General features: G+C 71.5%; 51 protein-coding genes, 9 tRNA genes and 1 pseudogene. 28 read left to right on the top strand and 33 right to left on the bottom strand.

Annotation, left to right across the window (positions count from 1 at the left end; translation table 11 throughout):
- Nucleotides 1-64: 64 nt before the first annotated feature.
- Nucleotides 65-667 (bottom strand): tyrosine-type recombinase/integrase, encoded by a 603-nt coding sequence (locus FHS22_RS00005; protein ID WP_184937088.1) that lies wholly within the window; start codon nucleotides 665-667, stop codon nucleotides 65-67.
- 296 nt (nucleotides 668-963) lie between these two features.
- Here FHS22_RS00005 and FHS22_RS00010 point away from each other — a divergent pair, with 296 nt between their 5' ends.
- The gene (locus FHS22_RS00010) at nucleotides 964-1,254 is read left to right on the top strand and encodes a hypothetical protein (RefSeq protein ID WP_184937091.1); all 291 of its coding nucleotides are present in this window, start codon (nucleotides 964-966) and stop codon (nucleotides 1,252-1,254) included.
- Between the two features lie 389 nt (nucleotides 1,255-1,643).
- Nucleotides 1,644-2,189, top strand: a complete 546-nt coding sequence (locus tag FHS22_RS00015) for a hypothetical protein (protein WP_184937094.1) — start codon at nucleotides 1,644-1,646, stop codon at nucleotides 2,187-2,189.
- A 342-nt stretch (nucleotides 2,190-2,531) separates the two neighbouring features.
- On the opposite strand, the gene FHS22_RS00020 is transcribed toward FHS22_RS00015, so the two are convergent.
- A complete protein-coding gene (locus FHS22_RS00020; protein ID WP_184937096.1) occupies nucleotides 2,532-3,515 on the bottom strand; it encodes a BtrH N-terminal domain-containing protein in 984 nt (327 codons plus the stop codon).
- 273 nt (nucleotides 3,516-3,788) lie between these two features.
- Here FHS22_RS00020 and FHS22_RS00025 point away from each other — a divergent pair, with 273 nt between their 5' ends.
- A complete protein-coding gene (locus tag FHS22_RS00025) occupies nucleotides 3,789-4,709 on the top strand; it encodes an AEC family transporter (protein ID WP_184937099.1) in 921 nt (306 codons plus the stop codon).
- Between the two features lie 58 nt (nucleotides 4,710-4,767).
- Here the strand turns inward: FHS22_RS00025 and FHS22_RS00030 are convergent.
- The 8 genes from FHS22_RS00030 to FHS22_RS00065 form a co-directional block, all read right to left on the bottom strand.
- Nucleotides 4,768-4,840: transfer RNA gene (locus tag FHS22_RS00030), tRNA-Leu, on the bottom strand.
- Between the two features lies 1 nt (nucleotide 4,841).
- Nucleotides 4,842-4,913 (bottom strand) — tRNA-Gly (locus FHS22_RS00035).
- 8 nt (nucleotides 4,914-4,921) lie between these two features.
- Nucleotides 4,922-4,995, bottom strand: a tRNA-Leu gene (locus FHS22_RS00040).
- Between the two features lie 137 nt (nucleotides 4,996-5,132).
- A tRNA-Gly gene (locus tag FHS22_RS00045) sits at nucleotides 5,133-5,204 on the bottom strand.
- A gap of 14 nt (nucleotides 5,205-5,218) precedes the next feature.
- Nucleotides 5,219-5,292, bottom strand: a tRNA-Pro gene (locus FHS22_RS00050).
- 41 nt (nucleotides 5,293-5,333) lie between these two features.
- A tRNA-Ala gene (locus tag FHS22_RS00055) sits at nucleotides 5,334-5,404 on the bottom strand.
- 163 nt (nucleotides 5,405-5,567) lie between these two features.
- A tRNA-Arg gene (locus FHS22_RS00060) sits at nucleotides 5,568-5,638 on the bottom strand.
- Nucleotides 5,639-6,012: 374 nt separating this feature from the next.
- Nucleotides 6,013-8,745: a putative bifunctional diguanylate cyclase/phosphodiesterase gene (locus tag FHS22_RS00065; RefSeq protein WP_184937102.1), complete on the bottom strand. Its 2,733-nt coding sequence runs from the start codon at nucleotides 8,743-8,745 to the stop codon at nucleotides 6,013-6,015.
- 161 nt (nucleotides 8,746-8,906) lie between these two features.
- On the opposite strand from FHS22_RS00065, the gene FHS22_RS00070 reads away from it, so the two are divergent.
- From FHS22_RS00070 to FHS22_RS00100, 8 genes are all read left to right on the top strand, one after another.
- Nucleotides 8,907-10,172: an MFS transporter gene (locus tag FHS22_RS00070; protein WP_338047532.1), complete on the top strand. Its 1,266-nt coding sequence runs from the start codon at nucleotides 8,907-8,909 to the stop codon at nucleotides 10,170-10,172.
- Between the two features lie 115 nt (nucleotides 10,173-10,287).
- A complete protein-coding gene (locus tag FHS22_RS00075) occupies nucleotides 10,288-11,169 on the top strand; it encodes a sulfotransferase family protein (RefSeq protein WP_184937107.1) in 882 nt (293 codons plus the stop codon).
- Entirely contained in the window at nucleotides 11,166-12,317 is a 1,152-nt protein-coding gene (locus FHS22_RS00080; RefSeq protein WP_184937110.1) for a glycosyltransferase family 4 protein, read from the top strand. Before FHS22_RS00075 ends, FHS22_RS00080 begins: the two co-directional genes overlap by 4 nt.
- A gap of 109 nt (nucleotides 12,318-12,426) precedes the next feature.
- Nucleotides 12,427-12,711, top strand: coding sequence for a GNAT family N-acetyltransferase (locus tag FHS22_RS00085; RefSeq protein ID WP_184937113.1), 285 nt, complete (start codon nucleotides 12,427-12,429; stop codon nucleotides 12,709-12,711).
- Between the two features lie 80 nt (nucleotides 12,712-12,791).
- The gene (locus FHS22_RS00090; RefSeq protein ID WP_184937115.1) at nucleotides 12,792-13,841 is read left to right on the top strand and encodes a pentapeptide repeat-containing protein; all 1,050 of its coding nucleotides are present in this window, start codon (nucleotides 12,792-12,794) and stop codon (nucleotides 13,839-13,841) included.
- Between the two features lie 388 nt (nucleotides 13,842-14,229).
- Nucleotides 14,230-14,349, top strand: coding sequence for a DLW-39 family protein (locus FHS22_RS37630; RefSeq protein ID WP_211264163.1), 120 nt, complete (start codon nucleotides 14,230-14,232; stop codon nucleotides 14,347-14,349).
- 54 nt (nucleotides 14,350-14,403) lie between these two features.
- Nucleotides 14,404-15,120 (top strand): HAD-IA family hydrolase, encoded by a 717-nt coding sequence (locus tag FHS22_RS00095; RefSeq protein ID WP_184937118.1) that lies wholly within the window; start codon nucleotides 14,404-14,406, stop codon nucleotides 15,118-15,120.
- Between the two features lie 113 nt (nucleotides 15,121-15,233).
- A tRNA-Ala gene (locus FHS22_RS00100) sits at nucleotides 15,234-15,309 on the top strand.
- A gap of 1,267 nt (nucleotides 15,310-16,576) precedes the next feature.
- On the opposite strand, the pseudogene FHS22_RS39515 reads toward FHS22_RS00100, so the two are convergent.
- A pseudogene (locus FHS22_RS39515) lies at nucleotides 16,577-17,257 on the bottom strand (transposase); the annotation flags it as partial.
- Nucleotides 17,258-17,556: 299 nt separating this feature from the next.
- On the opposite strand from FHS22_RS39515, the gene FHS22_RS00110 reads away from it, so the two are divergent.
- Nucleotides 17,557-17,934: a HepT-like ribonuclease domain-containing protein gene (locus FHS22_RS00110; RefSeq protein WP_184937124.1), complete on the top strand. Its 378-nt coding sequence runs from the start codon at nucleotides 17,557-17,559 to the stop codon at nucleotides 17,932-17,934.
- Between the two features lie 132 nt (nucleotides 17,935-18,066).
- Entirely contained in the window at nucleotides 18,067-18,225 is a 159-nt protein-coding gene (locus FHS22_RS00115; RefSeq protein WP_184937127.1) for a hypothetical protein, read from the top strand.
- 911 nt (nucleotides 18,226-19,136) lie between these two features.
- Here the strand turns inward: FHS22_RS00115 and FHS22_RS00120 are convergent.
- Complete coding sequence (locus FHS22_RS00120; protein ID WP_184937130.1) at nucleotides 19,137-19,679, bottom strand: SMI1/KNR4 family protein; 543 nt, start codon at nucleotides 19,677-19,679, stop codon at nucleotides 19,137-19,139.
- Nucleotides 19,680-20,152: 473 nt separating this feature from the next.
- On the opposite strand from FHS22_RS00120, the gene FHS22_RS00125 reads away from it, so the two are divergent.
- From FHS22_RS00125 to FHS22_RS00135, 3 genes are read left to right on the top strand one after another with little or no spacing between them, the layout of a single operon-like run.
- Nucleotides 20,153-20,665: a PadR family transcriptional regulator gene (locus tag FHS22_RS00125; RefSeq protein ID WP_221473099.1), complete on the top strand. Its 513-nt coding sequence runs from the start codon at nucleotides 20,153-20,155 to the stop codon at nucleotides 20,663-20,665.
- The gene (locus tag FHS22_RS00130; RefSeq protein WP_184937135.1) at nucleotides 20,662-21,402 is read left to right on the top strand and encodes an ABC transporter ATP-binding protein; all 741 of its coding nucleotides are present in this window, start codon (nucleotides 20,662-20,664) and stop codon (nucleotides 21,400-21,402) included. The genes FHS22_RS00125 and FHS22_RS00130 overlap by 4 nt, the downstream gene beginning before the upstream one ends.
- 5 nt (nucleotides 21,403-21,407) lie before the next feature.
- On the top strand, nucleotides 21,408-23,195 hold the full coding sequence (locus FHS22_RS00135) for an ABC transporter permease (protein ID WP_184937138.1): 1,788 nt from the start codon (nucleotides 21,408-21,410) through the stop codon (nucleotides 23,193-23,195).
- Nucleotides 23,196-23,392: 197 nt separating this feature from the next.
- Here the strand turns inward: FHS22_RS00135 and FHS22_RS00140 are convergent, their stop codons facing one another.
- Together FHS22_RS00140 and FHS22_RS00145 are read right to left on the bottom strand one after the other, a co-directional pair.
- Nucleotides 23,393-23,551, bottom strand: coding sequence for a hypothetical protein (locus tag FHS22_RS00140; protein ID WP_184937141.1), 159 nt, complete (start codon nucleotides 23,549-23,551; stop codon nucleotides 23,393-23,395).
- 17 nt (nucleotides 23,552-23,568) lie between these two features.
- Entirely contained in the window at nucleotides 23,569-24,141 is a 573-nt protein-coding gene (locus FHS22_RS00145; RefSeq protein WP_184937144.1) for a dihydrofolate reductase family protein, read from the bottom strand.
- Nucleotides 24,142-24,213: 72 nt separating this feature from the next.
- Between FHS22_RS00145 and FHS22_RS00150 the strand changes: the two genes are divergently transcribed.
- Nucleotides 24,214-24,786 (top strand): TetR/AcrR family transcriptional regulator, encoded by a 573-nt coding sequence (locus tag FHS22_RS00150; protein ID WP_338047533.1) that lies wholly within the window; start codon nucleotides 24,214-24,216, stop codon nucleotides 24,784-24,786.
- Between the two features lie 109 nt (nucleotides 24,787-24,895).
- On the opposite strand, the gene FHS22_RS00155 is transcribed toward FHS22_RS00150, so the two are convergent.
- Nucleotides 24,896-25,834: a cyclase family protein gene (locus FHS22_RS00155; RefSeq protein WP_184937149.1), complete on the bottom strand. Its 939-nt coding sequence runs from the start codon at nucleotides 25,832-25,834 to the stop codon at nucleotides 24,896-24,898.
- Between the two features lie 373 nt (nucleotides 25,835-26,207).
- The gene (locus tag FHS22_RS00160; RefSeq protein ID WP_184937153.1) at nucleotides 26,208-26,780 is read right to left on the bottom strand and encodes a hypothetical protein; all 573 of its coding nucleotides are present in this window, start codon (nucleotides 26,778-26,780) and stop codon (nucleotides 26,208-26,210) included.
- Nucleotides 26,781-27,282: 502 nt separating this feature from the next.
- Between FHS22_RS00160 and FHS22_RS00165 the strand changes: the two genes are divergently transcribed.
- The gene (locus FHS22_RS00165) at nucleotides 27,283-27,765 is read left to right on the top strand and encodes a hypothetical protein (protein WP_184937156.1); all 483 of its coding nucleotides are present in this window, start codon (nucleotides 27,283-27,285) and stop codon (nucleotides 27,763-27,765) included.
- Nucleotides 27,766-27,826: 61 nt separating this feature from the next.
- On the opposite strand, the gene FHS22_RS00170 is transcribed toward FHS22_RS00165, so the two are convergent.
- From FHS22_RS00170 to FHS22_RS00180, 3 genes are all read right to left on the bottom strand, one after another.
- A complete protein-coding gene (locus FHS22_RS00170) occupies nucleotides 27,827-28,531 on the bottom strand; it encodes a methyltransferase domain-containing protein (protein WP_184937161.1) in 705 nt (234 codons plus the stop codon).
- Nucleotides 28,532-28,625: 94 nt separating this feature from the next.
- Nucleotides 28,626-29,588 (bottom strand): hypothetical protein, encoded by a 963-nt coding sequence (locus FHS22_RS00175; protein ID WP_221473066.1) that lies wholly within the window; start codon nucleotides 29,586-29,588, stop codon nucleotides 28,626-28,628.
- Between the two features lie 315 nt (nucleotides 29,589-29,903).
- Nucleotides 29,904-30,329 carry a hypothetical protein gene (locus FHS22_RS00180; RefSeq protein WP_184937165.1) on the bottom strand — a complete coding sequence of 142 codons (426 nt, stop codon included), beginning with the start codon at nucleotides 30,327-30,329 and terminating at the stop codon, nucleotides 29,904-29,906.
- 100 nt (nucleotides 30,330-30,429) lie between these two features.
- Here FHS22_RS00180 and FHS22_RS00185 point away from each other — a divergent pair, with 100 nt between their 5' ends.
- The 5 genes from FHS22_RS00185 to FHS22_RS00205 all read left to right on the top strand — a co-directional run bounded on the left by FHS22_RS00185 (nucleotide 30,430) and on the right by FHS22_RS00205 (nucleotide 35,102).
- The gene (locus tag FHS22_RS00185) at nucleotides 30,430-31,494 is read left to right on the top strand and encodes a lysozyme (protein WP_184937168.1); all 1,065 of its coding nucleotides are present in this window, start codon (nucleotides 30,430-30,432) and stop codon (nucleotides 31,492-31,494) included.
- Between the two features lie 32 nt (nucleotides 31,495-31,526).
- Nucleotides 31,527-32,294, top strand: a complete 768-nt coding sequence (locus FHS22_RS00190; protein ID WP_184937172.1) for an MBL fold metallo-hydrolase — start codon at nucleotides 31,527-31,529, stop codon at nucleotides 32,292-32,294.
- Between the two features lie 52 nt (nucleotides 32,295-32,346).
- On the top strand, nucleotides 32,347-32,859 hold the full coding sequence (locus tag FHS22_RS00195; RefSeq protein WP_184937175.1) for a SigE family RNA polymerase sigma factor: 513 nt from the start codon (nucleotides 32,347-32,349) through the stop codon (nucleotides 32,857-32,859).
- Nucleotides 32,856-34,076 carry a hypothetical protein gene (locus tag FHS22_RS00200; RefSeq protein WP_184937178.1) on the top strand — a complete coding sequence of 407 codons (1,221 nt, stop codon included), beginning with the start codon at nucleotides 32,856-32,858 and terminating at the stop codon, nucleotides 34,074-34,076. The genes FHS22_RS00195 and FHS22_RS00200 overlap by 4 nt, the downstream gene beginning before the upstream one ends.
- 63 nt (nucleotides 34,077-34,139) lie before the next feature.
- The gene (locus FHS22_RS00205; protein ID WP_184937181.1) at nucleotides 34,140-35,102 is read left to right on the top strand and encodes a GNAT family N-acetyltransferase; all 963 of its coding nucleotides are present in this window, start codon (nucleotides 34,140-34,142) and stop codon (nucleotides 35,100-35,102) included.
- Between the two features lie 66 nt (nucleotides 35,103-35,168).
- Here the strand turns inward: FHS22_RS00205 and FHS22_RS00210 are convergent, their stop codons facing one another.
- The gene (locus FHS22_RS00210) at nucleotides 35,169-36,563 is read right to left on the bottom strand and encodes a sensor histidine kinase (RefSeq protein ID WP_260407551.1); all 1,395 of its coding nucleotides are present in this window, start codon (nucleotides 36,561-36,563) and stop codon (nucleotides 35,169-35,171) included.
- 10 nt (nucleotides 36,564-36,573) lie between these two features.
- Nucleotides 36,574-37,242, bottom strand: a complete 669-nt coding sequence (locus tag FHS22_RS00215; RefSeq protein ID WP_184937189.1) for a response regulator transcription factor — start codon at nucleotides 37,240-37,242, stop codon at nucleotides 36,574-36,576.
- Between the two features lie 141 nt (nucleotides 37,243-37,383).
- Between FHS22_RS00215 and FHS22_RS00220 the strand changes: the two genes are divergently transcribed.
- Nucleotides 37,384-37,851, top strand: coding sequence for a hypothetical protein (locus FHS22_RS00220; protein WP_184937192.1), 468 nt, complete (start codon nucleotides 37,384-37,386; stop codon nucleotides 37,849-37,851).
- 255 nt (nucleotides 37,852-38,106) lie between these two features.
- Here the strand turns inward: FHS22_RS00220 and FHS22_RS00225 are convergent, their stop codons facing one another.
- Together FHS22_RS00225 and FHS22_RS00230 are read right to left on the bottom strand one after the other, a co-directional pair.
- The gene (locus tag FHS22_RS00225; protein ID WP_184937195.1) at nucleotides 38,107-39,222 is read right to left on the bottom strand and encodes an Rv3169 family protein; all 1,116 of its coding nucleotides are present in this window, start codon (nucleotides 39,220-39,222) and stop codon (nucleotides 38,107-38,109) included.
- Between the two features lie 214 nt (nucleotides 39,223-39,436).
- Complete coding sequence (locus FHS22_RS00230; protein WP_184937198.1) at nucleotides 39,437-39,979, bottom strand: hypothetical protein; 543 nt, start codon at nucleotides 39,977-39,979, stop codon at nucleotides 39,437-39,439.
- A gap of 221 nt (nucleotides 39,980-40,200) precedes the next feature.
- On the opposite strand from FHS22_RS00230, the gene FHS22_RS00235 reads away from it, so the two are divergent.
- Nucleotides 40,201-40,737: a peptidylprolyl isomerase gene (locus FHS22_RS00235; RefSeq protein WP_184937201.1), complete on the top strand. Its 537-nt coding sequence runs from the start codon at nucleotides 40,201-40,203 to the stop codon at nucleotides 40,735-40,737.
- Between the two features lie 113 nt (nucleotides 40,738-40,850).
- On the top strand, nucleotides 40,851-41,729 hold the full coding sequence (locus FHS22_RS00240; RefSeq protein ID WP_184937204.1) for a rhomboid family intramembrane serine protease: 879 nt from the start codon (nucleotides 40,851-40,853) through the stop codon (nucleotides 41,727-41,729).
- 48 nt (nucleotides 41,730-41,777) lie between these two features.
- On the opposite strand, the gene FHS22_RS00245 is transcribed toward FHS22_RS00240, so the two are convergent.
- On the bottom strand, nucleotides 41,778-42,023 hold the full coding sequence (locus FHS22_RS00245; RefSeq protein WP_184937207.1) for a cell division protein CrgA: 246 nt from the start codon (nucleotides 42,021-42,023) through the stop codon (nucleotides 41,778-41,780).
- Between the two features lie 265 nt (nucleotides 42,024-42,288).
- Here FHS22_RS00245 and FHS22_RS00250 point away from each other — a divergent pair, with 265 nt between their 5' ends.
- Entirely contained in the window at nucleotides 42,289-42,861 is a 573-nt protein-coding gene (locus FHS22_RS00250) for an anthranilate synthase component II (protein WP_338047534.1), read from the top strand.
- Between the two features lie 180 nt (nucleotides 42,862-43,041).
- On the opposite strand, the gene pknB is transcribed toward FHS22_RS00250, so the two are convergent.
- The 7 genes from pknB to FHS22_RS00285 all read right to left on the bottom strand — a co-directional run bounded on the left by pknB (nucleotide 43,042) and on the right by FHS22_RS00285 (nucleotide 51,833).
- On the bottom strand, nucleotides 43,042-44,904 hold the full coding sequence (pknB, locus tag FHS22_RS00255; protein WP_184937210.1) for a Stk1 family PASTA domain-containing Ser/Thr kinase: 1,863 nt from the start codon (nucleotides 44,902-44,904) through the stop codon (nucleotides 43,042-43,044).
- 82 nt (nucleotides 44,905-44,986) lie between these two features.
- Complete coding sequence (locus FHS22_RS00260) at nucleotides 44,987-46,447, bottom strand: serine/threonine-protein kinase (RefSeq protein WP_184937214.1); 1,461 nt, start codon at nucleotides 46,445-46,447, stop codon at nucleotides 44,987-44,989.
- Nucleotides 46,444-47,901, bottom strand: a complete 1,458-nt coding sequence (locus tag FHS22_RS00265) for a peptidoglycan D,D-transpeptidase FtsI family protein (protein WP_184937217.1) — start codon at nucleotides 47,899-47,901, stop codon at nucleotides 46,444-46,446. The genes FHS22_RS00260 and FHS22_RS00265 overlap by 4 nt, the downstream gene beginning before the upstream one ends.
- Nucleotides 47,898-49,283, bottom strand: coding sequence for an FtsW/RodA/SpoVE family cell cycle protein (locus FHS22_RS00270; protein WP_184937220.1), 1,386 nt, complete (start codon nucleotides 49,281-49,283; stop codon nucleotides 47,898-47,900). The genes FHS22_RS00265 and FHS22_RS00270 overlap by 4 nt, the downstream gene beginning before the upstream one ends.
- Nucleotides 49,280-50,605 carry a Stp1/IreP family PP2C-type Ser/Thr phosphatase gene (locus FHS22_RS00275; RefSeq protein WP_184937223.1) on the bottom strand — a complete coding sequence of 442 codons (1,326 nt, stop codon included), beginning with the start codon at nucleotides 50,603-50,605 and terminating at the stop codon, nucleotides 49,280-49,282. Before FHS22_RS00275 ends, FHS22_RS00270 begins: the two co-directional genes overlap by 4 nt.
- Nucleotides 50,602-51,075 carry an FHA domain-containing protein FhaB/FipA gene (locus FHS22_RS00280; RefSeq protein WP_184937225.1) on the bottom strand — a complete coding sequence of 158 codons (474 nt, stop codon included), beginning with the start codon at nucleotides 51,073-51,075 and terminating at the stop codon, nucleotides 50,602-50,604. Before FHS22_RS00280 ends, FHS22_RS00275 begins: the two co-directional genes overlap by 4 nt.
- A 17-nt stretch (nucleotides 51,076-51,092) precedes the next feature.
- Nucleotides 51,093-51,833 (bottom strand): FhaA domain-containing protein, encoded by a 741-nt coding sequence (locus tag FHS22_RS00285; RefSeq protein WP_184937228.1) that lies wholly within the window; start codon nucleotides 51,831-51,833, stop codon nucleotides 51,093-51,095.
- A 165-nt stretch (nucleotides 51,834-51,998) separates the two neighbouring features.
- Here FHS22_RS00285 and FHS22_RS00290 point away from each other — a divergent pair.
- A tRNA-Leu gene (locus FHS22_RS00290) sits at nucleotides 51,999-52,081 on the top strand.
- Between the two features lie 455 nt (nucleotides 52,082-52,536).
- Here FHS22_RS00290 and FHS22_RS00295 read toward each other — a convergent pair.
- Nucleotides 52,537-53,568: a hemolysin family protein gene (locus FHS22_RS00295; RefSeq protein WP_184937231.1), complete on the bottom strand. Its 1,032-nt coding sequence runs from the start codon at nucleotides 53,566-53,568 to the stop codon at nucleotides 52,537-52,539.
- Complete coding sequence (locus FHS22_RS00300) at nucleotides 53,565-55,001, bottom strand: hemolysin family protein (RefSeq protein ID WP_184937235.1); 1,437 nt, start codon at nucleotides 54,999-55,001, stop codon at nucleotides 53,565-53,567. Before FHS22_RS00300 ends, FHS22_RS00295 begins: the two co-directional genes overlap by 4 nt.
- Between the last annotated feature and the right edge of the window lie 207 nt (nucleotides 55,002-55,208).

Consider the following 55,208-nt stretch of genomic DNA (forward strand, 5'->3'; position numbering starts at 1 on the left):
CTAGAGAAACGCCACAGCAGTACACACAGGCGTATTTCCGCAGGTCATAGACCAGATGCGTGCTCTAGACATGACGAATTACGCGGAACGCGGGCTTGAGGATCTCCTGCCCGTCCGGCTGGATCTCCAACGCCTCACGGACGATGCCGAGGAGCGGCAGCGAGCGGTTGCCCGCCGTGGTCTTCACCGGCCCGTGATGCAGCTCCTTACCGACCCGAACAAGCTGCCGTCGGATGTTGACGTGTCCTTCCTCGAAGTCCACATCGACCCAACGGAGCCCGAGCGCTTCACCCCGCCGCAAGCCGTACAGCAGCAGGAGCACGAAGGCCGGGTACAGAGGATCGAACCTCGCAGCTCGAAGGAAGGCCCGCGCCTCATCGGCCGTCCACGGCTGATTGCGCTTGGAGTCGATTTCCGGAAGAGTCGCCAGCCGCGCGACGTTGCGAGAGATGATTTCTTCCCGCATGGCTCGCGTCAGGGCCGCACTCAGGACATTCCGCATGACGTGAACGGTTCCGATCGCGTGATCTTCCCCGTTGATCTTTCCGTTGAGGAAGGTCTGAACCTCTGCGACGGTCAGCCGGTCCAGCTTCTTCCGGCCGAGCCCCGGCTTGAGGTAGAGACGAACGATCGTCTCGTACTTGGCGAACGTGGTCTTGCGGATCAAGAGCGGCGGCGCGTCGCGCCGCCGCCACGGCTCCCGCTCTGCGGGATCCGTCCGGGCATGCGGCCTGGAGGCCGGTCCCGGCCGGACCCGCCCGCGGGGCAGCCCGCCGTACGACCACCGCGCCGTACCCAACCAACTCACCGCACCGAGGTCCGCACCGCCGCCCGGGAGGCCGCTCCGACCACCGGCCCCGACCGCTATGCGGCGTCTCCGGCGTCCTTCGGATTGGCGCCGGCCGCTCCGCTCTCGGCCAGAGATCTACTGCCCCGGAACCCCAGGTCCTACGATCAACCGCCATGACGACGTCCCTGAAGGACCGCCTCAAATTCCTTCCCATGACAGCTTGGATCTTCCCGACCATCAGCAGCTTCCTGCTGATCTCCAACTTCCCCGACGAAGACGCTCCGGTTACCGCACAAACACTGTTCATGACTGCGATGGCAGTCGTCGCCACGCTCGGGGGAGTCGTCGCGGTCCTCTCCGGGATCATGTCTGCACTTGTCGCGCGGCTTGACGAGGGGAAAGACGCCTCCGGCGGGGGCACTCGGCTCCGGGATGATCGCCAAGGCGAGACCGTAGATGGCTGAGGGCCTGATCGCCCTGCCTGCGTCCCAGGCAGAGCCCAGCGGCCCGACTCCTCCGGCTCAAGCCCGTCTGTGCCCGTTGGCATCCAATGACCGAGGAACGGCGACCGGTGAACGGACACGCCGAGACGGGCTTGATCTTCCGTCGTCGGCCCGTTGCCCTTCGGGTGGGACGAGGCAGACGGGAAGATCATGCAGGGGAGGAATGTGCGGGTTCCCGCCGGGTGGATCTGTGCCCGCTGCGTGCCCGTCAGGAGGGTCAGCAAGGGGGAATCACGGGGACTCACGGACAGAGCAAGACCGCCCCTGACCTGGGACGCAGCAGGCCGAAGGATCGCGCGCCGCAATCTTCCAAACTGGTGACCTAACGGCGAGGCCGGTACCGTGCCGGGGTGCTCACCATCCGGATGAACGAGGCGGCGGCGTCCGCACTTCAACCACTGACGATCGTCGATCCGCCACCTGCTGTTCTCGGCCTGAGCGAGGGTCTCCGTGACAAGTTCGCCCTGGGACTCACCTGCAACGAGGGCGCCTGGATATTCACCGACCACGTCGGCCAGTGGGCGGCTGTGCCGGCTTCTGCTTCGGAGGCGATCGCCAAGACGGGCTGGCGGGACCTGACCGGCTACGAGTGCAACGTCAACGCGTTCCATCTGGAGGACTACGCGCCGGTATCTGTGACGATCACCGACGGTTGCCAGCCACAGATCGACTATGAAGATCAGATCGCGCTGCTACGGCTCGGCCTGGTGGTAGCAGACAACGTGTTCGGCCTCATGGGAGCTCTGCCAGAGCCGTTTCCCGCCCGATGCATCGTCAGTGCGAACGACACATGCGTCATCTTTCGCTTTCATGGAATCCGCGCAGGGGAGGAGTGGGCAGGTCCCGACTTGGATGGCTGGTCGGACATGATGGTCATCATTGATCGTCATCCCTGATGAGATCTGCTCTTCGGACCGCGTGGCCATCAGGCGCTCGCAAGCCGGAACGGCGAGGAATGAACCGCGCCGAGTTTCGTGGAGGCCGGGTTACCTGGCTCCGGCGAAGATAGCCGGGCCGTTGTCCGTTCGGTAGAGGGCCTCGAATTCCGCAGGTGGATGAGGTGAGCCTGATCGTCCTGCCCGCCACGTCCCAGGCAGAGCCCAGCAGACCAACTCCTCCGGCCCAAGCCCGTCTGTGATCGTTGGCGTCGGGACTGAGCGGCGACCGCCCTGGACGGCGCCGGACGGCGGTGGATCATTGTGTCCGGGGCCGGGGGAGGGGAAGGGCGGCACGAGGCGCTACAACCGGCGCAGCACCTGCATGGCGTCCCTCTCGATGCGCGAAAGGTCGTTGAGGATGAGGCGGGCCTGTTCGAGAGGTCCCGCGTCGCCGCTCTCGCCGGCCTTCTCGATCAAGGCGGCCACGTGCGTCCACAGGGTGGCGGCCTCGGCGTACAGCGTGTGACCGGTGCGGAGGCCGCCGTGGTCGACCAGTTGGGCGCACTCGCCGAGGAAGTCGCGGTAGAGGGCGCGGAACAGGGCGCCGCCGGTGCCGGCTCTCTCCATCATGAGAGCGGCTTGCGGCAGGTCCTGCCCCGGGTCGCCGGCGCGCGCCAGCCATCCGGGCACCTGCCGGGCGGCTTTCTCGATGCCGCGGTGGCCCAGGTTCGCGATGGGAGCGGCGAGGAAGGCGTCGGCGCAGTCCCTGACGGCGGGGATGATCCGGTCCTGCCAGCGGGGCGGGTGCTCCGGCGGGGTGATGGTGAAGGACCGGTTCCTGGCGGTCATCGGGCCGCGTGCGGCCCGCGCCATGGCCAGGCTGTCCCTGCCGGTCCGCACCGCTCCTCCCTGCGGGCCGGTGTCCACCAGGTAGACGTCGTGCTCGTCGTAGCCGTACGCGGCGACGACGTGGCCGCCGAAGTGCACCTTGGACCGGAAGTACTCCAGGTGGTAGCAGTCGAGCTGAAGGCCGACCGGACGACCGGCGGCGATGGGGGCGGCCAGGTTCTCCCACGCCTTGCGCGGTGAGGTGGTCTCCTCGACCAGCAACGTCATCCCCAGCCTGGCGGCCAGGTTCCTGGTGAGCTCGAAGGGCTTGACGCGGCCTCCGAGGAAGGGGAACGCCATGCCCTTGCCGTCCCAGTAGACGAAGGACAGGCCCGAGCCCAGCCCGAACAGCATGGGTTCGGACAGGTCGAGCCCCCCGTGCCGCAGCAGCACCCCCAGCGCCGTCGTCTCGCAGTGATGCATGCCGCGCGCCTCGACGCCCTCCACGATGGGCATACGCCCTCCCCGCTGCTTCCTCGACCGGCTACCAGGATCGTCAGGAGCAGCATGGGGTCTCCCACGGAGGGAGAGTCCAGCTGTGTGGTCCCCGCCTCGCCGGGACCGGGACCGGGACCGGGACCGGGACCGGCGGGCAAGGGCCCCGCCCCCCCCGCAGGAGGCCTTCGCCTCACCCGGGCCCGCCGGGGGCCGCCGCGTGCCGGGCCGGGCGGCTGGTGCAGACTGGCGGGGGTCGCGGGCGGTCGTCGGGTTCGAGTGGAGTCCTTGGGGATGTCGGAGGTCGTCGGGGCTCTCGCCATGCTGGTGGCGGTCGCGGTTCTCGGCTACCTGGCCGGTGTGGGCGGCGCGCTGCGCCCGCAGGACGAGCTGGTCCTCTCCCGGCTGGCCTTCCGCGTCGCCACACCCGCCCTGCTGTTCACCACGGTCGCCGCCGCCGACCTGGGGTCGATCTTCTCCCCGGTCCTCGTGACGAACCTGGCCGGGGTGCTCTCCGTGCAGGCGGTGTTCCTCGCCGCGGCGTTCCTGCTCCGGCGCGGGAAGCGCGCGGAGCTGGTCATCGGCACGCTCTGCGCGTCCTACGTCAACGCCGGCAACCTCGGCGTCCCGGTCAGCGTCCACGTGCTCGGCGACGGCGCCCTCATCGCGCCGGTCCTGCTGTCCCAGCTCCTGGTGATGACCCCCGTGGCGTTCCTGCTCCTGGACCGGGACGCCTCGGGCGGGGCGTCCGTCCGGGAGGCGCTCGGGCGTCCGCTGCGCAACCCGCTCACCGTCGCCACGCTGCTCGGGCTGGGCGTCGCACTCACCGGTGCCGGGGTGCCGGACATGCTCATGCGCCCGATCGAGCTGGTGGGGGCGGCCGCGGTGCCGGTGGCGCTGATCGCGTACGGCCTGAGCCTGAGCGGGGCCCGGCGGGCCGAGGGGGACGGCCACGCCCGTGACGTCGCGCTGGCCGTCGCCCTCAAGTGCTTCGTGCAACCGGGCGTGGCCTACCTCGTCGGGCGCTTCGCCCTCGGGCTCGACGGCGGGCTCCTGTTCGCGGCCACGCTTCTCGCGGCCCTGCCCACCGCGCAGAACATCTACGTCTACGCGGTGCACTACGGTACGGCCAAGCCGCTCGCCCGCCACGCCGTCCTCGTCAGCACCCTGGTCTCCATCCCGGTGATGATCGCGATCAGCGGCCTGCTCGGGTGAGCGGACCGGTCCGGCCCGGGGCGCGCGCCGGCGCCCTCCGCCGGGTCCTGGCCCGTCGTGCCGCCCCCGGGATTCGAACCCGGAACCTCCGCGTCCTGAGCGCGGCGCCTCTGCCGTTGGGCCAGAGCGGCGAGTGGGTGACGGGACTCGAACCCGTCCTTCGACCTTGGCGCGGTCGTGTGCGGCCGCTGACACCTCACCCACGGGATGCGTGGCTGCCGGAGAAGGGATCGAACCTCCGTCCCCGACCCTGAGGCGGGTGTCCTGCCGACTGGACGATCCGGCACCACGTCGAACATTCCAACCATGCGCCCGATCCGGATGGCGTGGGCCGTACGGACGCGAATGGGCCGTGGACCGGGCGGGGGACGCCACTCCCGTCGCCGAGTCTCCGACCCGGTGCCCTCTCCTTTCAGGGCACAGAGCCGCAGCGGGGACTCGAACCCCGTCCTGCTGGGTGGAAGCCAGCCGCCTTACCGGTTCGGCTTCTGCGGCGTGGGCGCCTCCGGTCCGAGTGGCAGGATTCGAACCTGCGACGTTCTGCTCCCAAGGCAGACGGGCTGCCAAACTGCCCCACACTCGGGAAGGTCGCGCGGCCCGGCGGCCGTGCGCGGAGGCGCCTCGTGGACAGACAGGGAATCGAACCCTGAACTCCTGCTTGCAAGGCAGGCGTGATCCCGTTTCACCATCAGCCCGAGGACGTGCCCGTCGCGGCCCGCCCCGGAGGGAGCGGGCCCACGGACCCTGCCCGCCCCGTCCGCGCGACGGAGAGGCAGTGTTCCAAAGAATTTTCATCCCGCTTTTCAATTGTCGGAAATGCATTCCCGCCCTCTGCCCGCGGGCATGGACGGACATTCGCATGGGCGGCGGGATTCGAACCCGCATACACCGGCTTCGGAGGCCGCTCGCCGCCGCCGGCGCACACACATATCGATTCACCCGGTTTTCGGAACCACCCCCGGAACGACGAAGCCGCCCGTCGGGTGGTCTCCCGGGGCGGCTGCCGTGCAGGTGATGTCACACGGCTGCCTCGGGAGGAGCGAGCCCGCCGCCGGCGGGGAGCCAGCGCACACTCAGCTCGCGCCACGGCAGGGCGGCGGCCTCGTACGCGTTCATGACTGGTCCTTCCGGTCGGTCGGCTGTTCTCTGATTTAAAGAGTAGATCGCCCTGCCCGGAATGCCAAGTGATTTATTCCGATTAATCGAATGCCCGGCTTCTCGGACCCGCCGGCGCATGATTCGCCCGCCCGCACCACGGAGACGGCGCCGGCCGTACCGGTGAAACGGTACGGCCGGCGCCGTGTCAGCCCGCGAGCGCGGGCGGTTCCGCGGAGCCGGTTCCGCGGCCCGCCGCGCGGGCGGCCAGGAGCACGCCCACCTCCTCGGGCGGGAGCGGCCGGGCGAAGAGGAACCCCTGGGCGAGGCGGTATCCCAGCTGGTACAGCCGCCGGGCCTGGGCCGGGGTCTCCACCCCCTCGGCGACCGCGCCCAGCCGCAGCGCCTGGGCGATCTGCGCGATCGAGGTGGCGATCGCCGCCTCCTCGGCGGTGCCGGCCACCCCGTCGACGAACAGCTTGTCGACCTTGAGGATGTCGACCGGGCAGGTGCGGAGCAGGCCGAGCGAGGAGTGGCCGGTGCCGAAGTCGTCGAGGGCGATCGCGACGCCGAGCGCCTGGAGGGCCTGGACCGTCTCCAGCGCGGGCCCGCCGTCGAAGACCGCCGTCTCGGTGATCTCCACCAGCAGGTCGCCCGGGTGCAGGCCGGTCTCGGCCAGCACGTCCGCGACGGTCTGCGCGAACGACGGCTCCAGCAGCTGCCGGGCCGAGACGTTCACCGCCACGCGCATGGGGGCCGCGGTGCCGTACAGCCGCTGCCACTCGACCATCTGCAGGCATGCCTGCCGCAGTACCCACGCGCCGATCTGGACGATCATCCCGTTGCGCTCGGCGACCGGGATGAACTCCGCGGGCGAGATCATCCCCCGTTCCGGGTGGCGCCAGCGCACCAGCGTCTCCACGCCGTGGACGTCTCCGTCGGGCAGTGTGACCACCGGCTGGTACAGGGGGAACAGCTCGCCCCGGACGAGGGCGCGCTGCAGTTCGGCGCCCATCCGGGCGTGCTCGACCGCCTGGGCGTCCATGTTCTCGGCGTACCACCGGTAGCCGCTCTTGCCGCGCTCCTTGACCGCGTACATGGCCAGGTCGGCCCGGCGCAGCAGTTCGCTGGCGTCGGTGTCGGCGGCGCAGGCGGCCAGGCCGACACTGGCCTGGACGAGCAGCTCGTGGCCGTCGGCGTGCACGGCGGTGCCGAGCGCGGCGAGGACGCGCCGGACGACGCGGTCGGCGCCGTCCTCCGGGACGCCGCGCAGGAGCAGGGCGAACTCGTCGCCGCCGAGCCGGGCGACCGTGTCGCCGTCCTCCACGCACTCCCGCAGCCGGTCGGCGACCACCACCAGGAGGGCGTCGCCGACCGCGTGCCCGAGCCGGTCGTTGATGGTCTTGAAGTCGTCGATGTCGATCAGCGCCACCGCGACGTCGTCGCCGTCGGCCAGCGCCTGCGAGGTCCGCTCGGCGAACAGGGCCCGGTTGGCGAGCAGGGTCAGCGCGTCGTGGCTGGCCTGGTAGGCGAGCTGGTCCTGGTAGCGGAGGGTGTCGGTGATGTCCCGGGCGTTGCTGACGATGCCGCCGACGCTGGGGTCGTCGAACCGGTTGGTGGCGAAGATGTCCAGCCAGCGCCAGGAGCCGTCGTCGTGCCGCATGCGGATCCGGCAGGTGGCGGTGGCCCCGGGGCGGGCCCGCAGCCGGGTGCTGAGGTCCAGCATCACCGGGACGTCGTCCGGGTGGACGCACTGGATGACCGGGTGGCCGATCCAGTGGCCGGGCGGCATGCCGAGGACCCGTTCGATGCTCGGGCTGACATAGGCCAGGTTGCCCTCGACGTCGATGATCGAGGTGATGTCGGAGGAGTTCTGCACCAGCGACCGGAAGTGCCCCTCGCGCCGGCTCAGCTCCAGCATGCTGGAGTCCAGCCGGGTCAGCAGGCGGGCGTTGTCGTAGAGGGCGGCGATCTGCCGCGCCATCACCAGGCCGGTCAGGACGATCACGCCCGCCACGACCAGCCGGCCCTCGCCGCCGACGTCGCGCGTGGCGAGCAGGAGCAGGGCGTACGTGGCCGCGACCGCGGCGTACGGAAGCAGGCTGAACGGGCGCCGGGGCACCCGGGCCGGTGCGGCGGGGGCGCGCCGCTGCCGCTCGGCGGCCAGCGCCAGGAACAGGCAGCCGAACGGTACGGCGAGCTGCACGGAGGAGACGTACGGCTGGCCTCCCAGGAACGGGGTGACGAGGCTGCCGATCGAGGTCGCCGAGAGGACCGCCAGCGCCAGCAGCCAGAGGGCGCCGCGGTCCAGCGGTCCCGCGCCGGTCAGCGCCAGCTTGACGGCGGCCAGGATCACGAAGCAGCTCAGCGTCGAGATGGTCAGCAGCGACCACCACGAGCCGGTGATCGCGGTCAGTTCCTCCCCGCTCACGAGCAGGTAGTACAGGACGAACAGGATGCAGGCGAGGGTGAGGATGCCCGCGTCCAGGCCCAGCCGGAGCCACTGCCCGCGCGAGCGGCGGCCGAAGGGCGTGCGCAGCAGCCCCCAGAGGATCACCAGGACGCCGCAGAAGTAGATGAGCGTGATCAGCAGCCCGGTGTGCGGGTGCGCCGGGTCCCGGCCCGCGGAGAGGTCGATCGCGTCGCCGACCACGCCGACGGTGATCAGGCCCAGGGCTAGGGCGAAGTTCCGCCAGAGCAGCCGTACCGGGGCGTCGAGGGTGCCGAGCCGGGCGACGCCCAGGCAGGCGTGGGCGGCGAGCGCGAGGCAGACCGGCAGGGGGATCCAGCCGACGACCGGGGCGATGGTGTGCGTGAGGCCGACGGCGAACCACAGTGTGCTGAACGCGGTGACCACACCGATCACGAACACCGGCCACGCCGAGGACCGGACGGAGGCGTCGCAGGGCGACCCGGCGGACGACGCCCGACCTCCTGCCATGTCTCACTCCTTCATGCTCGGTGACCCGTCGTAGGTCCATCGACGGGCGGCGGGCGGTCATGAGGGTTTCACCCCGGTGCCGGGCGCGGTTAATCGAAGCGACAACACGCCCGGAGAGCGGGGAAAATGGAGCTCTTTGCGGATTTTCTGAAGGAGTTCCGGTGCAGAACCACCGCAGCGATCTCGTCCTGCTCCGGGACCGGAGCTTCGCCCTGCTGCTCGCCGCCAGGACCGTCTCGACGCTGGGCGCCTCCTTCGCCCCGGTGGCCCTCGCCTTCGGCGTGCTCGGGCTGCCGGGGGCGACGGCCACGACGCTCTCGGTGGTCCTGGCGGCGGAGGCGCTGCCGACGGTGGCGTTCATGCTCGTGGGCGGGGTCATCGCGGACCGGCTGCCCAGGAACCGGGTGATGATGGCCAGTGAGGTGCTCAACGCGGTGGCGTTCTTCTCCCTCGCCGCGATGCTGCTCACCGGGTGGACCCCGCTGCCCGCCCTGGTGACCGCCGCGGCGGCCAGCGGCGTGGCGATAGCCGTCCTCTATCCCACGATGACCGGCATCATCCCCGACGTCGTCCCCGCCGACCGGCTCCAGACGGCCAACTCCCTGCTCCGGCTGGGCGAGAACTTCTCACGCGTCATGGGACTCGTCGCGGGCGGCGCCACCGTGGTCCTGATCGGCGGCGGCTGGGCCCTGGCGGCCAGCGGCGCCATGTTCACCGTGGCGGGGATCCTCGTGGCGGCGATGCGCCTGGCCTCCGCGGGGCGCCCGGTGCAGGCCGAGGGCGTGGAGGGCGGCCACTCGGTCCTGGCCGACCTGCGGGAGGGCTGGCGCGAGTTCAGCTCCCGGCAGTGGCTCTGGGTGATCGTCGCCCAGTTCTCCGTTCTGGTGATGGCGGTTCAGGCCTCGCACGGCGTGTTCGGGCCGCTGGTGGCCAAGGAGAACCTGGGCGGGGCGGGGGCCTGGACGGCGATCCTCGCGGGCGAGGCGGTCGGCATGATCGCCGGTGTCGTCGTCGCGCTGCGGCTGCGGCCCCGGCGGCCCATCCTCGTCGCCACGCTCGTGCTGATCCCCTCGGCCCTGCCGTACCTGCTGCTCGGGGTGGGCGCCCCGCTGTGGACGGTCGTCGCCGGGGCGTTCGTGCTCGGCGTCTGCTTCGACATCTTCGGCATCCTGTGGAGCACCACGATGCAGCGGGAGGTCCCGGCCGAGGCCCTGTCCCGGGTCAGCTCCTACGACGCGCTGGGCTCGCTGATGTTCGGCCCGATCGGGCTGCTGCTGGCGGGGCCGATCGCCATCGCGGTCGGCCCGAAGCCCGCGCTGGTCGGGTGTGCCGCGATCGTCACGCTCTCCTGCCTGGCCGCGCTGCTCTCCCCCGGCGTGCGCCGGCTGCGGGCCCCGGAGCCCGCCGAGGAGGTCACGACCCGCTGAGGGGCGGTCGCGTCCCATGCCGTTCCGGGCCGGGACCGTACCCGGGAGTTTCCTGTGAGCATGTCGGTGCGGATACCCAGTGAACTGCCAGGAAAGCGGGGTAGCGTGCCTCGGCATGAACTGGCAGCGCACAGTGAACGAGGCCCTGGTCAAGTTCACCGGGTTCAGGATCAGCAGGGCGGACACGGTACGGGCGGGCGCGGTTCCCGCCGTCGCCCCGGAGACCGCCGGCCGTGATCTCGTCCGGCCGCCGGCCGACCCGGAGGCGGACCGGCTGCTGACCGCGCCGGTCTTCATCCTCTCGCCGGTCAGGTCGGGCTCCACCCTGCTCCGGGCGGTGCTGGGCGCGCACTCCATGCTGCACGCCCCGCACGAGCTGCACGTACGCCGGCTGACCGTGGGATTCGACACCTCCCTGTCGCGCCAGGCGATGGAGGCGCTCGGCCACAACCAGGCCGACCTGGAGCACCTGCTCTGGGACCGGGTGCTCCACCGGGAGCTGGTGCGCAGCGGCAAGTCCTTCATCGTGGACAAGACCCCGGCCAACGCCTTCGCCTTCCAGCGCATCGCCACCTGCTGGCCCGACGCGCGCTTCGTCTTCCTGCTGCGCCACCCGGCGTCCATCGCCGCCTCCTGGCACGAGGCCAGCCCGGAGAAACGCACACCGGAGGAGGCGGCGGCGGACGCCCTGCGGTACATGAAGGCGGTCCAGCGGGCCCGTACGGCGCTGCCCGGCCTGACCGTCCGCTACGAGGACCTGACCGCCGACCCCGAGGCGCAGACCCGCCGGATCTGCGAGTTCCTGGCCGTCCCCTGGGAGCCCGGCATGCTCTCGTACGGCGAGCAGGCGGTGATCAGGAAAGGGCTGGGGGACTGGAAGGACAAGATCCGCTCGGGCACCGTCCAGCAGGGCCGCGACCTTCCCGGGGCGGACGAGGTCCCCGAGCCGCTGAGGGCGATCTGCCGGAGCTGGGGCTACCCGGCGGGTGGCTCATGAAGATCCGTTACATGATCCTGCACGCCTACGGCATGGGCGGGACGATCCGCACGGTGATCAACCAGGCCGGGGCGATGGCGGAGGCGGGGCACGACGTCGAGGTCGTCAGCGTGGTACGGCGCCGCAGGGAGCCGAGGTTCGCCGTCGACCCGCGTGTCACGCTCACCACCCTGGTGGACCAGCGCAGGGGGGTGGCGCCGGACTCGGTGGCGCGCAGGGCGTGGCGCAAGGTGCGCGGGCGTGTCGTCCCCCGCGGGGAGTTCGCCGCCGGATATTTCACCGAACGGGTGGAGAAGGCCGTCATCGACTACGTCTCCTCGCTGGACGACGGGATCCTGGTGACCACGCGTCCGGCGCTGAACCTCATCTCCGCCCGCCGTACCCCGCGGAGCGTGGTCCGCATCGCCCAGGAGCACATGAACCTGGCCGCCCACCGGGAGCCCGTCCGGAGGCAGATCATCCGCCACTACGGGAAGCTGGACGCGATCGTCGTGCTCACCGGCACCGACCGCGCCGACTACCAGCGGGTGCTGCCGGACGTCCCGGTGGTGCGGATCCCCAACGCGGTCGACATCCTCGGCAGGCGCCTGTCCCGCCACGAGAACCGGGTCGTGGCCGCGGCGGGCCGCCTGGTCGCGCAGAAGGGGTTCGACCTGCTCGTCCCGGCGTTCGGGCAGGTCGTGCGGGATCATCCGGACTGGCGGCTGCGCATCTACGGAACCGGCCAGAAGCAGGACGAACTGCACGCGCTCATCGAGGAGCACGGGTTGCGGGAGAGCGTCACGCTGATGGGCCAGAGCGACCGGCTGGGCGAGGAACTGGCGGAGGCCTCGCTGTACGCGCTCAGCTCGCGCTTCGAGGGGCTGCCCATGGTGATGATCGAGGCCATGTCCCACGCGCTGCCGGTCGTGGCCTTCGACTGCCCGACGGGCCCGGGCGAGGTGCTGACCCACGAGGTGGACGGGCTGCTCGTCCCGCCCGGCGACGTCGACGCGTTCGCCGGGGCCCTCGGCCGCCTCGTCGCCGACCGGGAGCTGCGCGGGCGGATGGGCGCCGCGGCCCTGGCGACCGTGCGGGAGTACGCCCCGGAGCGGGTGATGCCGCTGTGGGAGAACCTGTTCGCCGAGCTCCAGGCCGGGCGGGTTTGAGCTGATCTGAGATGATTCGGGCCGATTTGCGTGTTGGACGTGCCGGTCCGGGAATGGACGGCGCCGAAGATCGGCTGATCCGGACAGCCGGCGGCAGAAGGAGAACACGATGACCGTCAGGGTCACGGCCGTGCCCGAGAAGAACCTCTTCGAGGCCGAGGTGGACGGCGAGCACGCGGGCCAGATCGAGTACACCCGCAGGGACGGTGCGATCGTCTACACCCACACCGAGGTGGACGGCCCGTTCGAGGGAAAGGGCGTGGGCGGCGCACTCGTCCGCGCGGCCCTGGACGCGGCACGGGCCGAAGGGGTGAAGGTGGTCCCCCGCTGCTCGTTCGTGAGGACCTGGATCGAGCGCCACCCCGACTACGCCGACCTGCTCGGCGGCGCATGAACGGGCCGGCCGGGCACCGGTAGAATCCGGGAGGTCTCGGGGGAGATCCGGGAGGTCTCGGGGGAGATGGTGAGGAAAAGATGTCCGCGCTCCCCCGGCTTCCGGCTCTGGTCGCCGCGGCGATCCTGGCGGGCCTGGCGGCGGCCTCCCCGGCCTCGGCCGGGTCCGGATGCGAACCCGGCAGCGGTCAGAACCTGGCGGGCCGCGACCTGGCCGCGATGGCGGACCTCCCCGCCGACCTGAGCTGCGCCGACCTCACCGGGGCCAGAGCGGACGGAGTCGACCTGAGCGCGGTACGGCTCGACCGCGCGATCCTGCGCAACGCCTCCCTCCGGGGAGCCGCGCTCCGGCGGTTCAGAGGGGCGGACCTGCGGGGAGCCAGGCTGGCCGGCGCACGGCTGGCCAACGCGGACACCGGCGGCGCGGACTTCGGCGGCGCCGACCTGTCCCGGGCGGAGCTCACCAACGCCGACCTCCAGGGCGCCAGGCTGGCCGGCGCCATCCTCGACGACGCCGAACTGAACAGCGTCAGGGCCGACCGGGCGGACTTCACCCGCGCCCGGCTGGACCGGGCGGACCTGTCCCACGGGACGTTCTACGACGCGGTCTTCCGTGAGGCGTCGCTGGTCGACGCCGAGGTCCACTTCGCCAGGCTGCACGGCGCAACCTTCGAGGACGCCGACGTCACCGGCGTCGACACGAAGTTCGCCGAGGGCGCCGACCTGTCGGGCTCCTCCGGCCGGATGCCCGTCGGATGGGCGGTCTTCCTCGGCCTGCTCGGCCTCGTCGCGGCGTGGATCCTCTGGAAGATCGCCTCGCGGAGACTGCGGCGGTGGCGGGAGGGCAGGCGGAGCGCCGCCGAGTCCGCCGTCCGGTTCGCCGAGTTCAGGACGACCCTGGAGGAGGACGTGACCCGTTTCGGCGAGGAGATCGACCGCCTCGACGAGAAGGGCGGCGGGAACGCCGACTGGGCCAGGGCGCTCGACTGCTACGACAGGGCGAAGGAACTCCTGGCGGCCGCGCGGGACCACGGCGACCTGAAGACCGTCGCGATCACCCTGGAACGCGGGCGGAACGCCCTGGCCCGCCCCGCACGGCCGGGCCGCCGCGCGCAGGACCGCTCCCCGTAGTCCCGCCCGGCGGGAGGCGCGCGTGCCGCGGGGCCGTACCCCGGGGAGGGCGCCGTGGAACCGGGCGGCCGCCATGAGCAGGCCGCGGCGGCTCCGGAGCGCGGCCGGCCCGAGGTCCGCCGACCGGCACCCGCACGCCGGAGGGGAGGCCCGCCACGCGACCCGCCGCGAGGACGGGCCCGAGGCCGAACCCGTGGCTGATCGTGATCATGTGGGCGCGGGCCGTATGGAGCAGTGAGGAAAATCACGGGGTAAACTCGGATTCGCCGCTCTCGGATTATGCGCATACCGGGCCATCGTCCGATCCCTTGCTAGGCTGCAAGGAACCGTTGGAACCGGGCGTTGTCTCACCCCGGCAGGTGAGACCGTCGAGAAGTGGGGTCACACCGTGAAGAAGCTGCTCGTTCTGGCGCTTGTCGCTCTTGGGGGGCTGCTGGTCTGGCGCAAGGTCCAGGCCGACCGCGCCGAGCTCGATCTCTGGACCGAGGCGACCGGCAGCGAGAACTGACCGACGCGGGGCTGCCGTTGCAGATGCCCGCGTGGTCCCTAGCAAGGTTGGGGAATGACACCCGTCAAGCTTGTCTGCCTGGATCTGGCAGGCACCACGATCGGTGACGTCGCCATGGTCGAACGCGCGTTCGCCGAGGCGATCGCCACGCAGGGCATCGTGCCCGGGACCGGTGCGTACGCGCGTGCCATGGTGCACGTGCACCGGTCCCGGGGCTGTCCCACGATCGACGTCTTCCGGGGCATCTTCCCCGACAACGAGGCCCAGGCCCAGGCGGCCAACCTGACCTTCGAGCGCTCCTACGAGGGAGTGATCGAGCGGTCCGGCCTGCTCCCGCTGCCCGGCACCGTGGAGGCGCTGGACAAGCTCCGCGGCGCCGACGTGAAGGTCTGCCTCGTCACCGGCTTCAGCCGGGCCACCCTCGGCCGGGTGCTGGCCGATCTGAGCTGGGCCGACAAGATCGACCTCGCGCTCTGCCCGGAGGACGCCGGCCGGGGCCGGCCCATGCCGGACATGATCCTCACCGCGGTCCTGCGCCTGGGAGTCGAGGACGTCCGCCAGGTCGCGGTCGCCGGCGACTCGGAGAGCGACATGCTCTGCGGCCGCCGCGCCGGAGCCTCCGTGGTGGCCGGGATCCTGACCGGCGTACACAGCCGCGACCGCCTGCTCAACGGCGGCGCCACCCACATCCTGGAGTCCATCGCGGACTTCCCCGCCCTCGTCCTCGGCAGCGACCAGGCGGGTTCCCCGATCTCCGTCTCCGTCCGCTGACCCGCCGGGACGGCGACGCCGAGCCGAGTGGCGGGAACGCCCGGGCTGTTGCTACGGTGTACGACTGAAGCACGCCGTACCGGAGATCTTCCTCGACCGCCGGCGTGGATCTCGGGGCCTTAGCTCAGTTGGCAGAGCGCCTGCTTTGCAAGCAGGATGTCAGGAGTTCGAATCTCCTAGGCTCCACCAGGGGCTGTTCTTGAGATGGCCTGATCATGTGTCACGAGTGCTCGTCTGATCGTGTGGATCGGGCGGGCTCTCTTCGTTTCCGGGCTCGTAACCGTGATCGCCGGGCGGCTGGTGGCCGGTGCGGTGGTTGTGGCGGAGGGCTCGGGTGGTGTCCGGTCGCGTCGAGGGCAGGACGAACCGGCTGGCGGGCATGCTCGCGCCAGCTGGTGGTGTGCTGCGGGGGCCGGCCGGAGTAGCGATCTGTTCAGGGCAGGCCGGGTGGGGGTCTTCCGCTGTTGCCGGTGGTGTCATCGATGTCCGGCTCGGCCGGGAGGTCGTTCCCGGTGGTGGACGACGGCCGGGCTTCGTGGTCGTGGACCTGCCGCCAGGACAGCAGGATCTTCTGGTTGGCGACGCAGACCATGAGAGCGACCAGCAGGGTCTGGGCGACGCGGCCGTGGGCGAGCCGGTTGGTCGGGTCGGCCAGATTGATGACCTGGCCCTTCAATCTGCCGTTGATCCCTTCGGTATTGGCCCGGATGATCTTGAATGCACCTTTCCACGCCGGGCTCAGGTAGGGCAGGTCCTGGCGGAGCTTGTCCTTGTGGCCCAGATCGCCCGGGTGCAGGGTGATGGTCTGCTGGGTGCAGATCGTCGGCAGGCACCCGTCGTTGGTGCTGGTCTGGGGCAGCAGGACGGTGGGCTTGGCGGCGGTGTGCGCGGCCCGCTGCCGTGCGTCGGTGAGGTCGATGCGGGTCCGCGGACCGCGGGCCGTCGCTCTGGTCTGGTTGAAACGCGGGCAGTTCACCGACGGGGCGGTCCCGGCGGCCGGGCACTGCAGGCGCAGCCTCCCCTCGGCGTCGGGGGTCTGTTTGACCTTCAGCAAGTACGGCCGGCGCGCGTGGATCAACGCGGTGAGCTCGTCGTCGGGAGCGCGGACGGCGGCGTCGTCGAGGCCGGTCGTGGCGTGAACGAGCGGGGCGGGCATCAGGGGGCAGGCCAGGGTGCCGTCGACCAGCAGCGCGCCGTGCACCGAGCCTTGCAGGCCGCGCTGCTCGACTTTGTAGTCCAGGGCAAGCCGGTAGCCGTGGGCGCGGGCGGGGCGCGCGAAGTGGTCGGCGGCCTGGTCGGTGTAGGCGCGGTCGACGGCGAGCGTGCCGGTGGGCAGGCCGAGCGAGGCGACGGCGTCCAGAGCGGTGATCGCGGCCGGGCCGACGCGCCGGTGCGGGGTGTCGATGACCAGGCCGAGCGCGAGTTGCGGGTGGGTGCCGATTGTGTCGCGGGTGCGGGCGGCGGTGGATTCGGATCCGGCCGGGGCCAGGCCGACGAAGACGGGCTTGCCGCCGGTGGTGATGCCCCAGGCGGCCAGCACCGGCTCGGCGCGCTGCCCGTCGTGCATCTTGAAGTGGCTGGCGTCCAAGAACAGGTAGTCCAGCTCGATGCCGGACAGGTCGCGCCGGCACCAGGCGTCGTACTCGGTGACGATGGCCTGGCAGATCGCTGAGACCGTGGACTTCGACAGCGCCGCTTCGGGGCCGAGCGCATCGGCCAGCGCGCCCTCGACGTCGCGCACCGACAGGCCGCGCACGAAGGAGGCGATGACCAGGCTCTCCAGCGCGTGGGTGCGGGTCACCCCGGTGCCGAACAGGCGGGAGGCGAAGGCTTCGGTGGTGCCGCGCAGCTTAGGGCGGGCGATGGTGATCGGCCCGCTGGTGGTCTTGATGGTGGTGGGGCAGTGCCCGTTGCGGTGGCCGGGCCGTACGGCCTGCTCACCGCTGGCGGCGGCGGTGCGCTGGTAGCGGGCGCGGCCGAGGAAGGCATCCACCTCGGCCTCCACGGCGGTCTGGATGATCAAGCGGGCACCGAGGCGGGCGACGTCTTCGAGGACCTCGATCAGATCGCGGTCGGCGGTGAACAGGGCGTCGATCTCGGTGCGGATGGCCTGGACGGGCGGTAGTGTGCGTGCCACGAGCGTAGGTCCTTGCGTAGTGCGAACTTTGGTCGGTTCAGCACGGCAACCTACGCTCGTTCTCTTTTACACCGCATCTCGGACGCGACCTGCTGAATTATCCCGAGTTTGGTGGAGTCGCTGATCTGTCCTGAGTTGGATGGAGTCGCCGGGATGCACCGTGGTCAGCGTAGCCACCACCCATACGCCCGCCGATCCGAGCCGGGTGGGAGCCTGCTCCGCCTCCTTGGCGGAGGCGGCACCGTACCTCCTCGGGAGAGAGCCGAACCATGCGATCGTGCGGCGGACGTGACAGCATCGTGGAAGCCGTCAAGAAGATCGCTTCCTGGCTCGACGGTGTCTCGCCTGAGTCGTGGGCTGCTGATTCGATGCGCCGTGACGCGGTCATCTGGCAGCTCTCCATCATCGGTGACGCCGTGGGAGGAATATCCGAAGAGACGCGCGCCGCTGTTCCGGAGATCCCATGGAAGCTGATCAGAGGACTGCGCAACAATGTCGTCCAGCGATACTTCAGCGTGGACTGGAAGATCGTTCACAATGTCGCGGCAATGAACGTTCCCGAACTGGAGCGGCAGGTTCGAGAGCTGCTGCAGCGTTCCTACCCGGACATCTTCAAACGTCTGCGGGAAGAGGAGTCGGGGGCTCCTGGTGATTCTCCAGGCGGATCCCATGTGTAGTTCGGACTCGAACCGGTGAGCGGCTACGGGGAGTGGTGAGAGAGCGGTCATTCGGAGCACGTGACCCGAACCGTAGTGGCGGTAGGCGTTCGAAGCCGAGATCCAGCATTCGCGTCGAGAGCCGCAAGGGGGATGTGCACGACGGCCGTGGTGCTGTGGATGCGAGTGTCGGCGGCGATGGTGATCGCCACCTGGTTCGGCACCGGGAGCCCGGTGGCGGCGGCCGGACGGCTGCTGCACGGACTGGGCCTACCGGCCGCAGCGTCTGGCCTACCGGCCGCCGCGGCGTGATCCGGTCGCCATCGCCCGATGGATGAGCACGCTCTTCCCACGGGCCCGCCCCAAGCCCGGGGGTCTGGGCTTTCTTGCGTCGGGAGGAACGCGGGGGCCGTACAGCGATGGAATACGGCAACGGATACGGCTGGTCACCGAGCACATCAAGGACGGCACCTGCCCGCCCCTGGCGTTGATCTCCGAGGTGAAGCTCCAGGGGAGATCGGCATCGCCCGCGTCGCCGCCCGCAAGACCGTGAAGGCCCCGCGGGAGCAAGGACCGATCATGGCCAAGTCCGGCAAAGGCTCCGTCGTCGCCCCGCCCGATGAGGCTGCTGCGACGTGAAGTGCTTCTCAACCGCTTCCGAGTCCTCCCGACTCACCGACCCCGAGGCCCGAGCCGCAGGTAGGTTTCAGCCCTGCGCATGGGACTCATCAAGGTGACGGATCGAGGTCGAGGGCGTGAGAACAAGGCTGCGGAAACTGCATGTCAACGGGCACGAGTTCGTGTGGAAGGCCGAGATCCGGTGTGCCCCCGGCTCAGGTGATTGCCACCGGTGCATCCGGGTGCGCGTGTGGGGTGCAGGCAAGAACACCGCGCCCTGCAAGTCGATCTGCTCTCGAAGGGCTGGCCGGCCCCATGGGGGGCGTGCGCGAGCGACGACGCCTACCCCACTCCCGCCGATATCCGAGCGATCATCGACCATGGTCTGGCACTCGGCTGGGACTCCGGAACCCGAGGCGGGACCTTCCTGCTGACCGAGCAAGAGCACGCGACGAACTGGGAGCTGCCAGGGTTCCTCGTTACCGATCGCCTCCGGAACCCGGAAGCCCCGGATCCAACCGCCCGCGTGATCCACGCCAGGGCTGCCTCCTCGTGTGATCGTTAATGATCGCAGGAAATCAGGGACATCAACGTGCGTAGCGCATTCACAGCTCGTCCATTGCGAGGTCCCAGAAGGACTTGTAACGGTTGGCGCCCGGTTTCCATGGCGCGAGATACCAGGCTTCCCACTCACCTTCAGAGGTCCTGACGTGGGGATTGAGGAGGGCCACTCCGTCATCCCAGTAGCCGATCAGAAGGGTGTCGGGCACGTACTCCCCTCTGTAACGGATGGAGTCCTGCTCCTGTCCGTAGACGAAGTAGAGCTCGTCGGGCACGCTCCAGGAGTTCTCGGGCTTGGGTTCTGACCAGCTCTCGGCGACCGAGGGATCGACATCACGGAGCCAGCCGGCTTCTTCGACACGCAGCAGGCGGCAGTCATCGTCGCTGCCCCACCCGTTGGCGAACAGGAGGAACTGCCGGTAACTCGGCGGTAGCTCCACACCCAGCCGCTCTTCAAGCGCGCGGAGCCCTGCTCCGGTAGCCGGGGGATACAGATCGCCGAGTGGACCGACCACCGGGTGATCAGAATTCTCGGTCACCGAATGCCGTGCAGGGAAGCGTTCAGACCATGCGTACCGGGCATTCATGGCGAGGACGATATCCCGATTCGAGCGGCTTCTGTACGTGCAGCACAACGCATGGCCCGCGCCTCCGCCATAACGTGGTGCTCTTCGGGCTGCCACGCGGCTTCCGTTCCCGATGACGGTCGCGGACACGTTTCCCGGCCCGGTTGGCCGGGCCGGCCGGATGCCTGTTTCCGGGCCAGGATCTTTGAGGTCTTCCGTCCGAGAACGGCGCCGTTGCCCGCTCGGCCGGACGGTGACGTGCCGCGCCTGATAGACCGTTGCCTGAGCCCGCCCGTGCAGGTCGGACCCCGGACCGTACCCGCCGCCCGTTAGCCGGTCCTCGCCGGGCGGGAGTACGGCGGCCGCCGCTTGCCGTACTCCCGCCCGGCGGCCGTCACGTGATCCAGCGGGACAAGCGGTTGACATTTTTTATAGATAACCGCTATCTATTGGCCAACCGTTAGGGGGATGGAGTGCAGGACGCGGTGCTGGCGATGCTCGCCAAGGAGCCGTCGCACGGGTACGACTTGCACGCTCGGCTGCGGCGCAGCCTCGGCCCGCTGGGCGAGTCGATGAACCGCGGTCAGATCTATGTGACGTTGGCCCGGTTGGAGCGAGCGGGGCTCGTCGTCTGCGAGCGGGCGGACGGCCTGCCCGAACGGCCGGAGCGCAAGGTCTACGCCCTGACGCCGGCCGGGCAGCGACGGGTGGCCGCCTGGCTGTCCGAGGTGGGCTGGCCGAAACCGGACCTGGCGGAGTTCCATCTCAAGCTCGCCGCGGCCGCCGCGGCCCGGCTGGCCGACCCGGTGGAGCTGGTGGCGGCGCAGCGCCGTGAGCTGCTGCGCCGCTTGCGCGAGGCGCAGCAGACGGCGCTGGCCGAGTCGGCGGGATCGGGCGCCGGCCTGCTGCTGGAAGGGGTCGCGCTGCGGTTGCAGGCGGATCTGCGCTGGCTGGACGCCTGTGAGCGGGCCTGGTCCGCGGTCGATGACGAAGTCGGGGGCGGATGAACATGTCGAGCGTCGCGGTCCGGGCCTGCGGACTGGTGAAGACGCATGGCCAGGGGCAGAGCCGGGTCCGCGCGGTGGACGAGGTCGACCTGGTGGTGCCCCGGGGGCAGACGCTGGCGGTGATGGGACCCAGCGGCTGCGGGAAATCCACTCTGCTTCACCTGCTGGGCGGTCTGGAGCGGCCCACCGACGGAGAGGTGTGGCTGGCCGGGCGGCGCATCGACACCCTCGGCGAGCGGGCGCTGGCGCGCATGCGGCGCCGGTCGGTGGGGTTCGTCTTCCAGGCCTTCCACCTGGTGGAGGAGTTGTCGGCGGCCGAGAACGTGGAACTGCCCGCGCTGCTGGCCGGGCACTCGCTCCGCCAGGCCAGGCGGCGCGCGAGCCTGCTGCTGGAACGGTTCGGGCTCGCCGATCGCGCCCGGCACCTGCCCTCGCAACTGTCGGGCGGGCAGCGTCAGCGGGTCGCCGTCGCTCGCGCGCTGGCCAACGACCCGACGGTCGTCCTGGCCGACGAGCCGACCGGCAACCTCGACACCGCGGCGACCCTCGACATGCTGAGGATCTTCGAAGGGCTGCGTTCCGCGGGGCAGACCCTGGTGATCGTCACGCATGACGAGCGGGTGGCGGCCACCGCGGACCGGCTGGTCTCGATGCGTGACGGGATGTTCGTCGACGACACCCGGCTGGCCGGCTCCCACCCGCGCGGGCTCGGCGGGCTGATCGGGCTGGAGGACTGACCGCCGTGGGTTCCAACGTGCTCGTCGCGCGCCTGGTCATGGCCGACATCCGCCGGCACAGGGTCCAGGCCGTGGTGCTCCTGCTCGCGGTGGCCGCGGCCACCGCCACGATGGCGCTGGGTCTGTCCCTGCGCGGCGCGAGCGGGGCGCTGTACGAGCAGACCCGCGCGGCCACCGCCGGGCCGGACGTGGTGGCGCTCTCCGGCGACGCGGGTCCCGCCGTGACCTCGGCCCTGGCCTCGCTGGCGGACGCTCCCGAGGTGGTCGCCCACCACGGCCCCTATCGCATCGTCTACGCCGACCTCACCACGCGCGACGCCGCGTCGTCGGTGGTGGTACACGGCTTCGCCGAGACGCCCGGCACGGTCAACCGGCCGCTGGTGACCTCGGGCCGGTGGGTACGGCCTGGCGGGACGGTCCTCGAACGGGGCTTCGCCGCCGCGCTGGGCGTCGGCGTCGGCGACCGCGTCACCATCGCCGGCCGGTCGTACCCCGTCGTCGGGACCGCCGTCACCGCCGCCACCTCCGTCTACCCCGGGGCGGCGCAGATCGGTCCGTACGGCGGCCCCGTCGACTACTCCGGCCTGGCCTGGATGACCCGATCGGACGCCCGGGCGCTGGCGTCGTCCCAAGACCTCCCGGTGACCACGGCCCTGGACCTCAAACTGCGCGACCCCGCCGCCACCGACGCCTTCCGTGACGCCCACCCCGACCTCGCCATCAGGATCACCTTCCACTCCTGGCAGTTCAGAGCCGAGCAGGACACGGTCATCCTCAGGAACAGCCGGCCGATCCTGGTCGTCGGCAGCTGGCTGCTCTGCTTCCTGGCCATCACCGGAGTGGCGGCGCTGGCCGCGGGACGCGCCGTCGAGCAGACGCGCCGGGCCGGGCTGCTCAAGGCCGTCGGCGCCACCCCGGGTCTGATCGCCGCCGCGCTGTTCGCCGAGTACCTGGCGCTGGCACTGGCCGGCGACGCACTCGGGCTGGTGATCGCCCGGCTGGCCGTGCCCGCCGTCGCCGCCCCCACCGCCAGCCGGATCAGCGACGCGGCCGGGCTGACCGGCGCGGCCGTCGCCACGGCGACCGCCCTCGCCGTGGCGGTGGCGGTGCTGTCCACGCTGCGTCCCACGCTGCGGGCCATGCGTACGGCGACCGTCACGGCGCTGACCGCCACCGCGCACCGGCCCCGTCACCGGCCCTGGCTCACCCCGCTGTCCGCGCTGCTGCCCACGCCGCTGCTGCTCGGGCTGCGGCTGACCGCCCGCCGGCCGGGCCGCGCCGTGCTGCAGGCGTGCTCCACCGCCACCACGGTGATCGCGATCGTCGCCCTGCTGACCGCCCACGTCCAGCGGGAGCGGGGTTACGGCCTGGACGGCTCCTCCGTCCTGCCCAACCTGCGCGGCGAACACGACCGCCGGCTGATACTCGCCGTCACCATCCTGCTGATCGCACTCGCCGTCGTGAACACCATCACGTTCACCTGGACCACCGCCATGGAGGCCAGGACGAACACGGCCGTCGCACGTGCGCTCGGCGCCACCCCCGGGCAGGTCTCCGCGGGGCTGTCCACCGCCCAGCTCCTGCCCAGCCTGCCGGGCGCCATCGCCGGCGTTCCTCTGGGCGTCGGCCTGCTCTCGTTCTTCGCCGCCAGGAACGCGGCGGCACCTCCTCCTTCCTTGCTGCTCGGCGCCGCACTCGCGACCCTCCTGGCGACGGCGGCACTCACCGCCCTGCCCGCCTACCTGGCGTCCCGCCGGTCCGTGGCACGGACCCTCAGCGCGGAGACGGCCTGACCGGCCCCGCGGCGTCCGCCGCCGCGGATCCCGTCGGCGACTACGCCGTCGGCGCCGGCGCCGACCGGGAGAACCGGGTCCGCGTCCCGCTCACCCACCGGCCGGCCGTCCTCTCCCAGGTCATCGGCATCCTCGCCGGAGCGGGCGCATAGCGCCGCCGGGGGTCCCTCAGGGTGTCCGGCGCCGTGCCGGACCGCTCAGTACCCGCTGCGGCGGGGGGCGGCGGTCGGACGGCGGAGGAGATCGGTCCGGCCCGTGGGCTTGAGGTCGCGCGCCGGGTGGTCGTGCCGGCGGGGTGATCGGGCCTGTTGGTCTGGCCTGGCCGGGCCGATCGAGGCGGGGAGTTTGATTCGCATGCTTCCTCCTTGTGTTTCTACGCCCTGGTGAACCAGGTGACCTGGGCGCCGTTGTCGAAGGACTCGCGCCGGGCGGGGGTGAACAGGGTGGGGCGGAACTGCCCGGAGAACACGGGGATGCCCGCTCCCGCCACCACGGGGTAGCTCTTGACGATGAGTTCGTCGATCTCCGGCAGAAGGGAGGCGGCGAGCCTGCCGCCGCCGCAGAGGTAGATGTCCATGCCGGTGTCCTCGGCCTTCAGCCGCCGGACGAGCCCGATCGGGTCGCCGGCCTCCACCTGCACCGCGGGGTCGTCGATCGTCAGCGTGCGGGAGACGACGTACTGGCGCAGGTGGGAGTACGGGCTGGTGGTGGGGACGTCCAGGGCCGGCTCGTAGGTGCCGCGGCCCATCACCAGGGTGTCGAAGACCTTGTTGGGCACGCCGTCGAGACCGGCAAGCCTGCGGACGTGGGTGGGGAGCGTCTCGGGATAGCGGTCGTTGATCCAGGCGGCCATCTGGTCCGACACGGGGTAGAAGTCGAACTCGGCGTCGGGGCCCGCGATGTAGCCGTCGAGTGAGACGGCGACGTAGTAGACGAGCTTTCGCATATCGATCAACTCCCGATGTAGTACTCTGTTTGGAGTGGTAAAAACGTAGTACTACAAATGGAGTGGTGTCAAGTGCGGAGAAATCCCGAGCGGCGGCAGGCGCTGATCGACGCGGCCATCGAGGTGCTGGCCAGGGAGGGCGCGCGGGGGCTGACCTTCCGGGCCGTCGATGCGGAGGCGGCCGTGCCCCCGGGTACGGCCTCCAACTACTTCGCCAACCGCGACGACCTGTTCACCCAGGTCGGCGGACGCATCTACGAGCGGTTGCTGCCCGACGAGGCCGCGATGGCCCGGAGCCGGGAGGGCGTGCAGGACGAAACCCGCTACGCCGAGCTCATGCACGAACTGGTGGACCGGGTCTCCGCCTTCAACTCCGGCTACCTGGCCCTGCTCGAACTCCGGCTGGAGTCCACCCGGCGCCCTGAGCTGCGCGCGGTGCTGACCAAGCGCATCCGCGAGGACATCGACGCCAACATCGGCCACCACGCCGCTTCGGGCCTTCCCGGCGACTCGACCTCGGTGGTGCTCCTCTACCTCGCTCTGAACTGGCTCATCGTGGAGCGGCTGACCCTGCCCGACATCTTCACCGATCAGGAGATCCACGAGCTGGTGGACGCCGCCGTCCGGAGATCGCTGAACACCTGACGGGTGAGGTCGCCCTGCGGCTCCGGGAGACCCGGCTCTCCTCGGCCGCGGACTCCCCGGGCGACGACCGCTCCGGGGGGAAGGAGGAGGGCGAGCCCGTGAACCGCGGTCAGAACGTGGCGATCGGGTTGACCGGGCTGCCGGACGTACCGGCGAAGCGGACCGGCGCGACCGCGAGGTGGAAGTCCCACTGGCCGAGCTCGGCAGCCGTCGCCGCGCACGCCTCCAGGTCGCAGTTGTCGAGCATCCACAGACCCATCGCGACGAGGCTCACGGCGTGGACCGGCATCAACACGTCCTCGTACCCCGACGGCTGAACGTCCTGGGGGGTGTCGGCGCCGATCAGCGCGACCTGCCGTTCATGCAGCCACGGCAGGCAGGACGCGTGCCACCCGGCCTGCGTGAAACCGCCGGTCGCACCGGCCTCGTGCCGGGCGCGACCGTAGCCGGTCCGCAGGAGGACCGCGTCGCCGGATCGCACCCGCACCCCCTGGCGACGCTCGGCCTCCTCCAGATCGCCGGGAAACACACCCTGGCCCGGCTCCAGCCACGGCACCTCCCGCACGCTCGCGATGTCCAGCAGGACACCGCGCGTGATGATCCCGTTCGCCGCCGCCGTGACGGCCGCCCACGCCGATCCCGTCGCGGCGTCGACCAGCGCGTGCGACCGCCCGTTGTACATCGTGCCGTCCCAGAAGATGTGGCACGGCGAGTCGATGTGGGTGAGGGTGTTGCCGTGGAACGCGACGCCGAGCCGCTCGGACGAAAAACCCCAGCGCCGGTCGTTGCGGAACCCGGGCACCGGCATGTTCTCGGCCCCCGGCATGTCGGCGGCGCACGGGCACGTCGTCGTCGACCGCTCCATCTCTTCCGGTACGGCGACCTCCCACGCGCACGACACGCTCCTGCCGTGGCGCACGGCCCGCGCCGCCGCCAGCCGGACGTCGTCGGTGATGTGGTTCAGAGTGCCGAGCTCGTCGTCGTCGCCCCACCGTCCCCAGTTCGACAGCGTGTCGAAGTACCCGAGCACGTCGTCCTGTGTGGGCATCGGTCGCCCTGCCGTCATCCCAGCATCGACTCCTCCGGTCACGCGGTCCGAGGCACCGCGGGCAAGATATCCCATCCTCTCCTTGATATGCCCTCGCCGGGGGCCGGAGCGACGGTGCGGGCCTCGTCCTGCTTCGGCTCTCGTTCTGCTTCGGCTCTCGTTCTGCTTCGGCCGGAGTACGGACGGACCGTGTAAGACGATCGCGTACCGCCATGAGCGGTTACAGGGAAAGGCACGGTGAAAGCATCCGGAGGATTCGGCTCGCGGCGGCGTTCGGGCTCATTCCGGATGCCGTTTCCGGAGCCTGGACCGAAATGGGACGGAGCCGTACGGCCGCCTTCTCGCCGGTGCTTCCCGGTCCGCCCGGAGACGCTCAGCAGCGTTTGCCGAAACCGCCTGTGCCCCACGCTCGGACAAGGGCGCGGGGAACCGGCGGTCCGCACTTTCCGCCGTCGAACACGCCCTCGTACCTCCAGGGCCCGTCACCCTGCGACGTCCAGAAGTACAGGCTGTCGAGGGAGGCGACCACGTAGTACCTGTCATCGTCCGGCGTCGCGCCGTACACCTTTCCGTACCAGATGGTGCCGCTGCCGGTGATTCGCCCGGCCCTGCCGGGGCCGCCCGAGCCGTCGGCGGCGGTGCTCGCGGCGGCGGCCAGCTCGTCGCGCTCTCTGCGGGTGATCCCGAGCGGAACCGCGGCGCCCTCCGGAAGGCGCTCCTCCTCCTCGTCGTAGATCTCTTCCTCTTCGGCTTCCTCCGCCGGGGCGGCGGAGGAAGCCTCACCCGAGGCGGCCGGCGCCGGGGACGACAGGGCGTCCCGCAGTCCTTCACGGCCGGGGCCGGGGCCGGGGCCGGTCCGGTCCGGTCCGGGCGTCACCAGCACGAGGGTCGCGGCAACGGCGCCGGCGAAGACGGCGACCAAACCGACGGCGAGCAGGAGCACCATCAACCTGTTGCCGGAGTTTCCGGGTCCAGGAGGGGATGGGGAATGCATAGGAGACGTCTATCACGATTCATCTGTTTCCACCCATCGAGAATCGCCCGCACTTCCGAAGGGCGCGCCGACGGCACCCGGACCGTATGCATCATCCGGACGAGGTGTTCTTCCCGGAGCGCCGGACCGGGGGACGCGGAGGCCGGCAGGTGTTCTCCTCGGTCGGCAGGGGTTTTCCTCGGTTTTCCTCTTTCGGTCCGCGTACCGTTCTTCACCATGGGCGGAAATACGCTCTGAGCATTTTCGGGCCGGTCCGGATCCTCTTCCGCGGGCTGCGGTGTGCCGGGAGCCGGCGGCAGTACGGATACGGCATCTGGAACCCGGTGGAACGGGATGGAACGCCGTACGTATGAACCGGTCGCGCTCCGGTCTCCCCGGGAGTGCGACCGGTCGCGTCCCACGACCCTCGATCGCCCGGCCGCGAGCCCGGCGACCACAACCGGAGAGACATCTCATGAACAGAATCCTCACCAGGCTGGCCGCCGCGCTGGTAGCCGCCGTCGGCGTCGTCGGACTGGTCACGACGCCCGCCCAGGCGGCGACCGAGATCACCGCCAATCTCGAGATCGGCTTCAACACCGGCGTTCCCGCCGCCCGCACCATCACGCTGAGCGTCCACGTGCCGATGAACGAGTACGACGCGAACGGCTACCTGATCCACGGCGGCAGGATCCAGGTGCGCTTCTACGGCAGCGACCCGGGCACCGACCAGTTCCTCCACGGTCCGATCACCTGGTACAGGGGGGACCACGGCCTGACGGCGGGACCGGACGGCATCCGGCTGGAGTACAGCTGGGAGGTGCCCCAGGGGTCGTTCCTCAACGAGGACGACGGCTTCGCCAACAAGGGCGACGAGGTCTACATCACCGCGAAGTTCATCGACGGCGACGGCGGGACCATCAGCGACGACTCCAACATCGAGGAGGGCCTCTTCTAGGCCGCCGGCCGCGTCAGGCCCGGTGGTCCGCGGCGGGCGGAGGAGCTGTGTCCGCCCGGCCTCAGGCGAGCCGCCAGGCCAGGAGTCCCTCGGGCGCGTCGGCCCGGACGAAACCCGCCCCGGTCAGCTCCGGTTCGAGCTTTTCCCACACGGGGCGGTAGGCGTGGCCGACGATCTCCTCCTCGTCGATCACCTTGCCGTTCTCGGTGATCCGGTAGAGGTAGCGGGCCTCGAACGCCTCCCCGTCCGATCCGAGGACCTCCGACAGGACCGTGTAGGTGTGCCGGCCCACCCGGCGCGACTCCAGCTCCTGGAGCGGACGCGGCGCGGGGGGACCGCCGGCGCGCCAGGTGAAGACCAGCAGGCCGCCGGGCTCCAGCCGGTCCGCCAGCACCGGCCAGAGCCGCCTGCGGTAGTCCGGCTCCAGGGCGTACATCACATTGATCATCACCATGGCCTCGACCGGCTCGTCCAGGTCCACGCTCAGCGCGTCGCAGGAGAGCACGGTGACGCGATCGAGCAGCTCCGGGCGCGCGCTCAGCCGGGACAGCAGTACGGCGCGCATACCGGCCGAGGGCTCCAGTGCGAAGATCTCGGCGGGTGTCCAGTCGGCCAGCGACGTGGTGATCAGACCGGTTCCCGCACCGATCTCCAGGATGCTGCGCCGTACCCCGGTGAGGAGCGGGGGCAGCTTCTCGCGGATCTGCGGCACGTGCCCGTTCTCCTGGAACAGGTCGTAGAAGGGGAAGGAGATGAAGTCGGTCACGGCGGGCAACGCTACTCCAGGCACAGGGGGCCGATGGGGCAGAACCGGCAGAACCGTCGCCCGCCGCCCGCCGCCTTCCGCACCGGCCCGTGACTCACCTGATCGTGGAGGAGGCCACCACCGGCTTACCGCCGGCGCCGAGGTAGAAGACACCGGGGAAGCCCGGGGTCTCGAACCCGGCGCTGCGGTTGCGGCGCAGCGCCGAACGCTCGATGCGCAGGGTGCCGGTGCGGTCGTTGCTGACGAAGAAGACGGCCCCGCCGCCCTCGCGGGCGTGGTTGTCCTGGACGACCGAGCCGGCGATCCGTACGGTGAACCGGTTCCCGTCGGCGTAGACGGCCCCGCCGCTGCCGCCACCCGGGGTGCCGGCCTTCGCCGGGTTGGCGCCCCGCCCGACGGCCCTGTTGTGGGTGAAGACGCTGTTGAGCACCTCCCACGACACCCCGATGCTGCTCAGCGCGCCGCCGTTCGAGCAGACCCCGCCCAGGCCGGGAGCCCCGCCGAACGTGCTGCCGACGACGTAGACCGGCAGATCACGCCACTGGTCGAGGACCCGGATGGCGGCCCCTCCCACGTCGGGGCCGGTGGGGTCGCAGCGGTTGCGGACGAACCGGGAGTCGACCACCTTGAGCCGGCCGCCGCGCACGAAGATGGCGCCGCCCCCGCCTCCTTCGAGCCGCTCCCCGGTGGCGTCGCCGTCCGCGAACGTCAGGTTCTGGACGGTGAGCTGCGGGGTCTTCTGGTCGTCGCAGTGGGACGTGGTCCACACCTGGGCCTTGTCGCAGGTGTTCATGTAGAGGATCCGCCGCCTGCCCGCACCGCTGAGCGTCACCTTCCCGCCGCCGTCGATGACGACCCTCGAACTCGTGTTGCGGACCTTCGCGGTGGCGGTCAGCTTGATGGTCACGGGCTTGGGGCCGCAGGAGAAGGTGATGACGCCGCCCGCGGCCACCGCCTTCACCACGGCCTGCGACGTGCAGCTCGCGGGGGTGCCGTCGCCGATGACCCGCGTCGGGCGCGAGGTGTCGGCCGCCCGGGCCGCCGCCGGGACGGGCACACGCCCGCCGGGGCTCCCCGGGCCGGACGGTCCCTGCGGCGTCCCGGCCCGCGCGGAGCCTGCGTACGGTGCGGGGCCCGTGTACGGCGGAGCCGTGGCGGCCGTCGACTGGCCGGTCCACGCGGATGCCGAGACGGTGATTCCCGATACCACCGAGACGAGGAGCGTGCTGCGCCGCAATCGCATGAGCCGAGGCTAACGAGGGATCAATGACCGTATTGCCGTTTTGATGTGATCCGTCGATGACAGGAAAGCTCACGCGGCCGACGTGGAGTCGAGTCGCAACCCCGAAAAGGGCCGAGTCCCGGGCGGACCTCAGGGCTGTCGTCGTACGGCGGGCGCCCCGTGCCTCTCCCCGAGCGCCGTGGTGATCCGGTCCAGCAGGGAAGCGAACGAGGGGTCCCCTGCGGACGGGGGGTCGCCCACGTAGTGCTCGGAGAACCACCCGGCGGCGGAGAGGCCGGCGACCGCCGCGGCCTTGGCCCGGGGGCGGTCCGTCCCGTCCGGCAGCCGGAAGGCGAGGACGTCGAGGTCGTCGGCGGCGATCCCGGGGTGGCGGGCCCGCAGGCGGCCGACGGCGGGGTCGGGGTCGTGCAGATGGAGCCAGGTCCTGACCTCGGGAGGCAGGCCCGTCGTGCCGACGTAGATCACTCGGGGGCCGAGCAGCCAGAGGTAGACCCAGGAGCCGGAACCGGCCAGTTCTCCGGCCCGGACGTGCAACTCGACGAGATCGCGCGTCATGGGGGAATCATGCATCACTCTTGCGGCCTCTGCGACGGATCCGCCAGGATCTTCCCCGTTGTTACGCGGAGAGCGGGGGATTCACGTGAAACATCGTCCTATGGCCGTCGCCGTCGCCGCGGCGGCACTGCTCTCAGGGACCGGAACCGCTCATGCGGACACCTCCGCGGCGGCCGGGCACGCGGTTCCGGGAGCCGTCCGGACGCTGAGCGGACCGGCCGTTCCCGGCGTGGACGTCAGCAACTGGACCGGCGAGATCGACTGGGTCGGCGTCGCCGAGGGCGGGGTCGCCTTCGCGTTCGTGTACGCCTCCGAGGGTCTGGACTACACCAACGAGCACTTCGAGGCCCAGTACGGCGGCGCCGCCGAGGCGGGGCTGCTCCGGGGGGCCTACCACTTCGCCCAGCCGCACGAGTCCGGCGGCGCCGAGCAGGCCGACTTCTTCATCGACAACGGCGGCGGCTGGACCCCCGACGGCAGGACCCTGCCGGGCGTGCTGGACGTGGAGGACAACCCGTACAACAACCGCAACGGCCTCAACAACTGCTACGGCCTGAGCAAGCAGAAGATGACCGCCTGGATCGGCGACTTCACCCGGCGCTACCGGCAGCGGACCGGACGCGACGCGATCATCTACACCACCACCAGCTGGTGGCGGACCTGCACCGGCGACTCCCCCGGCTTCGGCCGCAACCCGCTCTGGCTGGCCCGGTGGGGCGCCGAGCCGGGAGAGCTCCCGGCGAGCTGGACCCGGCACACCTTCTGGCAGTCGGCCGACAAGGGGCGGGGCCTGCCCGGCGGGCAGAACTCCTTCAACGGCACGCTCTCCCAGCTCAAGCTCCTCGCCAAGCCGCGCTCGGCGGTCAAGGCGGCGGGCCGGGTCTCCGGGAACACCTACACCGTGACGGTCGCCAACACCACCGGCACAACGGTCACGGCGGTCAAGGTCTCCGGCCGCACGTTCGGCGGGCAGAACATCGCCAGGGCCGGCAAGGGCTGCACGTTCAGCGGTACGGCGGTGCGGTGCACGATCGCCAGGCTGGCGCCCGGGGCGAAGACGAAGCTGACCATCGTCACCAGGCCCGCCAGGACGGCGGCGAAGACGAGGGGCCTGAAGGTCACGGTCGGTACGGTGAACCTGACCCTGACCGCGAAGGCGCGGTGAACCCGCCCCCGCGATCTGGCACGCTCTGACGCATGACTGAACGGTGGCGGGAAGTCGGTGACCGGGTCTACGTCCGGCGGCACGAGTCGTTCGACCTGAACGCCGGGCTGGTCGTCGGCAACGAGGGCTGCCTGGTCGTCGACACCCGCATGTCCCACCGCCAGGGCCGGGAGCTGGCCGAGGCGGTCCGCACGGTCACCGCCCTGCCCTGGACCGTGGTCAACACGCACGCCCACTTCGACCACTTCTTCGGCAACGCGGTCTTCCTGCCCGCCGACATCTGGGGCCACGTCAGGTGCGCCGAGGCGGCCGCGGCCACCGGCGAGGCGCAGCGCCGCAAGTGGCTGCACGAGGGCCCGCAGGAGCTGGCCGAGGTGGAGATCACGCCGCCGGGCCGTACGTTCACCGACACCGTCACCCTCGGCCTCGGCGGCCGCGAGGTCCGGCTCCGGTACCTCGGCCGCGGGCACACCGACAACGACATCGTGGCCGAGGTCCCCGACGCGGGGGTGGTCTTCGCGGGGGACCTGGTCGAGGAGGGCGCGCCGCCGCAGTTCGGGGACGCCTTCCCGCTGGAGTGGCCGGGCACCCTCGCCCGCCTGCTCGGCCTGCCCGGCGAGACGGTCGTGCCCGGCCACGGCGCCGTCGTGGACCGCGACTTCGTACGGCGCCAGCACGCCGACCACGTCACCGCCGCCGAGATTCTCACCACCGGCGGCGATCCCGCCCGGATCCCGTTCCCGGAGGAGACGGTGGCGGAGATCGTCGCACGCCTCGGAAGTCTCCGTACGGAGGCATAGCGGGTCCCGCCCCGGAGCGTCTTAGGGGCGTACCCGCACAGTGGAGGTGATCGTGGACGCCGCAGAGGAGCGACGGTTCCGCGACTTCGTGTCGGCGCGCTCGCCGGCCTTGATGCGCCTGGCGTACCTGCTGACCGGGGGAGACCAGCACGCGGCCGAGGACCTGCTCCAGGCAGCGCTGGCCGGGACCGCCGCCCGGTGGCGGACGGTCGAGGAGCCGGAGGCCTACGTCCGGCGGGCGATCTACCGCCAGCAGGTCTCCTGGTGGCGGCGGCGCAGGGAGCCGACGTTCGCCGAGCCGCCGGAGCGGGCCGGGGACGACGGCACCTCCGGCGTCGAGCTGCGGATCGTGATGCGCCGGGCGCTGGCCCGGCTGACGGCCCGGCAGCGGGCCGTCCTCGTCCTGCGCTACTACGAGGACCTGCCGGAGGCGGAGGTGGCGGCCATCCTCGGCTGCTCGGTCGGGACGGTCCGCAGCACGGCCCACCGCTCCCTGGCGAAGCTCCGCGCGCACGCGCCCGAGCTGCGGGAGCCGTACACGATCTTCGGGGAGGCGAGGGCATGACCATCGACGAGCTCGTCAGGCAGACCCTCCGCGACTGGTCGGGGGAGGCCCGGGTCCCCGGAGGGCTCGCGGACCGGGCGCTGGGCAGGCGCAGGCGGGCCGGGTTCAGGGCGTTCGCGGTGGCCGCGGGGGCGATCGTGAGCGCGGCGGCTGTGGCGGTGGCCCTCATCGCGTACAAGCAGAACCCGCAGATCGTGCAGGTGGACGGCGATCGGTCCGCCACCGTCCTGACCGGCCCGGGCCCGGCCCGGGACGTGCGGGCCGACCCGGAGTCCAGCCCGCCGGAGCACCTGGTCGCCGCCTACGATCTGGCCGTCTACGCCTACTCCACCTGGCGGCACGAGATGCTCTCCGACGATGTGCGGGTCCTGCGGCGGACCTGGTTCCTCTACGACGAGAGGTCGGGCGGGTACGAGAGGACCCGGTGGGCGGCGCTGGACGTCGCGCCGGGCGGGAGGACCGCCGCGGTCCTGGAGAAGCTGCCCGCCCGCCGGGTCGGGGTGCTCGGCGTCGGCGGCGGGGACGTCCGGTGGATCGACCTGGACCAGCCGGCCGGCGGGGTGTCCTGGTCGCCCGACGGCAGGCGGCTGCTGCTCACCAACTACGACGGCGACCCGACGGTGGTGGGGATCATCGACTCCGGCGGCAGCGAGCGGACGCCGCCGAACAGCCGGACCGGGTTCACCGTGGTGGACGTGGACAGCGGCCGGGCCGCGTTCCGCGAGGTGGCGTGGGCGGGCATGCCCAGGGAGCGAGGTATGGACTTCCGGTGGAGCACGGACGGGACGCTGGTCTGGGAACGCGGTCACAGCGCGGCGGAGCCGAAGAAGTTCTACGACCTGGTAGGGAAGGCGCAGCCGGTGCCCGAGCGGGAGAGACACGGCAGCAGCCAGGAGGCGGGCCTGTCGCCGAGCGGGCGGTGGCTGGCCGACGACTACGCGAGCCTGGCCATCACGGACACGCAGGGCAGCCGGTCGACCCCCCTGCAGAGAGGCGTGGCCGGGCACCTGGTCGAGCGGCTCGTCGCCTGGGCGGACGACGACCACCTGATCGCCTGGGCCTGCGAGCTGAACGGGGCGGCCGGCTGCGCGGGCAGCGAGTTCCGCAGCCGGCTGGTCGTGATCGGCCGGGACGGGACGTCGCTCGTCCCGCTCACCGGGTTCCAGGAGCACAGCCAGAGACCCGGCGCCTGGGAACCTCTCCTGAGCCGCCGTTGACGGGCCCGTGCGGTGGGAAAACCGGTCGCGTTCCGGAAGGGACGGTCCATATGCTCCGGAACCATGACGGTTGAATGGGCTCCGCTGTCCATGGACGACACGGCCGAGCTGGCCGGGCTGATGGCCGCGATCGAGGCCGAGGACAGGACCGGTGAGAACCACGACGCGGACGATCTCGCCGACGAGCTCGCCAATCCGATGGTCGACCTGGCGGAGGGCACGCTGATCGGCCGGGAGGACGGCAGGCCGGTCGCCTTCGTCGTGCTCCTGTCCCGCCCCGCGGCCGAGCCGGTCCATCAGATGATCATGTGGGGCGGGGTGCACCCGGCCCGCCGCCGCCGGGGCCTGGGCCGGCACCTGCTCGACTGGGCCGCCGGGACCGCCCCGGTGCTCCACGAGCGCCGGTTCCCCGGGCAGCCGCTCGAGCTGCACCTGTACACCGACGACCGCAACGAGGGCGCCAGGACGCTGGCCACCGGGGCGGGCATGGCCCCGGCCCGGTGGTTCTACGACATGGACCGCGACCTGGCCCGCGAGCTTCCTGAGGCGCCGCTCCCCGACGGGCTGAAGATCGTCCCCTACCGGGAGGACCTGGAGGACGCCGTCCGCGAGGTGCGCAACGCCGCTTTCGCCGACCACTGGGGCAGCGTGCCGCAGACCCCGGAGTCCTGGCGGGCCTCCCTCGTCGGCACGCGGACCTTCCGCCCGGAGAGCTCCTTCGTCGCGGTGGACGACTCCGGCGGCTGCGCGGGCGTGCTGCTCACCCAGTACTACGAGGCCGACACCCAGGCCACGGGGGTCCGCGAGGCGTGGATCCAGATCATCGGCACCCTGCGCGAGTGGCGGGGCCGGGGCGTGGCGAGCGCGCTGATCGCGCACGCTCTCGCCGAGTTCCGCGCCCAGGGGTACGGCAGCGCCGGGCTGGGGGTGGACGCCGACAACCCGACCGGCGCGCTCGGCATCTACACCCGCGCCGGGTTCGAGATCGAGCACCGTCACACCACCTACTCCCTCCCGCTCGGCTGACCCGGCGGACGAGGGCTTCCTCCTACCGGGACCGCGGCGGGAGCCCGTCCGGCGAACCGCTCCCGCTCATTGCACGGGGAACCGGGCCCGAAGGCAGGCGCCCGGCGGCGGCCCCGGGACGACCGCCAGGGTGCCGCCGTGCCGCAGCGCGATGTCCCTGGCGATCGCCAGCCCCAGCCCGGAGCCGCCGGCGTCCCGGTCCCTGGCCTCGTCCAGCCGGGTGAACCGGTCGAAGACCGCCTCGTGGTGCTCGGCGGGGATGCCCGGCCCGTCGTCGCACACCTCCAGTACGGCCTCGCCCCCCTCCGCGGCCAGGCGGACGGTGACGGCGGAGCCCGCATGCCGTACGGCGTTGTCCACCAGGTTGGCCACCAGGCGGCGGAGCTGCCCGGCCGAGCCGCGGACGACCACGTCGGCGGCGACCTCCAGGCCGACCCGGACCTCGGGCCGGGGCCGGGCGCGGGTGGCCTCCTCGGCGGCGACCTGGCCCAGGTCCACCTCCTCGTGCCGGTCCGGCTCGCCGGCGTCCAGGCGGGCCAGGAGCAGCAGGTCGGAGGTGAGCGACTGGATCCGCTCCACGTCCGTCAGCGCCTCGGCGGCCGACGGCCCGGGCGGGGCCAGCTCCAGCCGGGTGCGGAGGACCGCCAGCGGGCTGCGCAGCTCGTGGGCGGCGTCGGCGACGAAGCGCTTGTGCCGGCTGACGGCCGACTCCAGGCGGTCGAGCGTGCGGTTCATGGTCTCGGCCAGGCGGGCGATCTCGTCGCGGGACCCGGGCACCGGGACCCGGCGGTGCAGGTCGCTGGCGGTGATGTCGGCCATCTCGGCGCGGATCGCGGAGACCGGGGCGAGCGCCCGGCCGACCGCGAGCCAGGTGAGGGCGGCGACCAGCAGGAGGAAGGCGGGGATGCCGGGGACGAGCACGCTCTTCAGCGTCTCCAGCGCGGCCCGCGCCGGTTCCAGGGAGGCCCTGGCCTGGACGAGCAGCGGGCCCTCGGCGGTGGCGACCGGCGCCGTCGCGGTGACGTAGGCCCCCTCGGGGGCCCACGTCCCGGCCGGTACGGCGGTGACGGAAGGGCCCTCCCCGCCGGGCGCGGCGGCGGCCCGCCCCGCGGGGGAGGCGGTCTCCGCGCCGGGGCGGGTGGTCTCCGCGCCGGGCGCGGCGGTGAGGCCGGGATCCGGCGTGCCGGACCACAGCATGACCGTCGTCCGCCCGTCCGCGAGCGTCTCCTCGCTCCCCCTGAGGATCTGGACGTCGGGGTCCACGACCCCGACGGCCCGCTCGGCGGAGACCGTCAGCGAGGAGAGCATGCCGGCCGTGACGTCGGCGCGCCGCCCGGCCTCGGTGACGGCGCTCCTGGCCAGGTTCCCGCCGAGCACCCCGGCCAGCACGGCCGCGGCGGCCCCCAGCGCGACCGCGACGATCGCGGTCGCCGCGAGGGTCGCCCTGACCTGAACCGACATCCGTGACATCTCAGGCCTCCAGTCGGTATCCGGCACCGCGCACGGTCACCAGCGAGGACCGGCCGAAGGGGGCGTCGATCTTCCTGCGGAGCGCGCTGACGTAGACCTCGACGATGTTCGGGTCGCCGTCGTAGGAGAAGTCCCAGGCCTGGGCGAGCAGCTCGCTCTTGGAGACCACCTCGCCCTGCCTGCGGGCCAGGCCGTGCAGGACCGCGAACTCCTTCGGGGTGAGGGAGATCTCCGTGGCGCCCCGGCGGCAGCGCAGCCCCGCCGGGTCGACGACGAGGTCGCCGACCGTGAGGGAGACCGGCCGGGCCGTGCCGCCCCGGCGGACCAGCGCGCGCAACCGGGCCAGCAGCACCACGTAGGAGAACGGCTTGGACAGGAAGTCGTCGGCCCCGGTGTCCAGGGCCTCGGCCTCGTCGTGCACCCCGTCCTTGGCGGTGAGCATCAGGATGGGGGTCCAGTCCTCCGCGTCGCGGAGCCTGGCGCAGACGGTGCAGCCGTTCATCCGGGGCAGCATGACGTCGAGAATGATCACGTCGTAGGTGTTCTCGGTCGCCATCCAGAGCCCGTCGCGCCCGTCGTGGGCGACGTCCACCGCGAACCCCTCGCCGGTCAGCCCGCTCTTCAGCAGGTCGGCCAGGCGCTTCTCGTCTTCGACCAGCAGCACGCGCATGCCCTCAGCCTGGCGCACGGGACCTAAAGCCGACCTGAAGACGGTTTCGGGAGCCTTCAGGCCCGCTTCAGGTGCCGGGCGGGAGTGTGTGACCGGCGGTCCCGGCCGCCGACGAACCCGATCGAACAAGGAGGACCGAGCATGCGGATCCGCATCCTCGCCGCCGCCGTGGTGACGGCGGGAGCCCTGATGGCGACCCTGAGCGGCGCGGCCAGCGCCGACACCCCCACTCCTCCGCCTCCCGCGGAGAAGGGCCTCACGGTCGTCTGCGAGAAGGGCGTGGACGGGCCCCGCTTCACGTCGCCCGCGCTCACCGAGGAGGAGATGAAGGAACTGGAGGCCGGGGGCGGACCGGCGGAGACGGTGCGCGTCGAAGCGGTGCCCGCCGTCCCCGCCCGGCCGGGCGACGCGTCGGGGACGTCCGAGCCCGGCCATCTGGTGGTCACCGGGCCGGACGGCACGGTGACGCGGCTGGAGGGCAGCCCGGAGGGAGTGAAGGTGACCCTGAAGGCTTCGGACGGTCCCGGGGAGGCCGGGAAGCCGGAGCTCGTGGTGGAGGCCGTCCCGGCCCCCGAGGGCGCGATCGCCGCCTGCGGCGGGAAGGACTGACGCACCCCCGCCCGACGCACCCCCGCCCGACGCACCCCCGCCCGACGTTCCTGCGCCCGACGTTCCTGCGCCCGGACGCGTTCCCGCCCTGAGGCGGAGCACCGCGGGCGGTCCGGGCGGCGCCCGGCGCAGCCGTACCTGACGGGGACCGGTACGGCTCCCGCCGCCGGTCCCGGCGTGCGGCCGGGTCCGGGGAGGAGACCGGCCGGTCCGGGCCGCGGGCCCGCGCGTGCGGCGCGGGCCCGCGGGGCGGGCTCAGCCCTCCGGGAAGGACGGGTGCGGGCCCAGCGCCCAGTACTCGTACAGGCCGTGGCCGACCTGCGGGCCCCGCGCGGCCCCCGACGGGTCGTCGTACTCGAAGCGGCCGACCGCGTCGACCATGCCCCACATGCGGGCGGCGTCCCCGGGCAGGGCGTACGTGACCCCCTGCACCACCGGGCCGGGCCCCTGGTACATACCGTGCTTCCAGTCCGGTTCCAGGCCATACCCGGTGCCCACCATCAGGTGCACCGGGAGGACCGGAGTGCAGTGCACGTCGAAGGGTTTCCCGCCCGGCGGGGAGAAGGAGATCACCGCCTCCCGCACGTCCCGGGTGCCCGCCGCGTAGACCGGGCGGTACTCGGGGCGTCCGAGATACTCCTGCTCGCCCTCCCTGCCGGAGCCGAAGCCCCACACCCGGACCGCCTCCTCCAGCACCCGGCGGCCCTTCTCGTCCTCCTGGACGATGCAGAGGATGGCGTGGTCGTCGAACTGCATGGGCGCGTAGAGCCAGTAGAAGGTCCCGGCGTTCTTCGCCTGGATGCCCGGCGGTTCCGGCTCGCCCACCGGGCGGACGCCCCAGGAGCGGTCGCGGGTGCCCTGCCAGCGGTCGGGGGTGACCTCGATCCGCTCGTCGCCGACCATGATGTGCCCGGTCCAGCGCCCCGTCTGGGCCATCCGCGAGGAGTCGAACACGACGCGCTCCTGCCAGCGCACGAAGTGGCGCGGTTCCAGGGTCGCCGGGATCGTGCCCTCCCAGGTCAGGTCGTAGGAGAGGCCGTGCTCGGTGGGATCGAGCACGACCCGGAGCCGGCGCAGGCCCTCCAGCACCTCGACCCGGAACGGGCCGACCTCGGTGTTCATCCGGTCGTCGCCCAGCTCCCGGGAGGCCCGGACCACCCGGTGCAGGTCCCGGTGGCGCACGCAGGCGAAGGCGTCGGTGACGCCGAGGTTCGGGTACTGGCCGACCCCGATGATCAGCATCAGCTCGTCGGACCCGGTGTGGCAGTTGAAGTAGTACCGGTCGTAGAAGTTGCGGTCCGAGGTCGTGACGTGCCGCATCACCTCGGGTGACTGGTGGACGGGGTAGTCGTCGAGCGGGGACAGCGTCATACGTGCTCCTCCGTGCCTGGGGAACACGATCTAACAAGCGCTTGGTGGAGCCGTCAACACCGCGTCCCGGCGGGAAGGCCCCGGAGGCCGGGCGGGGTACGGGAGAGGCCCCGGGCGCGCGGAGGGGGCGCCGCTCCGGGGGGAGGCGCCGGTTCGCGGAAAGAGTACGGCCCGCACCTCGCGGTGCGGGCCGTACCGGTGGAACTCTGCCGGGTCAGGGCAGCTTGGTGGCGGAGGCCGAGGACGATTCGGTGCTGATCTTGTTACCGAACTCGTCCGACGAGGGGTCCGCCTTGTGGCCGAACTCCTCGGCCCGGTTCCGCACCCCTCCGGCCGCGCTGGAGACCTTGTCCGCCGCGGTCCGGGCCTTGTCGCTCACCCAGTGGGACGCGTCGGCCGCGCTGCCCTTCATCGAGTCGGCCCACTGCTCGGTGTTCCTGCGGTACATCGCGAAGCCGGCGGCGCCGACGGCGACACCGGTGATCAGCAGGAGCATCGGCCAGCGGGTCCTGGTCCGCGGCGCGGGGTCGATCTTCGTCGCGGCCTGGGACAACATCGCGGTGATGCGCGGCGCGAGTTGGTCCTCGAAAGAGTGGGCGGCGGCGTCTAGTCTTGGTGCAGCCCACCCGCGGGCATCGATGATCTTCTCGGCGGCCGCGTGGCGGGCCGTCTCGCGGGCGTGGGCGGCCATCGGGCCGACCCGCTCGGCGGCTCGCATGAGCTGGTTCTTCGCCAGGCGCATACGTGCTTCCGGCATCACCATGGTGGTGCGGCGACTTCCAAATAGTGCAAGAGGCACAGCAACTCCTCCCCTGTCGTTGGGGCCCCGCAGGCACCCCTTCCCGCTCGAAAGCGGCTCAATCATGACCAGCCGTGGGAGGATGCTGGTTGGGCCGGTGACGGCCGTAGTTATCAAAACACCACAAATGCAGCGCCTTTACAGGCTTTGCCAGACGATCCGAAGGGGGCAGTCCGATCGTGGCTGAGAAGCTGATCGCGACCCTGAACACCAACCGCGGCACCGTGAAGGTCCAGCTCTTCCCGGACCACGCGCCCAAGACCGTGCGCAACTTCGTCGAGCTGGCCGAGGGCACCCGGGAGTGGACGCACCCCGAGACCGGCGAGAAGACCAACGCCAAGCTCTACGACGGCACCATCTTCCACCGGGTCATCGACGGTTTCATGATCCAGGGCGGCGACCCGCTGGGCCAGGGCGTCGGCGGCCCGGGCTACAAGTTCGACGACGAGATCCACCCGGACCTCTACTTCAACCGCCCCTACCTGCTCGCCATGGCCAACGCCGGCATCCAGATGGGCCGGGGCACCAACGGCTCGCAGTTCTTCATCACCGTGGTGCCCACGCCGCACCTGAACGGCAAGCACACCATCTTCGGCGAGGTCGTGGAGGGCCAGGACGTCGTCGACGCCATCGCCAAGACCCCCACGGCCCGCGGCGACCGTCCGGTCGACGACGTCGTGCTGGAGTCGGTCACCGTCGACCGCGTCCAGGGCTGACCCATCCGTGCGGCGGCCGCCGGCGACCACCATCGGCGGCGGCCGCACGGACCCCGGACTCTGCGTAGGGTGGGCGGGGAAGAACGCACGGTCGAAAGGGCCACCCAGACGCCATGACCACCCAGCCTCCCGGCGAGTCCGGCACGCAGGCCGTACCCACCTGCTACCGCCATCCGGACCGCGAGACCTATGTGCGCTGCCAGCGCTGCGAGCGGCCCATCTGCCCCGACTGCATGCGCGACGCCTCGGTCGGCTTCCAGTGCCCCGAGTGCGTGGCGCAGGGCGGCCGGACGGTGCGGCAGACGAAGGCGGTCTTCGGCGGCCGGGCGGTGACCGTCCCCCGGGTCACCTGGGCGCTGCTGGCCGTCAACGTCCTGGCCTACCTCGCCGAGACGGTCGCCACCGACCGGGTGCTGAACGACTTCGCGATGAGCGCGGGAGACGTCGCCTACAGGGGCGAGTGGTGGCGCCTGGTCACCGGGGCGTTCCTGCACATGCCGCTGGGCTCCGGAGGCTTCGCGCTCACCCACATCCTGTTCAACATGTGGGCGCTCTACGCTCTCGGCCCCGAGCTGGAACGGCGGCTCGGCTCCGTCCGGTTCCTGGCGCTCTACCTGCTCTCCGCGATCGGCGGCTCGGTCGCGATCTACCTGTTCGGCCTCGTCGCGGTGGGCGCCTCGGGCGCGATCTACGGCATGTTCGGCGCGCTGTTCGTGGTCTCCCGGCGGCTCGGCTACGACGCCCGGGGCGTGATCTGGCTGATCGGCATCAACGTCGTGATCACTTTCGCGGTGCCCGGGATCAGCTGGCAGGGCCATCTCGGCGGCCTCGTCACCGGCGCCCTGGTCAGCGCGATCCTCGCCTACGCCCCGGCCAGGAGCCGGAACGCGGTGCAGTGGGGCGGGTGCGCCGCGGTCCTGCTGGCGCTGGTCGCCGTGGTCCTGCTGCTGCCGCCGTTCGCCTTCGACGCGTGGATGACGTCCGGAGGCTGATCCACACCCTGATGCGTCCCCAGGGTGTGGATATGTCTGTGGAAACTTCTAACGCCAGCGGGTGGAGAGCACCACACCGAAGATGATGAAAGCAAACCCGATCAGCAGGTTCCAGTCCCGGAGGTCGCCCAGGAAGGGAGCGGTGGGCGCCACGTAGTAGACGGCGATCCACAGGATGCCGATGATCCACGAGGCCACCATGACCGGGGCCAGCCAGCGCGGGCTCACCTTGACCTGCTGGGACGTCTGCGGCGGGGTGTAGACCGCCTTCTTGCGAGCCTTGGACTTGGGCACTGGGGTTCTCCTGCGTCAACCCTGCGCGATCCGGATTGTGCGCAGGTTCTGTCAGCTAGCGTAATCGCTGGTGGGCGACGACCGGAGTAAGGATAGTCGGCGCATGCGGGACATGGCGATCCCGCGGGCGGCCCGTTCTCCGGCGGGCGGCATCCCGGTCCACCGGGTGTCGCGTCCCCGGTGTCCCGGCGGCGGCCGTACGCTGGTGTGTCGTGCTCTCCTGGTACGAACAGTGCGTTCTCCCCGGCCGCGCGGTCGCAGGCCGGTGACCCGCGTCCTCGTCGTGGACAACCACGACAGCTTCGTCCACACCATCGTCCAGTACCTCCGCGAGCTCGGCGCCGACTGCGACGTGCGGCCCCGCGACCACGTCGCGGTCGGGGACGCGGCCGGCTTCGACGGGGTCCTGATCAGCCCCGGGCCCGGCACCCCCGAGGAGGCGGGGGTGAGCGTCCCGCTCGTCGGCTACTGCGAGGAGCGCGGCCTGCCGCTGCTCGGCGTCTGCCTCGGTCACCAGGCGATCGCGGTGGCGCACGGCGCGACCGTGGCGCGGGCGCCCGAGCTGATGCACGGCCGGACGAGCGAGATCTCCCACGACGGGAGCGGCGTCTTCGCCGGGCTGCCGTCCCCGGTCGTCATGACGCGCTACCACTCGCTGGCCGTACGGCCCGAGACGGTCCCGGAGATCCTGGAGGTCACCGCGGCCACCGCCGACGGGGTGATCATGGGTCTGCGGCACCGCACGGCCCCGGTGGAGGGCGTGCAGTTCCACCCCGAGTCGGTGATCTCCGAGCACGGGCACCGGCTGCTCGGAAACTGGCTCGACGGAATCGTGTAACGCCGGGAGCGCCCCGAGCGACTAACCAGTGAGCCCTTCCGCCATTGCCCCCGAGTGGCGGAGGGGCTCTCCACATGCGCCGTGGCATCCGTACGGCGCGGCCGTACGGATCAGGGGCCGCTGCACGGGGCAGGGCCCCCGCCGTGCGGCGGGGGCCCTGCCCGGTCCGTGCTGCGTGGATCAGCCGTTGTCGGCCGGAGGCTCGTCGACGAACGGGTCCTCCGTCGGCTCCGTCGGGTCCTCGGTCGGGAACGGGTCCTCGGTCGGGGTCGTCGGGTCCTCGGTCGGGAACGGGTTCTCCGTCGGGGTCGGCGGCTCTCCGGTGGAGACGGTCAGCGTGATCGTGGTGTTCGGCTGGAGCTTGGATCCGGCCTCGGGCGTCTGGTTCAGCACGGTCCCCTCGGCCTGGTCGCTCGCCTGCTCGACGACCTTGACCCGGAAGCCCAGCTCCTCGAGCATCGTCTTCGCCTCGTCGACGTTGTAGCCGAGGACGGCGGGGAGCTCCTGCGCCTCCGCGGGGACGACGATCCGGACCGAGCTGCCCTTGTTGACCTTCTTGCCCGCCGGGGGGTTGCTCTCGAAGACGATGCCCTGCTTGCGGGCGGACGGCTTGGTCTGCAGGGTGGCCTTGAGGCCCAGATCCTCCAGCAACTGCGTCGCCTCGTCCACGGACTTGCCGACCAGGTCCGGCACCTCGACCTTCTCCACGCCCTTGGAGACGACGAGGGTGACCTCGCTGCCCTTCGGGACGTCGGTGCCGGACGCGGGATCGGTCTCGATGACCGCGCCCTTCGGCTGGTCGTCGTGGAACTCCTCGGTCTTCTTGACCTTCAGCCCCAGGCCCTCCAGGGTCTTGGTCGCCGCGGCCTCCGTCTGGGAGGCCAGCGACGGGATCGTCACCTTCCCCCCCTCGGCGGAGTCGCCGGGAGAGCTCAGGAACATGTAGCCGGCGCCGATGAACGCTCCGATGATCAGGAGCGGGATCAGGATCCAGGCGGCGGTCTTGACCGCGGTGTTGCCCTGGCTCTGCTGGCGGCGGCGGCCGCGCTCGCCGCGCCCGCCCTCCTCGGGGCCGTACTCGTACGGCGGGACGGCGGTGGTGCGCTGCGTGGCCGGGCCGCCGGCCGGCGGCTGCTGCTGCATGGTCCGGGTGGCCCCACTGTAGCCGCCGGCGGTCATCGCCATCGTCTGGGCGTCCGTCGGCATGCCCGACATGGCCCGCTGGATGTCGGCCCGCATCTCCCCGGCGTTCTGGTAGCGGTGCGCCGGGTCCTTCGCCATCGACTTGAGCACGATGGCGTCGGCCCACTTGGGGATCTCCGGGTCGATCTGCGACGGCGGGATCGGGTCCTCGCGCACGTGCTGGTAGGCGATGGCCACGGGGGAGTCGCCGGTGAACGGCGGCTGCCCGGTCAGCAGCTCGTACAGCACGCAGCCGGTGGAGTAGATGTCGCTGCGGGCGTCGACCCGCTCGCCCCTGGCCTGCTCCGGCGAGAGGTACTGGGCGGTGCCGATGACCTGGGCGGTCTGGGTCATGGTCGCGGCCGAGTCGGCCATCGCGCGGGCGATGCCGAAGTCCATGACCTTGACGTCGCCGTTGCGGGTGATCATGATGTTCGCCGGCTTGATGTCCCGGTGCACGATGCCGCCGCGGTGGCTGTAGTCCAGCGCCCGGAGGATCCCGTCGACCAGCTCGGCCGCGCGCTCGGGCAGCAGCCGCCGGTCGGCCCTGAGCAGGTCGCGCAGGGTGCTGCCGTCGACGTACTCCATCACGATGTAGGGGACGGGCGCCCCCTCCGAGACGTCCTCGCCCGTGTCGTAGACCGCGACGATGGACGGGTGGTTCAGTGACGCGGCGGACTGCGCCTCCCGGCGGAAACGGGCCTGGAAGGTGTGGTCCCTGGCCAGATCCGCGCGGAGGGTCTTGATCGCGACGACCCGGTCCAGCCGGATGTCCCGGGCGCGATAGACCTCGGCCATGCCGCCACGGCCGACGACGCCGTCAAGCTCGTAGCGATCGCCGAGGCGTCGGGGCTGAGTCATTTCCTGCACTGTCCCTTACCGTTCATCTTGGGTGCCGGTGGGCTCTCGGGCCACCGGTGTCCATCATCGACCCCGTGACGCATCACGTCTCCCCGTTCGGCGGGGTTGTGTCCCCGGGTCCGGGAGTGTCGCTCGGTGTCAGGCTCGGTGTCACCGTCGGGGTGGTGGGTGGCGGGGTCGGAGTGGTCGGGGTGGGGCTCGGGGTCGGAGACTTCTTCGTCGGCCGGGGAGTGGACGTGACCGACGTACTTACCGTAGCCGACGGCGACGGCGACGGCCGGGGCGACTTGGCAGGAGAGACCGCGGGACGGGTCGTCGCCGGCTTGCTCCTGCCGGGCTTCGCCGTGGGCGACCCGGTCACCGGGGTCGGAGGCGTGAACGGCTCCGCCGACCCCCCGTCGTCCTGCCGGCCGGCCAGGTCCTGGACCACCAGCGTGCCCAGCCCCACGGCGGCGGCGCATCCGGCCGTCACCGCGACGATCGCGCTCGCCCGCCGCAGCCCGCTCCGTCCCGGGGCCGCCCGGGGGGCGCCCGCCGTACGGGAACCGGGCGCGACGGCGGTCCGCACGTCGTCGGGACCGCCGGGCACGGGCCCGCGGTGGTCCGCGGCCGTGCCGGCCGCGACGGCCCCCTCCGGCCACCCCGCGCCCGGCGTCTCCGGCCGCACGGGGCCCGGCTCCGCCCGCCATCCGGCGGGGTCGGTGAGCATGCCCAGCTCCACCGCGCCCGCCGTGGCGAGCGCCTCGCGCAGCACGTAGGCCCGGTCGGCCAGCTCCTTGGCGCCGGCCGGCCTGCGGGCCGGGTCCTTGGCGAGGCAGGCCGCCACCAGGTCGCGTACGGCGGCGGGAACGCTCGCCGGCAGCGGGGGCGGCGGATCGTTGAGGTGCATCAGCGCGATCGCCACCTGGTTGTCGGCGGTGAACGGCGGGCGGCCGGCCAGGCACTCGTAGGCCACGACGCCCAGCGAGTAGAGGTCGGTGGCGGGCGTCAGCACGGTCCCGGAGGCCTGCTCCGGGCTGACGTACTGGGCGGTGCCGAGCACGGTCCCGGTCTGGGTCACCGGCGCGGCCTCCAGCGCCCTGGCGATCCCGAAGTCGGTGATCTTCACCGTGCCGCCCTCGGTGACCAGCAGGTTCCCGGGCTTGATGTCCCGGTGGATGATGCCCGAGCGGTGCGCGGCGTGCAGGGCCCTGGCGGTCTGGGAGACCACGTCGAGCGTGACCTCCGCGCCCAGCGTGCCGTTGCGGGCCAGGATGTTCGCCAGCGACTCCCCGGGGACCAGCTCCATCACGAGATAGGCGACGCCCCCGTCCTCGCCGTAGTCGTAGACCTGGGCGATGCCGGGGTCGGCCAGCCCGGCCGCGATCCTCGCCTCGGTGCGGAAGCGCTCGCGGAAGTGCGGGTCGGCCGCCACGTGCGTGCGGAGCAGCTTCACGGCCACCTCGCGGGCGAGCAGGTCGTCCCTGGCCCGCCAGACCTCGCCCATGCCGCCGGCGGCGATCCGCCCCAGCGGGCGGTATCGGCCACCGAGCAACGACGTCATCTACCCAGCACCGCTTCCATCACGCTCTTGGCGATGGGCGCCGCGGTCTGGCCGCCGGAGGCGTCGCTCCCGGCGCTGCCGGACTCGACGATGAGCGCGACCGCGATCTCCGGGTTCTCGGCCGGGGCGAAGGAGATGAACCAGGCGTGCGGGTCGCGGCCCTCGGCGGTCTCCGCGGTGCCGGTCTTGCCGCCGACCGTCACGCCCGGGATCTGCGCCGCGCTGGCCGTGCCGAGGTTGACGACGTTGACCATCATCTCCCTGAGCTTGGCCGCGTTCTCCGGGCTCATCGCGGTGGAGAGCTCGTCCTGGTCGGCGGTCTCGATCTCGGTGCCCTCGGCGTCGGCGACCTTCTTCACCAGGTACGGCTTCATGACCACGCCGTCGTTGGCGATCCCGGCGGCGACCATGGCCATCTGCAGCGGCGTCATCTGGTTGTTGCGCTGCCCGATCGAGGCCTGGGCGAGCGCGGCCTGGTCCTCCTCCGGGCCGATGCTGCTGGCGGCGACCGGTATGGGGATCTCCAGCGGGTCTCCCCCGATGCCGAAATCGGTCGCCTGCTCCTTCATCGCCTCGTAGCCGAGGTCCATGCCGATCTTGCCGAACGGCGTGTTGCAGGACTTCTCCAGGGCGAACGAGAGCGTCACCCGTCCGGCGCCGCACGCCGCGCCGCCGTAGTTGGGCAGGTCCGCGGTGGTGTTGGGCAGGTCGAGCCGCTGCGGCGCGTCCACCTGGGACTGCGGGCCGAGGGAGTCGTCGCTCTTCAGGTAGGCGGCCATGGTGACGACCTTGAAGGTCGAGCCCGGCGGGTAGGTGCGCTCGATCGCCCGGTTGACCAGCGGCTTGTCCTCGTCCTTGTCCAGCTTGTTGTAGGCCTCGTTGACCTTCGCCTTGTCGGCGGGGGCAAGCAGGTTGGGGTCGTAGCTGGGCACGGAGACCATCGCCAGGATGGCCCCGGTCTTCGGCTCGATCGCGACCAGCGCGCCCTTCTTGCCGCTCGCGCTGAGCGCCTTGTAGGCCGCCTCCTGCGCCTTGGGGTTGATCGTCAGCTCGACGTTGGCGCCCTTGGTCGTCTTGCCGGTGAACAGGTCGATGCCGCGCCGGATGACCAGGTCGGCGCTGGAGCCGTCGAGCAGGTCGTTCTTGGCCCGCTCGATGTCGCGGGTGCTCTCCGGCGCGAAGAACCCGGTGACCGGCGCGTAGACCTCGCCCCCGGGGTAGCGGCGCTTGAACGGGGTGTCCGTGTCGCCGCTCGGGACCGACTCGGCGAGCACCGTCTTGCCCGCGGTGATCAGGCCGCGCTCGACCTCGTAGCGGGCGTAGAAGTTGCGCCGGTCGCGGGCGTCCTGCTTCAGGTCCTCGGCCCGTACGGCCTGCAGGTAGTTGATGTTGAGCATGAGCAGGCCGAACATGATCATGCAGGCCAGGGCGGCGCGCTTGAGGGTGCCGTTCATCGCTGGAACACCTGCGTCATTCCTTCGTCCTGGATGGCCTGGGGCGGCGGCTTCCTGGCCGCATCCGACATCCGTACCAGCAGCGCGATAAGGATCCAGTTGGCCAGCAGCGCCGAGCCGCCCTGCGACATGAACGGTGTGACCAGACCGGTGAGCGGGATCAGGTTGGTGACGCCGCCGACGATGATGAAGACCTGCCAGGCGAGGATGAACGACAGGCCGCCCGCCAGCAGCTTGGAGAACGGGTCGCGGGCCGCGAGCGCGGTGCGCAGGCCCCGCTCGACCAGCAGCCCGTAGATCATCAGCAGCGCCATCAGACCGGTCAGGCCCAGCTCCTCGCCGATGGCGGCGAAGATGAAGTCGGAGAAGGCCAGCGGGATCAGCCCGGGGTGGCCCTGGCCGAGCCCGGTGCCGAGGATGCCGCCCTGGCTCATGCCGAACAGGCCCTCCATGAGCTGCGCGCTGCCGCCCAGCTCGCGGTAGAACAGCTCGTTGGACTCGGGGTTGAGGAAGACCTCGAAACGGGCCGCGACGTGGTCGAAGGCCAGGCCGGCCAGGACCGCGCCGCCGACGAAGAGCAGGATGCCGATCAGCACCCAGGAGGTGCGCTGGGTGGCGATGTAGAGCATCGCGATGAACGTGCCGAAGATCAGCAGCGAGGAGCCGAGGTCCTTCTGCAGGATCAGCACGCCGAGGCTGAAGCCCCAGGTGATGAGGATCGGGCCGAGGTCGCGGGCGCGGGGCAGGTCGATGAAGAGCAGCCGCCGGCCGGCCAGCGCCAGCACGTCGCGCTTGGCGACCAGGTAGCCGGCGAAGAAGACGATCAGGGCGAGCTTGGCGAGCTCGGCCGGCTGGAGGGTGAACCCGCCGATCTTGATCCAGATCCGGGCGCCGTTGATGTCCTCACCGATGATCGGCAGCAGCGGCGAGACCAGCAGCAGGAGTCCGGCGGCCCCGGCGGTGTAGGTCAGGCGCTGCAGTGCGCGGTGGTCGCGCAGCACGATCAGCGTCACCGCGAAGACGACCACTCCGACGGCGGTCCAGAGCAGCTGGGTGGTGGCGGAGGCGCCGCCCCTGCCGCCCGCACCCACCTCCAGGCGGTAGATCATCACCAGACCGAGGCCGTTGATCAGCGTCACCAGGGGCAGGATCAGCGGGTCCGCCCAGGGCGCGAACCGGGCCAGCACCAGGTAGGCGGCGAGCATGAAACCGCCCAGGCCGAGGCCGTAGGTGAGCATGCCCGAGGGGATCTTCTGATCGATGCCCATGCCCACGGCGGCGTAGGCGGCCATCACGATCAGGACCGCGAAGGCGAGCATCGCCAGCTGCGCCACCCGCCGCTTGGCCGGCAGGGGGACGGGTTCGACGCTGGGGGCACTCATGTGTTCGTCGGCCTCGGGGTCGCGGTGCCGCCGGACCTCGGGGTCGCGGCGGGGGTCGGCGAGGGGGTCGCGGCGGGCTTGCCGCCGTCCGCGCCCTCCTCGGACGAGGCCTTGAGCTCCTCGACCTTCTTGACGCCGGCGGCCTGGTCGGCGACGGGGATGCCGTTGCGGACCTGCTTCTGCTCGGCGGGGCCCAGCGCGGCGACGGACACGGTGGAGTGGTGGACCGGATCGAAGAGCTCGAAGGGGCCCAGCGTGGTGTTCACCCCCTGGTAGACCACGATCTCCTCCCCCCGCAGTCCCACGAAGTACTGGTCGTCGAGCCACTGGTTCCCGAAATACCAGCCTAGGCCGCCCCCGACGAGGGCGACGCCGCCCACGGCGGCCAGCAGCGGCCAGAGCCGGCGCCGCCTGGCCGGCCGGGCGGCGGCTCTGGCGCGCGGCTCCTGGGCGTCCAGGTCGTCGTCGGTGACGACGGGCTGGGGCATGGTCGCCGGGTTCGCGTGGCCGCCCGGGGCCTCCGGTGCCTGCGCGGCGCGGCCGAGCGTGGAGCCCGCGGCCCCCACCACGGCCACCTCGGTGGCGGGCGGGAAGCCCTCGTCCAGTTCCAGGACGTCGGCGAGCACGCAGGTGATGTTGTCCGGGCCGCCGCCGCGGTTGGCCAGGTCGACGAGCGTGCGGACGACCGTCTCGGGGTCGTCGATCGTGGAGAGCGTGTGGTGCAGCGTCTCCGCGCTCACGACGCCGGACAGGCCGTCGGAGCAGAGCAGGTAGCGGTCGCCGAGCTGGGCCTCGCGCAGCGACAGGTCGGGATCGACCTCGCCGCTTCCGTCCAGCGCGCGCAGCAGGATCGACCGCTGGGGGTGGGTGGCGGCCTCCTCCTGGGTGATCCGGCCGTCGTCCACCAGCGACTGCACGAGGGTGTGGTCGTGCGTGATCTGGTAGAGCTCCCCGGACCGCAGCAGGTAGGCGCGGGAGTCGCCGACGTGGACCAGGGCGACCCTCGTGCCGGACCACAACATGGCGGTCAGCGTGGTGCCCATGCCCTTGAGGCTGGGATCCCGCCCCACCATCTCGTGGAGCCTGCGGTTGGCGTCGCGGACCGCGGCCTCGATGGCGCTGAGCAGGTCACCCCCGAACGCGTCCTCGTCGAGGGACGACATGGCGGCGATGGCGACCGAGCTGGCCACCTCGCCGTGTGCGTGCCCGCCCATGCCGTCGGCGACGGCGAGCAGGCGGCCGCTGGCGTACGCCGAGTCCTCGTTACCTTCGCGGAGGAGGCCGACGTCGGAGCGGGCGGCGTAACGGAGTGCGATGGTCATTTGCGCAATTCGATGACGGTCTTACCGATGCGGATCGGAACACCGAGCGGCACCGGGGTCGGACGGGTGACTTTGGAGCGGTCGAGGTACGTGCCGTTGGTCGAACCGAGATCTTCCACGATCCACTGACCGTCCTGGGGGAAGAGCCGGGCGTGCCGGCTGGAGGCGTAGTCGTCGCTGACCACCAGCGTGGCGTCGTTCGCCCGGCCGATGGTGATGGGCGTTTCCGAGAGGGTAATGGTGGTGCCCTGCAGGGGGCCACCGGTGACCACCATCTGCCGGGGCTCCCCCTTCCCCTTCTTGGGTTTGGCCGGGGCCTTGACGGGCTTGGGCGCCTTGCGGGCGGGGGCGGCGGCGGCCGTACGGGATCCGAACAAGTCTGTCCGGATCACACCGACCGCGGCAATCACGAAGAACCACAGCACCGCGAGGAACGCGAGCCGGATCAGCAGCAGCGTGAGCTCGGACATGGACCGTCTGTTTACCTTTAATCGCGCCGGAAAACCAGAGTCGTCCGCCCCAGCGTCACACGAGTGCCGTTCTGGAGCTCGACCCGGCGCACCGGCTGGCCGTTGACGAAGGTGCCGTTCGTGGAGCCGAGGTCGACCAGCACGACCTGGGGGCCCTCCACGCGCAGCTCGGCGTGGTGGCGGGACACGCCCGGGTCCACCAGCCGGAGATCGCAGTCGGTGCCCCTGCCGAGCAGGGTCACCGGGGTGGTCAGATCGTAGGACCGCTGGCCCTGCGGGTCGTCCTGGGTGGAGACCAGCAGCCGTGGCCGGCCCCCGAAGGCCTGCGGGCGGCCCTGGGGCACGTCGGTGACGGGCTGGCGGATCTCGTCCTGCTCGACCGTCGCGCCGCGGATCACTCCGGAGCGGATGCGGAACAGGCCGACCGCCAGGTCGTCGGCGGTCTCGAAGCGCACCCGGACCGGTCCCACGAAGGAGTAGCCCTGCTCCTTGGCGTACTCTCTGGCGAGGTTGGCCAGCTCGTGGCTGATGCTGTCGGCGTAGACCTCCAGACGCTCGCTGTCGGTGGTGGACAGCTCGACCACGAAGTCGTTCGGGACGAGCGTCCGCCCCTGGGCGACGATCGCGGCGCGCTCGTCCATCTCCCGCTGGACCGCGCTGGCGACCTCGACCGGCTGAAGGTCGGACTTGAACGCCCGCGCAAAGGCCCCCTCAACCAAGCCTTCGAGCCTCCGCTCGAAGCGCTGAAGGACTCCCACCGGCTACCTCCCTTCCTCCCGTACATATGGTCGCGGCTGCTCGGGTGTTCGTTGGCCCGTTTCCGGCGCTTTCGCTCCCGGCCCTCCGCTCCGCATCTAGATGGATCGTATCCGGGTTCGTAGGTACCGGCTGATCCGTGCTAATGTTTCGACCGCACCCAACAAGGGCGGGTGGCGGAACGGCAGACGCGCACGGTTCAGGTCCGTGTGTCCGAAAGGACGTGAGGGTTCAAATCCCTCCTCGCCCACTCGAATCGGCCTCGGCTGGTCGCGGACGTAGTCCGCTTCCACCGGGGCTTCTTCGTTGTGCCGTCCAGGGGGGGCGACCCCCTGGAACCCCCGATGCGGGGGCCCTGCTCCCCACGCCCCCCGGCTGCGCCCACGGTTGCGCGGGTCCACAGGTCATGGTTCATGAGGGCCGTCCGGTGGGGTCGGGGTGGGCGGTCGTGATCAAAGTAGTCGGTGGTTCTCTCATGGAGAAGGCCCGGAGATGGTCCGGGCCTCCGTGTTTCGGGTCGTACGGCAGGTGCCTGCACCCTTTGTAATCCTGCCCACTTGCTTGTCACTTTCGGAGGACTTGCATTGGATGTCCACATGTGGTCGCGATTACGCTGACAGCGAAATCGGCGAGTGAGCAGGCAGGCGGCGGACCGGGAAGGCCGGGGAGAGGACTCCCCGGCCCTCCGGGCAGGCTGCCGTCCGGTCAGCGGGCGGTCATGATCTTGACGTCCAGGAGCTCGCCCAGCAGGTCGGTGAGGCTGACCATGCCGACCACCTCGTCGGCGTCGGTGACCAGTCCCACATGGGCGCGGGCGTCCTGGAGGGCGGCGACCGCCTCCGGGACGGTCGTGGACCTCGGCAGGCGGGGCACCGGGCGGGCGAGCTCGGCGGGGCTCGCCGCCGGCCGTACCAGGACGTCCCTGACGTGCAGCACGCCCAGGACGTCGCCGGGCCTGCCGGCGTTGACCAGCAGGCGCAGGTGGCCGCTCTCCGCCGCGGTCCGCCGCACGTCGTCGCCGGTCGCGCCGGAGCCCACGCAGGCCGCCTCCGCGATGGGCAGCATCAGGCGCTCGACCGGCTGCTGGTGGATCCGCAGGGCCCGGGTCAGCAGGTCGTGCTCGTCCCGGTCGAGCATGCCCATCCGGCCCGACTCGCCGACCAGCATGGCGAGCTGGACCGGGGTCCTGCTGGTGGCCAGCTCGTCCCGCGCGTGCACGCCGAACAGCCGCAGCAGCGCGTTGGTGAGGCCGTTGAGCGAGGCCAGCACCGGCCGGACCGTCCAGGTGAAGCCGCGGAACGGCAGGGCCAGGGCCATCGCCGCGGTCTCCGGGTGGGTCAGCGCCCACGACTTGGGCGCCATCTCGCCGACCACCATGTGCAGGAAGGTGACCAGGGCCAGCGCGATCACCAGCGAGATCGGGACCCGGAGCGACTGGGGCACTCCGGCGGCGCCGAAGACCGGCTCCAGGAGGTGCTCGATGGCGGGCTCGGTCACCATGCCCAGGCCGAGCGAGCACAGCGTGATGCCGAGCTGGGCCCCGGCCAGCATCAGGGAGAGCTCCCTGCCGCCGCGCACGGCGGCGCGGGCGGTGATCCGGGTGAGGCGGCCGCCCCTGCCCGCGAGTTCCTCCAGCCGGTGCCTGCGGGCCGAGATGACCGCGAACTCCGCGGCGACGAAGAAGGCGTTGCCCGCCAGCAGGACCACGCCGAGCAGCAGGGCGGAGACGGTGTTCACCGGCCGCTCACCCGGCCCCGCCCGAGTGCCGGGCTCCGGTGGTCGTGCTCGGCCGCGTCGGGTGCGGCCGCCCCGTCCCGGCGGACGGGCGCCGCGTCGTCGCCCTCCGGCGCCAGCCGTACCCACTCGGGGACCCTGCGGTGCACCGAGAGCACGGTCAGGACCGCGTCGGTCTCCTCAGGCTCGTCCTCCAGCGGGTCGCTCTCCGGGGTCAGCGTGACGGTGGCCACGTCGCCGGGCTCGGCCATCCGGCCGATGGCGGCGAGGACCAGGCCGGCGACGGTGTCGTAGTCGTCGCTCTCCGGGAGCGCGAGCCCGGTCGCCCGCTCGACCTCGTCGACGCGGAGCGTGCCCGGTACGTTCCAGGTGCCGTCGCCGTTGGCGACGACGCCCGCCGGTTCAGGGTCGTTCTCGTCCATCAGCTCGCCGACGAGCTCCTCGGCGAGGTCCTCGACGGTGACCACCCCGGCGAGCCCGCCGAACTCGTCGATGACGCAGGCCAGGTCGTCGCGGGCGGCGCGCATGCGTTCCAGCACGGCCGGCAGCGGCAGCGAGTCCGGGACCAGCAGGGCCGGACGGGTGATCTTCTTCAGCGGGCCGTCCGCCAGGCCGGAGCGGAGCAGCTCGCGCACGCCGGTGACGCCCACCACGTCCTCGCCGCCGCCGGTGCAGAGCACCGGGTAGCGGGAGTGGCCGTGCTCGCCGATGGCGTCGACCAGATCGGAGATCGGCCGGTCGTCGCGGAGCAGCACCACGCGGGGGCGCGGCACCATGACGTCCTCCGCGGTGCGGTCGCCGAACTCCAGCGCGCGCTCCAGCAGCTCCGACAGGCGCGGCGGGAGGTCGCCGGCCGCGCCCGACTCGGCGATGATCCTGGACAGCTCCTCGGGGCTCGCGCCGTGCTCGATCTCCTCGACCGGCTCCACGCCGACCCTGCGCAGCAGGCCGGTGGCGGCGGAGTCGAACAGCCGGATGACCGGCCCGGCGACCTTGAGGTAGACCAGGGTCGATCGGGAGAGGAACTTGGCCACCGGCTCCGGCCGGGCGATGCCGAGGTTCTTGGGCGCCAGCTCGCCGAGGACCATCTGGACGACCGTCGCGACCGCCACGGCCAGGGCGACCGCGATGCCTCCGACGGCGCCGGAGGGCACCCCCGCCGCCTCCAGCCAGGGCCGGATCACGGTGGCGATGGCGGGCTCGGCGATGAAGCCGACCAGCAGGGCCGTGACGGTGATGCCGAGCTGGGCGCCCGAGAGCATGAAGGACAGCCGCCCCGTCACCTCCAGGGCCCGTTTCGCGGCGGCGTCGCCGGCGTCGGCCTGTTCGCGCAGCACGCCGCGGTCGGCGGCCACGAAGGCGAACTCCTGCGCGACGAAGTAGCCGGTGGCGAGAGTGAGGAGCAGTACGGCCAGCAGGCCGAGAGCCGTGTTCACCGGGCGGCTCTCCCGGTCGGTTCAGCAGTGGGCCCCGTGCGCTCGCACGGGTAGGTACTCCACGGGTCCGGAGTGGACACGGTCTTCCTTTCGAGCGGTTGTCGTCCTCCAAAGCTAACGACCGCAGTGGCGCCCGATGTTTCCGGATCGGGTGATGACCGTGTTGTTGGTGACCTGCCACCCTTCCCGGTACTTTTACCCAGGAAA

The sequence above is a fragment of the Thiemannella venezuelensis genome, assembly GCF_014203605.1.
GTDB classification, from domain to species: Bacteria; Actinomycetota; Actinomycetes; order Streptosporangiales; family Streptosporangiaceae; genus Planomonospora_A; species Planomonospora_A venezuelensis.

Bases quoted from the DNA above. Each gene is read 5' to 3' on its own strand.
- FHS22_RS00010 (WP_184937091.1), top strand. From the start codon at position 964: ATGACGACGTCCCTGAAGGACCGCCTCAAATTCCTTCCCATGACAGCT.
- FHS22_RS00020 (WP_184937096.1), bottom strand. From the start codon at position 3,515: ATGCCCATCGTGGAGGGCGTCGAGGCGCGCGGCATGCATCACTGCGAG.
- FHS22_RS00025 (WP_184937099.1), top strand. From the start codon at position 3,789: ATGTCGGAGGTCGTCGGGGCTCTCGCCATGCTGGTGGCGGTCGCGGTT.
- FHS22_RS00065 (WP_184937102.1), bottom strand. From the start codon at position 8,745: ATGGCAGGAGGTCGGGCGTCGTCCGCCGGGTCGCCCTGCGACGCCTCC.
- FHS22_RS00075 (WP_184937107.1), top strand. From the start codon at position 10,288: ATGAACTGGCAGCGCACAGTGAACGAGGCCCTGGTCAAGTTCACCGGG.
- FHS22_RS00080 (WP_184937110.1), top strand. From the start codon at position 11,166: ATGAAGATCCGTTACATGATCCTGCACGCCTACGGCATGGGCGGGACG.
- FHS22_RS00085 (WP_184937113.1), top strand. From the start codon at position 12,427: ATGACCGTCAGGGTCACGGCCGTGCCCGAGAAGAACCTCTTCGAGGCC.
- FHS22_RS00090 (WP_184937115.1), top strand. From the start codon at position 12,792: ATGTCCGCGCTCCCCCGGCTTCCGGCTCTGGTCGCCGCGGCGATCCTG.
- FHS22_RS00095 (WP_184937118.1), top strand. From the start codon at position 14,404: ATGACACCCGTCAAGCTTGTCTGCCTGGATCTGGCAGGCACCACGATC.
- FHS22_RS00115 (WP_184937127.1), top strand. From the start codon at position 18,067: ATGTGCACGACGGCCGTGGTGCTGTGGATGCGAGTGTCGGCGGCGATG.
- FHS22_RS00120 (WP_184937130.1), bottom strand. From the start codon at position 19,679: ATGAATGCCCGGTACGCATGGTCTGAACGCTTCCCTGCACGGCATTCG.
- FHS22_RS00125 (WP_221473099.1), top strand. From the start codon at position 20,153: ATGCTCGCCAAGGAGCCGTCGCACGGGTACGACTTGCACGCTCGGCTG.
- FHS22_RS00130 (WP_184937135.1), top strand. From the start codon at position 20,662: ATGAACATGTCGAGCGTCGCGGTCCGGGCCTGCGGACTGGTGAAGACG.
- FHS22_RS00140 (WP_184937141.1), bottom strand. From the start codon at position 23,551: ATGCGAATCAAACTCCCCGCCTCGATCGGCCCGGCCAGGCCAGACCAA.
- FHS22_RS00145 (WP_184937144.1), bottom strand. From the start codon at position 24,141: ATGCGAAAGCTCGTCTACTACGTCGCCGTCTCACTCGACGGCTACATC.
- FHS22_RS00155 (WP_184937149.1), bottom strand. From the start codon at position 25,834: ATGCCCACACAGGACGACGTGCTCGGGTACTTCGACACGCTGTCGAAC.
- FHS22_RS00160 (WP_184937153.1), bottom strand. From the start codon at position 26,780: ATGGTGCTCCTGCTCGCCGTCGGTTTGGTCGCCGTCTTCGCCGGCGCC.
- FHS22_RS00165 (WP_184937156.1), top strand. From the start codon at position 27,283: ATGAACAGAATCCTCACCAGGCTGGCCGCCGCGCTGGTAGCCGCCGTC.
- FHS22_RS00180 (WP_184937165.1), bottom strand. From the start codon at position 30,329: ATGACGCGCGATCTCGTCGAGTTGCACGTCCGGGCCGGAGAACTGGCC.
- FHS22_RS00185 (WP_184937168.1), top strand. From the start codon at position 30,430: ATGGCCGTCGCCGTCGCCGCGGCGGCACTGCTCTCAGGGACCGGAACC.
- FHS22_RS00190 (WP_184937172.1), top strand. From the start codon at position 31,527: ATGACTGAACGGTGGCGGGAAGTCGGTGACCGGGTCTACGTCCGGCGG.
- FHS22_RS00200 (WP_184937178.1), top strand. From the start codon at position 32,856: ATGACCATCGACGAGCTCGTCAGGCAGACCCTCCGCGACTGGTCGGGG.
- FHS22_RS00205 (WP_184937181.1), top strand. From the start codon at position 34,140: ATGACGGTTGAATGGGCTCCGCTGTCCATGGACGACACGGCCGAGCTG.
- FHS22_RS00210 (WP_260407551.1), bottom strand. From the start codon at position 36,563: ATGTCGGTTCAGGTCAGGGCGACCCTCGCGGCGACCGCGATCGTCGCG.
- FHS22_RS00215 (WP_184937189.1), bottom strand. From the start codon at position 37,242: ATGCGCGTGCTGCTGGTCGAAGACGAGAAGCGCCTGGCCGACCTGCTG.
- FHS22_RS00220 (WP_184937192.1), top strand. From the start codon at position 37,384: ATGCGGATCCGCATCCTCGCCGCCGCCGTGGTGACGGCGGGAGCCCTG.
- FHS22_RS00225 (WP_184937195.1), bottom strand. From the start codon at position 39,222: ATGACGCTGTCCCCGCTCGACGACTACCCCGTCCACCAGTCACCCGAG.
- FHS22_RS00230 (WP_184937198.1), bottom strand. From the start codon at position 39,979: ATGCCGGAAGCACGTATGCGCCTGGCGAAGAACCAGCTCATGCGAGCC.
- FHS22_RS00240 (WP_184937204.1), top strand. From the start codon at position 40,851: ATGACCACCCAGCCTCCCGGCGAGTCCGGCACGCAGGCCGTACCCACC.
- pknB (WP_184937210.1), bottom strand. From the start codon at position 44,904: ATGACTCAGCCCCGACGCCTCGGCGATCGCTACGAGCTTGACGGCGTC.
- FHS22_RS00260 (WP_184937214.1), bottom strand. From the start codon at position 46,447: ATGACGTCGTTGCTCGGTGGCCGATACCGCCCGCTGGGGCGGATCGCC.
- FHS22_RS00265 (WP_184937217.1), bottom strand. From the start codon at position 47,901: ATGAACGGCACCCTCAAGCGCGCCGCCCTGGCCTGCATGATCATGTTC.
- FHS22_RS00270 (WP_184937220.1), bottom strand. From the start codon at position 49,283: ATGAGTGCCCCCAGCGTCGAACCCGTCCCCCTGCCGGCCAAGCGGCGG.
- FHS22_RS00275 (WP_184937223.1), bottom strand. From the start codon at position 50,605: ATGACCATCGCACTCCGTTACGCCGCCCGCTCCGACGTCGGCCTCCTC.
- FHS22_RS00280 (WP_184937225.1), bottom strand. From the start codon at position 51,075: ATGTCCGAGCTCACGCTGCTGCTGATCCGGCTCGCGTTCCTCGCGGTG.